Annotated in this window: 52 protein-coding genes and 1 riboswitch; of the genes, 27 read left to right on the plus strand and 25 right to left on the minus strand. The window is 52.8% G+C overall.

The genetic code is table 11. From position 1 onward, the window contains the following. Nucleotides 1-377: 377 nt before the first annotated feature. Both murI and btuB read right to left on the minus strand, forming a co-directional pair. Nucleotides 378-1,259, minus strand: coding sequence for a glutamate racemase (murI, locus tag J1784_RS08915; RefSeq protein WP_217148906.1), 882 nt, complete (start codon nt 1,257-1,259; stop codon nt 378-380). Continuing rightward, a complete protein-coding gene (gene btuB, locus J1784_RS08920; protein ID WP_217148907.1) occupies nt 1,204-3,066 on the minus strand; it encodes a TonB-dependent vitamin B12 receptor BtuB in 1,863 nt (620 codons plus the stop codon). Before btuB ends, murI begins: the two co-directional genes overlap by 56 nt. 71 nt (nt 3,067-3,137) lie before the next feature. Then, a riboswitch (cobalamin riboswitch) is annotated at nt 3,138-3,403 on the minus strand. 141 nt (nt 3,404-3,544) lie between these two features. On the opposite strand from btuB, the gene trmA reads away from it, so the two are divergent. Next, nucleotides 3,545-4,645: a tRNA (uridine(54)-C5)-methyltransferase TrmA gene (gene trmA, locus J1784_RS08925; RefSeq protein ID WP_217148908.1), complete on the plus strand. Its 1,101-nt coding sequence runs from the start codon at nt 3,545-3,547 to the stop codon at nt 4,643-4,645. Between the two features lie 64 nt (nt 4,646-4,709). Here trmA and bglB read toward each other — a convergent pair whose 3' ends face one another. From bglB to fabR, 4 genes are all read right to left on the minus strand, one after another. Then, nucleotides 4,710-5,849, minus strand: coding sequence for a beta-galactosidase BglB (gene bglB, locus J1784_RS08930; RefSeq protein WP_217148909.1), 1,140 nt, complete (start codon nt 5,847-5,849; stop codon nt 4,710-4,712). Between the two features lie 24 nt (nt 5,850-5,873). After that, nucleotides 5,874-7,460, minus strand: coding sequence for an MFS transporter (locus J1784_RS08935; RefSeq protein WP_217148910.1), 1,587 nt, complete (start codon nt 7,458-7,460; stop codon nt 5,874-5,876). A 275-nt stretch (nt 7,461-7,735) separates the two neighbouring features. Next, nucleotides 7,736-8,095, minus strand: coding sequence for a YijD family membrane protein (locus J1784_RS08940; RefSeq protein ID WP_217148911.1), 360 nt, complete (start codon nt 8,093-8,095; stop codon nt 7,736-7,738). Beyond that, a complete protein-coding gene (gene fabR, locus J1784_RS08945) occupies nt 8,070-8,750 on the minus strand; it encodes an HTH-type transcriptional repressor FabR (protein WP_112289361.1) in 681 nt (226 codons plus the stop codon). The genes J1784_RS08940 and fabR overlap by 26 nt, the downstream gene beginning before the upstream one ends. A gap of 212 nt (nt 8,751-8,962) precedes the next feature. Between fabR and sthA the strand changes: the two genes are divergently transcribed. Further along, entirely contained in the window at nt 8,963-10,363 is a 1,401-nt protein-coding gene (gene sthA, locus J1784_RS08950) for a Si-specific NAD(P)(+) transhydrogenase (protein ID WP_217148912.1), read from the plus strand. Here sthA and oxyR read toward each other — a convergent pair. Further along, nucleotides 10,346-11,269 (minus strand): DNA-binding transcriptional regulator OxyR, encoded by a 924-nt coding sequence (gene oxyR / locus J1784_RS08955; protein WP_217148913.1) that lies wholly within the window; start codon nt 11,267-11,269, stop codon nt 10,346-10,348. The genes sthA and oxyR overlap by 18 nt on opposite strands. Nucleotides 11,270-11,429: 160 nt before the next feature. On the opposite strand from oxyR, the gene J1784_RS08960 reads away from it, so the two are divergent. The 6 genes from J1784_RS08960 to J1784_RS08985 all read left to right on the plus strand — a co-directional run bounded on the left by J1784_RS08960 (nt 11,430) and on the right by J1784_RS08985 (nt 17,634). Continuing rightward, nucleotides 11,430-12,191 carry a glutathione peroxidase gene (locus tag J1784_RS08960; protein ID WP_217148914.1) on the plus strand — a complete coding sequence of 254 codons (762 nt, stop codon included), beginning with the start codon at nt 11,430-11,432 and terminating at the stop codon, nt 12,189-12,191. Between the two features lie 186 nt (nt 12,192-12,377). Then, complete coding sequence (locus J1784_RS08965; RefSeq protein WP_217148915.1) at nt 12,378-13,415, plus strand: LacI family DNA-binding transcriptional regulator; 1,038 nt, start codon at nt 12,378-12,380, stop codon at nt 13,413-13,415. Between the two features lie 146 nt (nt 13,416-13,561). Further along, the gene (locus tag J1784_RS08970) at nt 13,562-14,947 is read left to right on the plus strand and encodes a Sapep family Mn(2+)-dependent dipeptidase (RefSeq protein WP_217148916.1); all 1,386 of its coding nucleotides are present in this window, start codon (nt 13,562-13,564) and stop codon (nt 14,945-14,947) included. A 6-nt stretch (nt 14,948-14,953) separates the two neighbouring features. Continuing rightward, entirely contained in the window at nt 14,954-15,274 is a 321-nt protein-coding gene (locus tag J1784_RS08975; protein ID WP_217148917.1) for a PTS fructose transporter subunit IIB, read from the plus strand. A gap of 36 nt (nt 15,275-15,310) precedes the next feature. Next, nucleotides 15,311-16,552 carry a PTS fructose transporter subunit IIC gene (locus tag J1784_RS08980; RefSeq protein ID WP_217148918.1) on the plus strand — a complete coding sequence of 414 codons (1,242 nt, stop codon included), beginning with the start codon at nt 15,311-15,313 and terminating at the stop codon, nt 16,550-16,552. Nucleotides 16,553-16,566: 14 nt separating this feature from the next. Further along, nucleotides 16,567-17,634, plus strand: a complete 1,068-nt coding sequence (locus J1784_RS08985; protein ID WP_217148919.1) for an aminopeptidase P family protein — start codon at nt 16,567-16,569, stop codon at nt 17,632-17,634. A 65-nt stretch (nt 17,635-17,699) separates the two neighbouring features. Here the strand turns inward: J1784_RS08985 and argH are convergent, their stop codons facing one another. The 3 genes from argH to argC form a co-directional block, all read right to left on the minus strand. Next, nucleotides 17,700-19,076, minus strand: a complete 1,377-nt coding sequence (gene argH, locus J1784_RS08990) for an argininosuccinate lyase (protein ID WP_217148920.1) — start codon at nt 19,074-19,076, stop codon at nt 17,700-17,702. An 83-nt stretch (nt 19,077-19,159) separates the two neighbouring features. Then, a complete protein-coding gene (argB, locus tag J1784_RS08995) occupies nt 19,160-19,933 on the minus strand; it encodes an acetylglutamate kinase (protein ID WP_120133152.1) in 774 nt (257 codons plus the stop codon). 131 nt (nt 19,934-20,064) lie between these two features. Continuing rightward, on the minus strand, nt 20,065-21,069 hold the full coding sequence (gene argC, locus J1784_RS09000) for an N-acetyl-gamma-glutamyl-phosphate reductase (RefSeq protein WP_217148921.1): 1,005 nt from the start codon (nt 21,067-21,069) through the stop codon (nt 20,065-20,067). Between the two features lie 138 nt (nt 21,070-21,207). On the opposite strand from argC, the gene argE reads away from it, so the two are divergent. Both argE and ppc read left to right on the plus strand, forming a co-directional pair. After that, nucleotides 21,208-22,359 (plus strand): acetylornithine deacetylase, encoded by a 1,152-nt coding sequence (gene argE / locus J1784_RS09005; RefSeq protein WP_120509334.1) that lies wholly within the window; start codon nt 21,208-21,210, stop codon nt 22,357-22,359. Nucleotides 22,360-22,649: 290 nt separating this feature from the next. Beyond that, complete coding sequence (gene ppc, locus J1784_RS09010) at nt 22,650-25,295, plus strand: phosphoenolpyruvate carboxylase (protein ID WP_217148922.1); 2,646 nt, start codon at nt 22,650-22,652, stop codon at nt 25,293-25,295. Nucleotides 25,296-25,370: 75 nt separating this feature from the next. On the opposite strand, the gene metF is transcribed toward ppc, so the two are convergent. From metF to metB, 3 genes are all read right to left on the minus strand, one after another. Beyond that, nucleotides 25,371-26,279, minus strand: a complete 909-nt coding sequence (gene metF / locus J1784_RS09015; RefSeq protein WP_217148923.1) for a methylenetetrahydrofolate reductase — start codon at nt 26,277-26,279, stop codon at nt 25,371-25,373. 246 nt (nt 26,280-26,525) lie between these two features. Then, on the minus strand, nt 26,526-28,961 hold the full coding sequence (locus J1784_RS09020; protein WP_217148924.1) for a bifunctional aspartate kinase/homoserine dehydrogenase II: 2,436 nt from the start codon (nt 28,959-28,961) through the stop codon (nt 26,526-26,528). A gap of 2 nt (nt 28,962-28,963) precedes the next feature. After that, nucleotides 28,964-30,124, minus strand: a complete 1,161-nt coding sequence (gene metB / locus J1784_RS09025) for a cystathionine gamma-synthase (RefSeq protein ID WP_217148925.1) — start codon at nt 30,122-30,124, stop codon at nt 28,964-28,966. Nucleotides 30,125-30,455: 331 nt separating this feature from the next. On the opposite strand from metB, the gene metJ reads away from it, so the two are divergent. Further along, nucleotides 30,456-30,773 (plus strand): met regulon transcriptional regulator MetJ, encoded by a 318-nt coding sequence (metJ, locus tag J1784_RS09030; RefSeq protein ID WP_004392248.1) that lies wholly within the window; start codon nt 30,456-30,458, stop codon nt 30,771-30,773. Nucleotides 30,774-30,925: 152 nt separating this feature from the next. On the opposite strand, the gene rpmE is transcribed toward metJ, so the two are convergent. Beyond that, entirely contained in the window at nt 30,926-31,138 is a 213-nt protein-coding gene (gene rpmE / locus J1784_RS09035; RefSeq protein WP_112289349.1) for a 50S ribosomal protein L31, read from the minus strand. A 201-nt stretch (nt 31,139-31,339) separates the two neighbouring features. On the opposite strand from rpmE, the gene priA reads away from it, so the two are divergent. The 7 genes from priA to rraA all read left to right on the plus strand — a co-directional run bounded on the left by priA (nt 31,340) and on the right by rraA (nt 39,448). Then, on the plus strand, nt 31,340-33,535 hold the full coding sequence (priA, locus tag J1784_RS09040) for a primosomal protein N' (protein ID WP_217148926.1): 2,196 nt from the start codon (nt 31,340-31,342) through the stop codon (nt 33,533-33,535). 203 nt (nt 33,536-33,738) lie between these two features. Then, nucleotides 33,739-34,767 (plus strand): DNA-binding transcriptional regulator CytR, encoded by a 1,029-nt coding sequence (cytR, locus tag J1784_RS09045; RefSeq protein ID WP_217148927.1) that lies wholly within the window; start codon nt 33,739-33,741, stop codon nt 34,765-34,767. Nucleotides 34,768-34,887: 120 nt separating this feature from the next. After that, nucleotides 34,888-35,826, plus strand: a complete 939-nt coding sequence (ftsN, locus tag J1784_RS09050) for a cell division protein FtsN (protein WP_217148928.1) — start codon at nt 34,888-34,890, stop codon at nt 35,824-35,826. Between the two features lie 115 nt (nt 35,827-35,941). Continuing rightward, nucleotides 35,942-36,472, plus strand: a complete 531-nt coding sequence (hslV, locus tag J1784_RS09055; protein WP_120509343.1) for an ATP-dependent protease subunit HslV — start codon at nt 35,942-35,944, stop codon at nt 36,470-36,472. 12 nt (nt 36,473-36,484) lie between these two features. Then, nucleotides 36,485-37,819, plus strand: a complete 1,335-nt coding sequence (gene hslU / locus J1784_RS09060) for an HslU--HslV peptidase ATPase subunit (RefSeq protein WP_217148929.1) — start codon at nt 36,485-36,487, stop codon at nt 37,817-37,819. A gap of 96 nt (nt 37,820-37,915) precedes the next feature. Continuing rightward, a complete protein-coding gene (locus J1784_RS09065; RefSeq protein ID WP_217148930.1) occupies nt 37,916-38,842 on the plus strand; it encodes a 1,4-dihydroxy-2-naphthoate polyprenyltransferase in 927 nt (308 codons plus the stop codon). Between the two features lie 120 nt (nt 38,843-38,962). After that, complete coding sequence (rraA, locus tag J1784_RS09070) at nt 38,963-39,448, plus strand: ribonuclease E activity regulator RraA (RefSeq protein ID WP_104923992.1); 486 nt, start codon at nt 38,963-38,965, stop codon at nt 39,446-39,448. 64 nt (nt 39,449-39,512) lie between these two features. Here the strand turns inward: rraA and zapB are convergent, their stop codons facing one another. Further along, a complete protein-coding gene (gene zapB / locus J1784_RS09075) occupies nt 39,513-39,752 on the minus strand; it encodes a septal ring assembly protein ZapB (RefSeq protein WP_013577585.1) in 240 nt (79 codons plus the stop codon). 577 nt (nt 39,753-40,329) lie between these two features. Here zapB and J1784_RS09080 point away from each other — a divergent pair. The 3 genes from J1784_RS09080 (at nt 40,330) to glpX (ending at nt 43,900) form a co-directional block, all read left to right on the plus strand. Further along, entirely contained in the window at nt 40,330-41,178 is an 849-nt protein-coding gene (locus J1784_RS09080; protein ID WP_217148931.1) for an MIP/aquaporin family protein, read from the plus strand. Nucleotides 41,179-41,223: 45 nt separating this feature from the next. Further along, on the plus strand, nt 41,224-42,747 hold the full coding sequence (gene glpK / locus J1784_RS09085) for a glycerol kinase GlpK (protein WP_217148932.1): 1,524 nt from the start codon (nt 41,224-41,226) through the stop codon (nt 42,745-42,747). A gap of 142 nt (nt 42,748-42,889) precedes the next feature. Next, nucleotides 42,890-43,900: a class II fructose-bisphosphatase gene (glpX, locus tag J1784_RS09090; RefSeq protein ID WP_217148933.1), complete on the plus strand. Its 1,011-nt coding sequence runs from the start codon at nt 42,890-42,892 to the stop codon at nt 43,898-43,900. A 64-nt stretch (nt 43,901-43,964) separates the two neighbouring features. On the opposite strand, the gene emrD is transcribed toward glpX, so the two are convergent. Next, nucleotides 43,965-45,158 carry a multidrug efflux MFS transporter EmrD gene (emrD, locus tag J1784_RS09095; protein WP_217148934.1) on the minus strand — a complete coding sequence of 398 codons (1,194 nt, stop codon included), beginning with the start codon at nt 45,156-45,158 and terminating at the stop codon, nt 43,965-43,967. 307 nt (nt 45,159-45,465) lie between these two features. Here emrD and fpr point away from each other — a divergent pair, with 307 nt between their 5' ends. Then, nucleotides 45,466-46,212 carry a ferredoxin--NADP(+) reductase gene (gene fpr / locus J1784_RS09100; RefSeq protein ID WP_217148935.1) on the plus strand — a complete coding sequence of 249 codons (747 nt, stop codon included), beginning with the start codon at nt 45,466-45,468 and terminating at the stop codon, nt 46,210-46,212. 16 nt (nt 46,213-46,228) lie between these two features. Here the strand turns inward: fpr and J1784_RS09105 are convergent, their stop codons facing one another. Beyond that, nucleotides 46,229-46,651, minus strand: a complete 423-nt coding sequence (locus tag J1784_RS09105) for a DUF805 domain-containing protein (protein ID WP_113877620.1) — start codon at nt 46,649-46,651, stop codon at nt 46,229-46,231. 181 nt (nt 46,652-46,832) lie between these two features. On the opposite strand from J1784_RS09105, the gene J1784_RS09110 reads away from it, so the two are divergent. Further along, on the plus strand, nt 46,833-47,441 hold the full coding sequence (locus J1784_RS09110) for a DUF1454 family protein (protein WP_217148936.1): 609 nt from the start codon (nt 46,833-46,835) through the stop codon (nt 47,439-47,441). A gap of 127 nt (nt 47,442-47,568) precedes the next feature. Beyond that, nucleotides 47,569-48,336 carry a triose-phosphate isomerase gene (tpiA, locus tag J1784_RS09115; protein ID WP_217148937.1) on the plus strand — a complete coding sequence of 256 codons (768 nt, stop codon included), beginning with the start codon at nt 47,569-47,571 and terminating at the stop codon, nt 48,334-48,336. An 80-nt stretch (nt 48,337-48,416) separates the two neighbouring features. Here the strand turns inward: tpiA and J1784_RS09120 are convergent, their stop codons facing one another. From J1784_RS09120 to cpxP, 3 genes are all read right to left on the minus strand, one after another. Continuing rightward, the gene (locus J1784_RS09120; protein ID WP_217148938.1) at nt 48,417-49,406 is read right to left on the minus strand and encodes a sulfate ABC transporter substrate-binding protein; all 990 of its coding nucleotides are present in this window, start codon (nt 49,404-49,406) and stop codon (nt 48,417-48,419) included. 184 nt (nt 49,407-49,590) lie between these two features. Next, on the minus strand, nt 49,591-50,577 hold the full coding sequence (pfkA, locus tag J1784_RS09125; protein WP_112289334.1) for a 6-phosphofructokinase: 987 nt from the start codon (nt 50,575-50,577) through the stop codon (nt 49,591-49,593). A gap of 347 nt (nt 50,578-50,924) precedes the next feature. Continuing rightward, nucleotides 50,925-51,434 carry a cell-envelope stress modulator CpxP gene (gene cpxP, locus J1784_RS09130; protein ID WP_217148939.1) on the minus strand — a complete coding sequence of 170 codons (510 nt, stop codon included), beginning with the start codon at nt 51,432-51,434 and terminating at the stop codon, nt 50,925-50,927. A 152-nt stretch (nt 51,435-51,586) separates the two neighbouring features. Between cpxP and cpxR the strand changes: the two genes are divergently transcribed. The 3 genes from cpxR to trmL are packed head-to-tail and all read left to right on the plus strand — an operon-like array spanning nt 51,587 to nt 54,166. Next, nucleotides 51,587-52,288, plus strand: a complete 702-nt coding sequence (gene cpxR / locus J1784_RS09135; RefSeq protein ID WP_120133127.1) for an envelope stress response regulator transcription factor CpxR — start codon at nt 51,587-51,589, stop codon at nt 52,286-52,288. Beyond that, nucleotides 52,285-53,655, plus strand: a complete 1,371-nt coding sequence (cpxA, locus tag J1784_RS09140; RefSeq protein ID WP_120509356.1) for an envelope stress sensor histidine kinase CpxA — start codon at nt 52,285-52,287, stop codon at nt 53,653-53,655. The genes cpxR and cpxA overlap by 4 nt, the downstream gene beginning before the upstream one ends. 37 nt (nt 53,656-53,692) lie before the next feature. Next, on the plus strand, nt 53,693-54,166 hold the full coding sequence (gene trmL, locus J1784_RS09145; protein ID WP_217148940.1) for a tRNA (uridine(34)/cytosine(34)/5-carboxymethylaminomethyluridine(34)-2'-O)-methyltransferase TrmL: 474 nt from the start codon (nt 53,693-53,695) through the stop codon (nt 54,164-54,166). Nucleotides 54,167-54,219: 53 nt separating this feature from the next. On the opposite strand, the gene cysE is transcribed toward trmL, so the two are convergent. The 5 genes from cysE to J1784_RS09170 form a co-directional block, all read right to left on the minus strand. Next, a complete protein-coding gene (cysE, locus tag J1784_RS09150; RefSeq protein WP_013577600.1) occupies nt 54,220-55,041 on the minus strand; it encodes a serine O-acetyltransferase in 822 nt (273 codons plus the stop codon). An 87-nt stretch (nt 55,042-55,128) separates the two neighbouring features. Then, nucleotides 55,129-56,148 (minus strand): NAD(P)H-dependent glycerol-3-phosphate dehydrogenase, encoded by a 1,020-nt coding sequence (gpsA, locus tag J1784_RS09155; RefSeq protein WP_217148941.1) that lies wholly within the window; start codon nt 56,146-56,148, stop codon nt 55,129-55,131. After that, a complete protein-coding gene (gene secB, locus J1784_RS09160; protein ID WP_013577602.1) occupies nt 56,148-56,618 on the minus strand; it encodes a protein-export chaperone SecB in 471 nt (156 codons plus the stop codon). Before secB ends, gpsA begins: the two co-directional genes overlap by 1 nt. 64 nt (nt 56,619-56,682) lie before the next feature. Beyond that, nucleotides 56,683-56,934 carry a glutaredoxin 3 gene (gene grxC / locus J1784_RS09165; RefSeq protein WP_217148942.1) on the minus strand — a complete coding sequence of 84 codons (252 nt, stop codon included), beginning with the start codon at nt 56,932-56,934 and terminating at the stop codon, nt 56,683-56,685. An 81-nt stretch (nt 56,935-57,015) separates the two neighbouring features. Continuing rightward, nucleotides 57,016-57,447 (minus strand): rhodanese-like domain-containing protein, encoded by a 432-nt coding sequence (locus tag J1784_RS09170; protein ID WP_015699203.1) that lies wholly within the window; start codon nt 57,445-57,447, stop codon nt 57,016-57,018. Nucleotides 57,448-57,671: the final 224 nt, after the last annotated feature.

The following is a 57,671-nucleotide window of genomic DNA, read 5'->3' on the forward strand; positions in this document are numbered from 1 at the left end:
TCGTAATAATTCAACTAAATGAATTACTGCTTGGTCACTCTTTAAGACTTGATATTTTTTGCCACCGAAGTGGCTGATATCGTCTTGTGAGTGCCCACACAGATTGTCTGATAAATTGTTAAAGAGCGTACGTTGCAAGACTTAACTCAGCAACGTGGGAGGCAGATAATACTCTTTCTCCCTGAAGAGTCAACCATTTTCTTTTACAAGATGCGGTGTTTTCACCGGGTTGATTCTTCCTGACTGGTCGACTTGGTTCTCGTTAGAGGAGTCGTTGTTCCCGGTCAGTGGAGGCGCATTATAGGGAGTTCTCAGAAGGCCGCAACCCCTAAAATACAAATAATTTACTGACCGCTGAATCTTTCATCAAATGGCGTTTAAAGCGACAATTCCTGGATACTTCTGAAGCCATATGACTGTAAAACAGGCAGCAAACTTTGCGCCTCCGCAGTCATCGCCATGCAGTAGGCGACACTCTCTATTTCAATACCGGCTTTTTTTACTGGAATAGCGACGTGAGAAGTCTCAATTAACCAGTGCGCACGTCTGGCAATCGCAGAACCGGAGTCGATCATGCGCGTGCCGTCGGGTAAAACCTGTGACAACTCTTGCGAAAGCAGCGGGAAATGCGTGCAACCTAATACCACGGTGTCTGGCGGTTCACGTAAACGCAGCCACGGATGCAGGATTTTCTTCAACGCCGCCAGTGAAACCTCTTCACCATGCAACTTCGCTTCGGCCAGTTCCACCAGCTCCGCCGAACCCAGCATCAGAATCTGGCAATCTGTCGCAAACCGCGCCACCAGATCGTGCGTATAAGGACGTTGTACCGTCGCGCGTGTCGCCAGCAATCCGACCACACCATTACGCGTTAATTTGGCCGCAGGTTTGATGGCAGGAACAACCCCGACAACTGGGCAACTGAATTTGGCGCGTAGTGCAGGAAGTGAAACGGTGCTCGCGGTATTACAGGCGATGACAATAATAGAGAGGGGATGGCGTTTCGCGACGGCGGTGACAATCTCAACCACGCGCTCAACGATAAACTCTTCGGATTTCTCTCCATAGGGGAAAGCCACATTATCGAAGGCATATATATAGTGCAGGTCCGGCAACATCTGCCGGACCTCATCATAAACCGACAACCCGCCGACGCCGGAATCGAAAACCAGCACCGTCGGACGGTCAGGAACTTGTGTTGTATCAGAAGGTATAGCTTCCAGAGAGGTAGTACTCACGTCCTGGTGTGGCATAGCCATAAGCCGTCTCGTAATCTTTATCAAACAAGTTGGCAATTCTACCACGAACTGTCAGGTGTGAGGTCACAGGATATGATGCCGCGAGATCCCATAAACTTACGCCGCCCAGTTTAACGGTCTGATTAGGATAGGTTCCGTAGTCGGTATCGTAACGCTGTCCCAGATACTGATAGTTGATTGACCAGTCGATGTCTGCAATGTTCCAGTCAATCTGATATTTCGCCTGCTGCTTCGCACGACGGACCAGAATCTCGTTGGTTGTCGCATTACGCGGATCAAGATATTCCAGTGTTATCTGGTGTTGCAGAGGACCGGTATCGAAAGAGCCCGTCCATTCCACACCTTTGATCGTTGCTTTACCGATGTTGTAGTAAGTACTGGTCGAGTCGTCGTAATTGATCATCTGATCGATGTCGTTACGATAGACATTCAGGCGCCAGCTGAGAGGCCCCGTCAGACCTTCCAGCCCGCCTTCCCATTGCTTACTTTCTTCAGGTTTAAGATCCGGATTACCGCCGTATCCGCTATAAAGCTGTCCCAGATTCGGCGATTTATAGGCGGTACCATAAGAGGCAATCAGACGATAACCGTCGATAAATTCCCATGCAGCACTGCTCTGCCAGGTAGTGTGCTGACCAAACTGGGAATTATCGTCGCTGCGCACCGCACCTTCGAGCGTGAAATCGCTGATTTTTTGCTGCGTGGTCAGATACACGCCTGTATTGTGCTGGTCGTAGCCATCGGCCAGATAGTTGGTTCCCGGCTCGGTAGTCAGTTTCTGCCAGTCCAGACCGGCACTGACTTCCCCTTTCCAGATCTGGAATGTATTCCCCCATTGCACGTTGTACTGGTCGGAGTCATCCAGAGACGCGGAAGAATCATACGGGCCGTATTTCGGATCGTAGTTGTAGTCTTTGACGTGGCTGTAGCTGCCGATAAGCTGCGTGGCGTAAATGCCATTCTGATAACGCAGGCCGGTGTCATAGGTCCGGCTGTAAAGCTGGCGGGTATCAATCAGCGGGCTGCCCGGAGAATCGTAGGCATCATAAGCCGTGCGGTTATCGAAACCATAGGCTCGCGCAAAGCCACTGATCTCCTCATTGAACTGATGCTGCAACGCCAGATACAGCGTTTTACTCATGAAGCCATCGCGATCGGGCTGCGGAATGCCGCCTGTTGCGCCGTCGGCAACCACATCAATACCGCGCGTATAGGTGTAATCCCCCGCAGCAGTCACTGTGGTGTTTTCACCAATCTTTTGCTGTGTAGAGCCGTTATAGTTTTGATAACCATGCGAGCCCACGCCTGCGCCGAGCGTCGTACCATCTTTATCGCGCGTCGTAATAATATTGACGACACCACCGATGGCATCGGAGCCATAGACCGCAGAACGCGGGCCGCGGATAAACTCAATGCGCTGAACCAGCGAAAGTGGGATCTGGCTGATATCGGCAGAACCGGAAATACCGGCCTGATTAAGGCGTACGCCATCGATTAAAACCAGCGTATGGCTGGAATTGGTGCCGCGAACGAATAAGGAAGATTGCTGACCCATTCCGCCGTTTTGCGCGATATCCACGCCCGGTAAACGACGCAACACATCGGCTACAGATTTAGACTGCCATCTGTCGATATCTTCACGCGTAACGACATCGGTCGGTGCGAGGACAGAAGAAACCGGCTGAGGGAAACGGTTAGCGGTAACCACCATATTATCGCTGCTGTTTGTAGAAGTGCTGTCTTGCGCCCACCCTGAAAAAGCCGTGACGGATAATGCCGTCAGCAGCACGTGCTTTTTAATTGTCATGAATCTAGCATCCAAACTTAATTGGCGGATGCCGCAGAGGATCACCGGCGGTATTTCGCGACGACGATGATTAATGCGACGTAACATCGGCAGGTCTTCGGACTTAGGATTTGCAGGCTCATTAATTACAGCGTAATTAAATGAGATACCCGCACCGGGCGATGACTTCCCATCCCTCTTTCTTCTTTCCTATATAAGGAGAGAGAAATAAGAAACAGTGTCTGCACAATAAAGAATGCTATCGCCGTGACTTCCCCATACCGCTGCGCGCCAGTTCCGGATTCACACCGGATTCCCTTTTAACTCAGTCAATGAGGCCGAAGCGCAATCGTACGATCAACCTATTTGGAAATCCAGACATCCGTAAGGGCAAGTAAGCTTTCACGATATAAATGTAACAATGGTGGACTTAACGGAGACATTCCCTACAATCCCCCGCTAAGTTTGTACATTCTTTCCCTGGTAGACGAGAAAACTGATGACGCCTGAAAACCTGCCCATTGAACAATACGACGACCAGCTGGCGGAAAAGACCGCACGTCTCACGGCGATGATGTCGCCTTTTAATGCGCCGCAGCCTGACGTTTTCCGTTCCCCTGTCAGCCATTATCGTATGCGCGCGGAATTCCGCGTCTGGCATGATGAGGGCGACCTTTACCACATCATGTTTGATCAGCAGACCAAAGCCCGCGTGCGCGTGGACCAGTTCCCGACCGCCAGCGAACTGATTAACCGCCTGATGCCGGTGCTTATCTCAGCTATCAAACAAGATCCGGCGTTGCGCCGTAAGATCTTCCAGATCGACTATCTGTCGACCCGCAGCGGCAAAATCATCGCCTCGCTGTTGTACCATCGTAAGCTTGATGACGAATGGCAGCAGGCCGCCACCGCCCTGCGCGACCAGCTGAGGGCTGACGGTTTTGATATCCAGCTGATTGGTCGCGCCGCGAAAACCAAAATCATGCTCGACCAGGATTATGTCGATGAAGTCCTGCCGGTCGCGGGCCGCGATATGATTTACCGTCAGGTAGAAAACAGCTTCACCCAGCCCAACGCTGAGATGAATATTCAGATGCTGGAATGGGCGCTGAAGGCTACAGAAAACTCGACCGGCGATTTGCTGGAGCTTTACTGCGGTAACGGTAACTTCTCGCTGGCTCTGGCGCGGAACTTCCGCCGCGTGCTGGCGACTGAAATCGCCAAACCTTCCGTCGCCGCCGCGCAATTCAACATTGCCGCGAACCATATTGAGAACGTGCAGATTATCCGCATGGCTGCCGAAGATTTCACTCAGGCGCTGAACGGCGTGCGTGAATTCCGCCGTTTACAGGATGTCGATTTAAGCGGATATGAATGCAACACGATTTTTGTTGATCCGCCGCGCAGCGGGCTGGATGACGAAACCGTGAAAATGGTGGCTGGGTACGACCGTATTCTTTATATCTCCTGTAATCCTGAAACGCTGTGTGCGAACCTGGAAACCCTGAGTACAACGCATAGCGTGACGCGTCTGGCGTTGTTTGATCAGTTCCCGTACACGCACCATATGGAATCAGGCGTTCTGCTGGAAAAAATCTGATTATCCGCAGATGAAAAAAACGGGCACCTCGGCGTGCCCGTTTCCCTTTACTGCACGACTCTTTTTACAGATAAACTCGCAAATATTCTGACAGGCAAAGGATCGCCATCGCCTGTCCGTAAGGCATCGACGTCAGCGCAATTTCACGGTAGAAGTCGAGATCATTGCCCATCGCCGTGCCGAATGACGTTTGCGTCAGCTCCCCGGCCGGATTGATGTGTTTGATCACGCCCTGAATGGCTTTCTCCGCCACCGGCGCGTAAGACGCATCGATATAACGTTTACGCACCGCTTTGAGAATGCCGTAAGCGAAACCTGCAGTCGCTGAGCTTTCCAGATAAGAGTGCGGATCGTCGAGCAGCGTATGCCATAACCCGCTGTCGTCCTGACATTTCGCCAGTGCACTGACCTGACTTTCCAGCACCTGCAATAAATAGCGGCGTGTCGCGTTGTTTTCCGGTAAATCCACCAGTTCAAGGAATTCAGGAATGGCAATCGTCAGCCAGCTGTTTCCGCGCGCCCAGCGGGCCTGAGCAAAGTTATGATGACCGTCGAACGTCCAGCCGTGGAACCACAGGCCTGTTTCGCGATCCATCAGATATTGCACATGCAGCAGAAACTGATACGTCGCCTCTTCGACAAACTCTGGGCGGTCGAGCAATTTGCCGATTTTCGCCAGCGGCAGCACGCTCATCATCAGCGTGTCATCCCACATCTGCTGATGGTTTTCGTTGTTATAAACGATGTGCTGCATCGCGCCTTTCTCGGTGCGCGGCATTTCGTACATCACCCATTCCGCCCAGCGTTCCAGATAAGGACGCCATGCTGCATTGCCGGTTTCTTCGTAACGATACGCCAGCGTCAGGAACGGACTCATGGTATTGACGTTTTTGGTCGGCGTGCCTTCCGCCAGACGCGCGGTAAACCAGTCGTCGATCACCGCCCGCATTTTTTCGTCGCCGGTCTGCTGATAATACTGATAGATACCGTACAACCCGATGCCGTGCGTCCACTCCCAGCCTGCCCAGCCTTTGGTATCAATCACGCGCCCGTCATCCAGTCTCAACAGGAATTCCCCGGTTTTATCTTCGATATTCACCAGATTATTAGTCACGTTATGGATCAGCGATTTCAGTTCGCCGCGTGAAATGAAATGTTCCGGCTGTCGCAGCAAAGCACTGTGTTTAACTTCAAAAACTTTCATGGCGTTCTCCTGTGAATTCAAAAATTACAAACGTCCCTGGACCGGCATTTCGGCGGTATTTTCGCGGGTCAGCTTTTCGGGTGGCGGGTTATTGCGATGCAGATAACCGATGTTGTTATTGCCCCACAGAGATTCGTATTTCATCCCTGTCAGCATTTCGACGGTTGCCCGGTCTTCCGGTGTGATTTGCTCCGGCACGATGCGGTTGGCATCACGCATTTTTTGCGTTTCACGGGTCAGCACACCGTGGGTTTTCTGGTTAAGATGGAAGAACAACGAGATGATGAAGCCCATACTGAGCATCAGCAACGACCCGATCACCAGCACACCAAGAATGGTATGGCCGACCGCCGGAACCTGCTGGTTTTGTCCGGATACAAATCCGGCAAGTTGTAAAATAATCCCTACCAGCATCACCGCGCCGGCCTGCGAAGCTTTACGGGTCAGCGTCATGACGCCCGCGAAAATCCCTTCGCGGCGCTGTCCGGTGATGGTTTCATCGACGTCAGCAATATAGGTATAGATATTCCAGGGCACATAGTTGATCCCGCCACGTCCGAGACCGGCCAGCGCGGAGATCAGCAACAGCAGGGACATCGAGTCGTTCATGCCGGTGTAATACAGTACGCCGTAAGAGATAGCGGCGAGCCCGAACAGGGAAACCGCCAGCCGGTAGGAAGGCGCCGGGCCGAAGCGGATACATAGCGGGATCATGCCGATCACCGCCACGAATTGCAGAATCGCCATCATGCCCATCAGATTGGAAGCAATCGCCGCGCTCTGCATCAACACGAACACTACGTAATACGTGAATACGGCGTTAAACACGTCCTGCGCGATATATCCGCCCAAATACAAACCCAGATGCTGACGGAAAATCTTGATGCGCAGCGTGGAGGACAGTTCAACTTTCAGGCGTTTCAGGCTTTGTGCCAGCGTCAGCTGCTGACGTTCGCGTTCAATTTTCTTCGTGGCTTCAGATTTGAGTTCTTCCGGACGTTCCCAGGTAAAGAAATAGACCAGCGTCAGGACGAAAGCACAAATCACCGCAAATACCAGGCTCGAATAGAAGAAGGAAATGGCGTTATCTTTGCCGAAATGCTGTAACAGAATCCCCGGCAGAAACGCAGCGAGGATGGCGGAAAGCTGCGCCAGGGCGATACGGGCGCCAGAGAATTTGGTTTTCTGTTTGAAATCATCCGTCATTTCCGGCACCAGTGTTTCATACGGTACCAGAATCATGGTGTAGACAATGTCGAACAGCAGATAAGTCAGCAGGTAATAGACGTATCCCATGTCGCCCACCCACATAAAGCTGTAGCTGAAGACACAGGGGATACCGAGCAGAATGAAGAACTTACGGCGTCCAAACCGTTTACCGAGCCAGGTATTGCCAAAATTGTCGGTGAGATAGCCCATCATTGGACTCAGTACCGCATCGGCGACGCGTGCGGTAGCAAAGATAAAGGTCGCCTCGATGGGTGAGAGTCCGCAGAACGTAGTATAGAAATAGAGCAGCCACGCCGCCGTCAGGGCTGTAGTTCCTGCCCCCAGAAAATCGCCAGAGCCGTAGGCGATGTAATTAAAGATCCCAATTTTACGTGTTTTCATTGCCGTCTTGCCCCTGTTAAATCACCTATAGGCGTAGGCTGAATGCGAACGAAGATTCATCGTCCGGCCATGATTCAAATTAACGAGGTGCAGGAATGAAAACCTTTTGGTTTTTGCCACTCAAACGAACTTTATGGCAAAGAAATAAAGAAGTGGGCGATCAATATCTAAATATTGAACATGGGTTTTATATTAATGAAATGACAGTTCATTAAATGAAAGAAAAATAAAAAAGGCAACCCGCAGATTGCCTTTTTTGAATATCAGAATAGGTTTTACTGAATTGAAGACTTGCGTTTTTTCAGCTTCAGGCCTATCCAGAACACCAGCGCCACACTGATCAGCGACGGCATGAAATTCGAACCCAGCTCAGGGTATTCCGCGCGGACAATCGTGCTGTAAAGCAGCAGTCCCAGCAGGAAACTGGCCGCTGCCAGCACCGGTAATCCTTTCGGCATTTCCCCTCTGTGGTATCGAACGTGCAGGCAATACACCGCTAATACCAGGGAAATGAGCGGGAAAATCGAAAATGTGACGATGGAGCTGAATAACGCATCGAAAGTGCCATTAATCGACAGCCCGGCAATCAGAGCCAAAACCAGAGTGCCATTATCCTGGTTCGGTTGTTCGGTCATCTTCTTTACCTCGGGTCTTATTATTGATGGGAGTCACAGCCGTCCGTTCCTGTTGACGGCGATACCAGTAATACGCGCCTTTGGAAATCATCCTCAACTGCAACACCAGCCGTTCTTCAAGCTGGCGACGCTGTGCAATATCCACATCCAGTGCTTCAGCACCGGCGTTGAAAACGATAATCACCATAGCTTCAGCCTGCGCTTCGGTAAAACTGCGCGGCATATGGTTTTCGAGTTGCAGATAGTCAGCAAGTTCCGCAATAAAATGCTGAATTTCGCGGGCGACAGCGGCACGGAAAGCCGAAGACGTGCCGGAACGTTCACGCAGCAGCAGACGGAATGCGTTGGGATTGTTACCTATGAACTCCATAAAGGTGGAGACCGACGTGCGGATCACACTGCCACCTTTGGCAATACGCTGACGCGCCTGACGCATCAGCTGACGCAGCATCAGACCGCTTTCATCCACCATTGTCAGACCCAGTTCATCCACATCGCGAAAATGCCGGTAAAAGGAGGTGGGTGCAATTCCTGCTTCGCGGGAAACCTCACGCAAACTCAGACTGGCAAAGCTGCGCTCGGCACTGAGCTGGCTAAAAGCCGCCTCAATCAGCGTGCGACGCGTGCGCTCTTTTTGTTGTGCTCTTACACCCATAACCTTCATCCGGATAGTATTCTTCTTTTTGATTATTCGCCCGTTACCGATTCACTATACCAAAATTTTTAACGGGCGGAGCCAAAGATACAACAGCATAAAGTGGGTCAGAATGTTGCTGCTTTACCATTAAATGACAACTGCATGTGGGGTAAACAGGTGTAATATGTTACTTTCTCGTTGTGATTTTGTATAAAAATAGGTTTCGAACTATGCCACAGCACTCACATTTTGATGCCATTATCATTGGCTCAGGCCCTGGCGGAGAAGGCGCCGCGATGGGACTGGTTAAACAAGGCGCCCGGGTTGCTGTCATCGAACGCTATAACAACGTCGGTGGCGGATGTACTCACTGGGGCACCATTCCTTCCAAAGCACTGCGCCATGCCGTCAGCAGAATCATCGAATTTAACCAGAACCCGCTCTACAGCGATAACTCGCGCACCATGAGTTCAAGCTTCCCGGATATTCTGCGCCATGCCGATTCGGTTATTAATCAGCAGACCCGTATGCGTCAGGGTTTCTATGAAAGAAACCAGTGCCAGCTTTTTTCCGGCGACGCCAGCTTCGTGGATGCCAATACAGTCAGCATCCGCTATGCCGACAACACGCATGAACAAATCACCGCTGATAACATCATCATCGCCTGCGGCTCGCGTCCTTACCGCCCTGCCAACGTCGATTTTGGTCATCCCCGCATTTATGACAGCGACCTGATCCTTGAACTGAGCCACGAACCGCGCCACGTCATTATTTACGGTGCGGGTGTGATCGGCTGCGAATATGCGTCGATTTTCCGTGGGCTGAACGTCAAAGTGGACTTAATCAACACCCGAGACCGCCTGCTCTCTTTCCTCGATCAGGAAATGTCAGACGCCCTTTCCTATCATTTCTGGAACAACGGTGTGGTTATCCGCCACAACGAAGAATTCGAGATGATCGAAGGCGTAGAAGATGGCGTGATCATGCATCTCAAATCCGGTAAAAAAGTGAAAGCCGACGCGCTGTTGTACGCCAACGGACGCACCGGTAACACCGACAAGCTGGGTCTGGAGAATATTGGTCTGGAAGCCGACAGCCGCGGTTTGCTGAAAGTGAACAGTATGTACCAGACAGCGTTGTCGCATATTTATGCGGTCGGCGATGTCATTGGTTATCCAAGTCTGGCATCAGCCGCTTACGATCAGGGCCGAATTGCCGCGCAGGCGATGATTCAGGGGGAAGCCAAAGTCCACCTGATCGAAAACATTCCGACCGGTATCTATACCATCCCTGAAATCAGCTCCGTCGGTAAAACCGAGCAGGAACTGACCGCGATGAAAGTGCCGTACGAAGTGGGTCGCGCGCAGTTCAAACATCTGGCACGCGCACAAATTGCCGGCATGAACGTGGGCAGCCTGAAACTGTTGTTCCACCGTGATACTAAAGAAATTCTGGGTATTCACTGCTTTGGGGAACGCGCCGCCGAGATTATTCACATCGGTCAGGCGATCATGGAACAGAAAGGTGAAGGCAATACTATCGAGTATTTCGTTAATACGACCTTCAACTATCCGACCATGGCGGAAGCCTATCGCGTTGCGGCACTCAACGGATTAAATCGCCTGTTTTAAGACGGCGGTTCGGTCCATATAAGGCTGCATATGCTCTTTGATGGCTTCAGCCAGTTGTTCGTAACGCCCGCGCAGTGGCGAACCGGGACGATATACCAGCGCGATAGTGCGTCGCGGTTCCGGTTTGTCACACGTCAGGTATGTGACTCCGTCACGGCTGCGCTCTTTTGGCACGGCCAGTGATGGCAGTAAGGTGATGCCGCTGCCCGCCGCGACCATGTTGCGCAGCGTTTCCAGACTGGTCGCACGGAAATGCGTATCCTCGTCTGCACCTGCCTGGAAGCAAAAACCTAAGGCCTGATCGCGCAGACAGTGTCCGTCTTCCAGCATCAGCAGTTTTTCACCCGCCAGATCTGCCATTGCCACACGATCGCGTGATGCCCACGGATGATCGTCATAGATCGCCAGTTTCATCGGCTCATCGAATAACGGCACTTCAATAAACGCTTCGCTCTCTTTCACCAGCGCCAGAATCGCACAATCGAGCTTTCCGCTGTCGAGCTGCGCCAGCAACTGATGGGTCTGCGCTTCATGCAGATACATTTCCAGTTTCGGGAACGTCTTGTGTAAGGAGGGGATTATTTGCGGCAAAAGATACGGTCCGACAGTCGGGATCAGCCCGATATGCATCGGCCCGGACATCGCTTCACCCTGCTGGCTCGCCATCTCTTTCAGCACTTTCACTTCTCGCAGCACCGTGCGTGCCTGATCGACCAGCAGCAAACCCGCTTGCGTAAACAGCACCTTACGGCTGGTTCTTTCCAGCAACATCACACCCAGCTCGTCTTCAAGTTTGCGGATCTGTCCGCTCAACGTTGGCTGGCTGACATGGCATGAGTCTGCGGCGCGACGGAAATGACGGAACTCAGCCAGTGCCACCAGATACTCTAAATCACGGATGTTCATTTTTCCTCCAGTCCCTATAAGGCAATGCGATAGTCGGTAACGATAGATAAGATAGCAATCAACGATTATATCTATCAACCTTTATCGTGAATAATGCATCCCAACGAGACGGCACGATCGTAAAGACATTCATTTTTATTTAGTAATTAGGAGGTTATTCATGTTTGCAAGCCAGGAAGGTAAACACGTACCGCAAGTTACTTTTCACACCCGTCAGGGCGACCAGTGGGTAGATCTCAGTACTGATGAGCTGTTTAAAAATAAAACAGTGATTGTCTTTTCACTGCCGGGCGCGTTCACCCCGACGTGTTCATCGAGCCATCTGCCACGTTACAATGAACTGGCACCGGTCTTCAAAAGCCACGGCGTTGACAGCATTCTGTGCGTTTCAGTGAATGACACTTTCGTGATGAACGCGTGGAAAGCCGAGCAAAACGCGTCCAACATCACTTTCATCCCGGACGGCAACGGTGAATTCACCAAAGGGATGGACATGCTGGTCGAGAAAGCCGATTTAGGTTTCGGCCCGCGCTCATGGCGTTACTCTATGCTGGTACGCAACGGCGTGGTGGAAAAAATGTTCGTCGAGCCAAACAAACCGGGTGACCCGTTTGAAGTGTCTGATGCCGACACCATGCTGAAATATCTGGCACCTGAATTCAAAGTGCAGGAATCCGTCTCTGTGTTTACCAAACCGGGATGTCCGTTCTGCACCAAAGCCAAACAAATGTTGCAGGAACGCGGCATTCAGTACGAAGAAATTGTATTAGGTAAAGACGCGACCACCGTCAGTCTGCGCGCCGTAACGGGCCGGGCGACAGTGCCGCAAGTCTTTATCGGTGGACGCCACATCGGGGGAAGTGACGACCTGGAGGTTTACCTCCATTCAGAAACAGAAGACCTGTGTGAAGTCGCACAATAATCTTCGATAAGAAACTGCTGTAAGAAGTAAGACAAGAAATCCCTGCATTACCAACAAAAAAGCAAAGTTAGACTACGTGAACTTTCGGCGGATCTCTGATCCGCCTTTTTTTTGTTTCACTATTCCCTTCTGAGATCACCGACCCTGTTTTCCAGCCACGCACCTGCGACACTTTGCGGTTCCTTTATGGCGAATGGCACAACGATGACGGCGCAAAAACCCCGCAATAAAATCACTCAGCAGGATGTCGCACGGCTTGCAGGCGTTTCGGTCGCTGCGGTTTCTCTGGTGCTCGGCGGTAAAGGCCGCATTTCGCCGGAAGGTGTGGAAAGAATTTATCAGGCGATTGACCAGCTGGGTTATCGCCGCGCCACGACGTCACCGCCCATCATACTTCCCCGTATCGGCCTTTTACTGCCGCATGGATGTGCCTTTTCGGCGACCCTGCTCCCGGAACTGGCGAACGTGCTGCAACAGGCCGGTTTCGCCGTCGCCCTGGCATATTCCACGCTGGCTCCTGCTGACGTTCTCGCTCAGACCGAAGCGCTGCTTTCTCAGGATGCCCGGGGGATGATGGTCTGCGGAAAATTACTGAACAGCCATCCGGAAACGTTACAGGCACTGAACGCCAGAACGGCGGCACGTCTCGTTGCACTGACGGGGATATGCGCACACCATCATCCGGGACCGGTTGCTGCCGTCCATCCCGATAATGCACTGGCGGCGCATATGGCTGCGGACGCGTTGCTGGAGCAACAACATCAGCATATTGCGTATCTTGGGGGCGAAAATCATTCGCTGGTCCGTGCCGAACGGCTCGGCGGGCTTTCCATTGCGCTGGGCAAGGCGGGCGTGGCTTTTTCACCGTCGCTCAGTTTTCCCTGCGCCGCCACGTTTGATGATGCATTACAGGCTGTCGCGCAGGTACTCAAACACAATCCCAAAGTCTCGGCAATCCTGTGCGATAACCCGACGGTTTTGCAGGCGGTTCATCACGCGCTCGCCAGCCGGTTACAGGCCAATAAATGGCGGCTTTTTTCGCGACGTATTGCGCTGACCGGTTTCGGGGAATGTGAGCAGTCGTTAAAGCTGCAACTGCCGCTGATTGCAGTCAGTCAAAACACCATCGCTACCCGCGCGCTGGTTTGCCTGCGGCATCAGCTGGAAGGTTCATCATTATTACCCGGTGATCCGCGGCTTACGGTCGCTCCGGCCTTCCTCTGACGCTCTTTCCCCCGGCATTCTGAGCAGGTTAAAAAAAACGGCGAAAAATTTTACCCGCTTTATTTATCATTCCTGACCCCTGCCTTTTGACGCTTTTTCCGCCAGCCGTGATGCTTACCTCCATGTTTTCCAAATGGTCAGGGTCAATGATCGACTTCTCCGCACATGCCCGGGACAGGGCAAATCATTTTCTTCATTTACTCGCACAATGGGTGGCAATTCCCTCGCCCTTCGACAGCGAAAGCCGCCACCTGCAAGCGCCTTTCGGCCAGGGCGTTGCCGATGCGCTGGCCTGGTGGCAAAAGCTCGGTGATGACGCAGGGCTTAACACACTCAATGTCGATGACCACGCGGTGCATATCGAATACGGCAGTGGCGACGAAATTGTGTATGTCTTTGGTCACGCCGATGTCGTTCCGGCGGGCGATGGCTGGCATTTTCCGCCGTATCAGCTGACGCGACTGGGCGACAAACTGATGGGCCGTGGCGTCGTTGATGATAAAGGCCCGATGATCGCCGCATGGCTGGCACTGGATATTCTGCGTGAACTGAAACTGCCGCTGGCACGCCGCATTCGTCTGGTCGCAGGCGGTAACGAAGAAACCGGCTTCCATTGTATCCGCCGTTATTTTGAATCCCAGCCGCAACCGGCTTTCGCTTTCACGCCTGACGGCAAATTCCCGGTGATCTACGGCGAAAAAGGCTCGTTGCTGGTTACGCTGACCGCTCCTGTGGAACAACCTGATTTGTCTGTGTCATGCGGCGAAGTGGTGAACTCCATTCCTGATGTCGCGCACCTGCGCGGCCTGTCTCTGTATTCCGGCGGCTGGACGCTGGAAGAAGGATTTACGCTGCTGGCAGAGCCGGAATGCGCCGATCACTGGCGTCTGTATGGCCGTGGAGGTCATTCATCAAAACCGGAAGCCTGCCTGAATCCAGTTGCCGCTACGGCGCAGTTACTTCATCAGCGCTTTAACGCCCGCTGGACGCAACAACTGATCGAAATCACAGAGCCGAAAACCGGACAGAACGGCGTGCGCTTTACGCTGGATACCGCCGGTGAATGCGGAAAAATCCTGCTGGTACCGACGGTGCTGAACATTGAAAAAGGGCTGATGACGCTGACGCTCAACGTACGTTATCCCGAAAATCTCAGTGCAGAAATGATTACTGAACGTCTTGCGCAATGGAATCACAACTGGCCCGGCAGCCGCCTTGAAATCCAGCCGGTTAAGCCGCCGAGTCTCTATCCGCCAGATAGCCCGCTGGTGCAGACGCTGCACGAAATTTATACCCGCCACACCGGCGATACACACCATCCTTCACGCACCACCGGCGCGGGCAGTTACTCCAGCGCGATGCAAAACGCCGTAATTTTTGGCTGCGAATTTCCCGACGGCTCTTCCGGTAATACCCACAGCGCAGATGAATACGGCAGCTTAAGCCACTTTATCAGCGCCATCGGTATTTACGCCGAAGCCCTTTACCGGCTGGCAAATCTGCCCGCCGCAACCAGTGAAAAAACGAGGTAACTGATTATGTCTGCGAAGAAACTGATTGCTCTGTGCGCATGCCCGATGGGGCTGGCTCATACCTTTATGGCGGCTGAAGCCATCGAAGTTGCCGCCCGCGCACGTGGCTATGACGTAAAAATTGAAACCCAGGGCGCCGACGGCATCCAGAACGAACTGACGGCGGAAGATATCGCCCAGGCCACGGTGATTATTCACGCGACCGGCATCACGCCGCAAAATATCGAGCGGTTCAACGGCGTGGAAGTGTACGAAGTCGAGCTGAAAGACGCGGTGAAAAATGCCGGCGGGCTGATCGACGAAATCGAAGAAGATCAGGGTCAGTAATTCCACTTTTGCTTTGTTAAGCGCAAGGAGTTTCCCGTGGCGATAAGAAAAAGAGTCATCAATACCGGTCACAGTCAGTCCTCCGATACCCCGGTACCCCCCTCAGAACCCGCAGGCAAAGGCCAGAGCCATGCCTGGAAAGAGTTCAGCAAACACATCATGACCGGTATTTCTTACATGATCCCGGTGCTGATTATGGGCGGCCTGATTGGCGCACTGTCGCAAATCATTCCGTATGTTTTTCTGAGGATGTCGCCGGATGAATCCATCATGGCGGCGCTCAACAGCGGGCGTTACACCGGCAGTTCCGTCTGGATGCTGCAAATCGCCAGCATCATGGAAAGCTTTGGGTTTACGTTGTTTGGCTTCGCTATCCCGATGTTCGCGGCGTTCACCGCCAACTCTATCGGCGGCAAAACAGCGCTGGCGGCAGGATTTATCGGCGGCTATGTGGCAATCAAACCGGTGGCCGTCCCTGCGCTGATCAGCGGGCAATGGGCGGCGGTCGCACCGGTCGCTTCAGGATTCCTCGGCGCTATCGTGATTGCGTTTGTGGTCGGTTACTTCGTCCGCTGGATGAATAACAACATCAAGTTGCCGCACAACTGGCTGGCGTTCAAAACCACCTTTTTCATTCCGCTGATTTCCGCAATTGTCGCAATGGTGCTGATGGTGTTCCTGATCACACCAATCGGCGGCTGGCTGAATACGCTTATCAAAGAAGCGTTGCAGGCCGCAGGCTCGGCGGGGACTTATTTCTACGCCACTTTGCTGGCAGCCGCGACAGCCTTTGACCTCGGCGGGCCGGTGAACAAAGCTGCCGGATTTGTGGCGCTAGGTTTCACCACCGAAAAAGTGCTGCCGATCACCGCACGCTGTCTTGCCATCGTCATTCCTTCATTCGGGCTGGGGCTTTCAACCGTTATCGATAAATGGCTGGTAGGACGCCGGGTTTACGATCGCCAGTTCAATCAGATTGGCCGCACAGCTATTTTCCTCGGCTTTATGGGGATTTCAGAAGGGTCGATCCCGTTCGCGCTGGAACGTCCCGGATTTGTCATTCCGGTGTACGTGATCGGTGCCGTTATCGGCGCGCTGCTGGGGGTTTCGCTGGGTGCCGTGCAATGGTTCCCGGAATCTGCCATCTGGGCATGGCCGCTCATCAGCAACATTCCGGCTTACCTGATTGGTCTGCTCGGTGGTTCGTTGTTTATCGCGGTGACCTGCGTGTTCTACCGTAACCGTTTAATCAAAAAAGGCCTGCTCGAAGTCGCCTGATACCGGAGATAAAAATGAGTCGTCAGCAACGTCTGGGCGTTCTGCGCCAGCATATGCAGGATCAGCATATTTCCGCTGTGCTTCTGACCGACAGGTTCAGCAAGTACGCGGTGACTGAACTGTACAGCGCGTCGGGTTATGTGCTTGTCACTCCAGCGCATCTGTGGATCCTGGTTGATGGCCGCTACAGCGCTGAATGCCAACAGAATAACCCGGACGTTGACGTGCTGACGCTCACCGCTGAGCATCCGCTCAGCCATTTCCTCAGGCTGTTTATCGGCGGAGAAAGGCTGTTCGCCGATGCCAGTCAGTTATCGCATCTCGCCTGGCAGGCGCTGGAAAGTCAGTGCGGCCTGGCACTTCAGCACTGGGATGCTTCAGCTCTGCGCGTGAATAAATATCCCGATGAAGTCGCCAAAATCCGTGAGGCTGCGACGATTGCTGACCACGCACTGGAAACGGTCATGCCGCTTATCCGGCCGGGGATCAGCGAAAAAGCGCTGGCGGATCATATCGAGATGGCGGTGAGACAAGCAGGCGGCAGTAAAACGTCGTTCGATACCGTGGTGGTGTCCGGCACGCGGGGCGCGTTACCGCACGGGCGTCCGACAGATAAAAAGCTGACGACCGGTGAACTGGTGACGATAGATTTCGGCGCGGTTTACCAGCATTACTGTTCGGATATGACGCGCACTTTCGCGCTGGGCAACGTCAGTGAAGAACTGAAAGCGATTTATGACACGGTGTTTACCGCACAGCAGACAGCACGCGACGCCGTACGACCGGGGATCCGCTGTCAGGAACTGGATGCCATCGCCCGCGATATTATTGCAGCAGCAGGTTTTGGCGAGTATTTCAGCCACAATCTGGGGCACGGTTTAGGGCTGGATGTCCACGAATCACCGGCGCTCAGCCCGCAAAATGCGCAGCCGCTGGAACCAGGAATGATCATCACCATCGAGCCGGGGATTTATATTCCGGGTCTGGGCGGTGTGAGAATTGAAGACGACGTACTGGTGACGGAAAGTGGTGGCGAGGTGCTGACCCACAGCCCGCGGGTGTGGGAAGAGATCTGTTTGTAGAACTGCGGTCGTTTGTAAAAAACCGCTCTCAATCTCCCCCTTCGCAGGGGGAGAAGCTAAAAGATTTACATCCCTAAACGCGCTTTCGCATCGGCAATTGCCTGCGCAACCTGCTGCGGAGAAACGCCGCCTTTGGCCGCACGTTTATCAAGACAGGATTGCAGTTCGAGAATGGCGTAAACGTCATCGCCAATCACGCTGCTGAATTTCTGCAAATCTGGCAGCGGCAATTCTTCCAGCGCTTTACCCTGATTTATCGCTTCCACGACCGCTTCACCGACAATATGGTGCGCTTCACGGAACGGAACACCTTTGGCAACCAGATAATCCGCCAGCTCGGTGGAGTTGGCGTAACCCTGCTGTGCGGCTTCTTTCGCACGCGGACGTTTCACCTGAATACCGTCCAGCACCAGCGATGCCATGTTCAGACAATCCATCCAGGTGTCGAGAGCGTCGAACAGCCCTTCTTTGTCTTCCTGCATGTCTTTGTTGTACGCCAGCGGCAGGCCTTTCATGGTCATCATCATGCCGGTCAGCGCGCCCTGCACGCGTCCACACTTACCACGGATCAGTTCCAGCGCATCCGGGTTTTTCTTCTGTGGCATCAGAGAAGAGCCAGATGTCACGCGATCGGACAAATCGATAAACGCCGCTTCACCGGTATTGAAGAAGATCAGGTCTTCGGCGAAACGGGAAAGGTGAACCATGCTGATGGCTGCGTTGGACAGCAGTTCAAGCACGTGGTCACGGTCGGACACGCTGTCGAGACTGTTACGGGTCGCAGACGCAAATCCTAACCAGCCTGCCAGCTGTTCGCGGTCCATCGGATACGCAGTACCGGCCAGTGCGCCACAACCCAGCGGGCTGACGTCCAGACGGGTCAGGGTATCTTTCAGACGGCTTTCGTCACGCGCCAGCATTTCAACATACGCCATACACCAGTGCGCAAAGGTCACTGGCTGAGCGCGTTGCAGGTGAGTGTAACCCGGCATCACGGCATCCTGATTGGCTTCGGCAGTCGCGACCAGAGCCTGCTGCAAATGATGCAGCGCGTCACCCAGCTCTACCACCTGCGCTTTACACCACAGTTTGATGTCGGTTGCGACCTGATCGTTACGGCTGCGACCGGTGTGCAGTTTTTTGCCGAGATTACCGACTTTGTCGATAAGCTTACCTTCAACCCAGCTGTGAATATCTTCCGCGTCGCTGGCTAAAATAGCGCGGGGATTGGCCCGGACCTCTTCCAGCAGTACGGTCAGGGCTTCTTCCAGCTGAATCTGTTCATCCGCGGTTAATACATTCACGGTTACCAGCGCTTTGGACCAGGCCACTGAGCCCACGATGTCCTGCTCTGCCAGACGGTAATCGAAACGCAGTGAGTCATTGAGTTCTTTAAACCGCTGATCCGCTGCCTGAGTAAAACGTCCGCCCCAAAGTGCCATTTTCCTGCTCCTGAATTTTTTATGCAAAAGGGCGCACTATGCTGCGCCCTTGAAAAGGGTATACCGAATGCGCCGCCGGTGCGTTACGCCAGAATACGTGTGCCGATGGCGACGCCGTTAAACAGTGCCGGCAATTGCTCAGCGTGGCGCCAGCTGGCGATATCCACCGGGCGTCCGAGAGAACGTGCGGCGTCCAGCGCGGCGTGAACTTTGACGATCATACCGTCGGTAATAATGCCCTGATCGATAAGCTGTTCGGCTTTCTCGGCGCTCATCTCAGGGATGCGCTGCCCTTTGCCATCGAGAATACCGCTGACGTCAGACAGCAGGATCAGATCCGCGCCCAGCGTGGCTGCCAGCGCCGTTGCCGCCTGATCCGCGTTAACATTCATCAGTTCACCGGCGGCGGTGATACCAATGGAACTGACAATCGGCAGATAGCCTGCGCCGGTCAGCGTGTTGATCAGTGCCGGATTGCCCGCTTCAGCTTTACCGACGAAGCCCAGAGATTCATCCAGCTGGGTCACGCTGACTGTACCGCCGTCGGCCAGAGACAGGCCCACCGCGTTGATGTGGTTTTTAACCGCCCACGCCAGCAGGGTTTTGTTGGCGCTGCCCGCGAGCGCGCCGGTGATGATATCAATCTGGTCAGCGGGAGTGACACGCAAACCCGCCTTTTTCACCACAGGCAGATTCAGCTTTTTCATCAGCTCATCAACCAGACAGCCGCCACCGTGAACAATGACCAGCGGGCGGTGATATTCCTGACGATAAGCCACTACCGCCATGAACAGGCGCTCAAGGGCTTCTTCATTGTCCAGCAACACACCACCTAATTTGATGACTAACGGATTCATAGCTGTTCGCGCCCCGACCGGTTGAGAATGTTAATTAATAACAATGGGTTTCATTTAATCTAACACCCTTGCGCATCTGAATAAACGCTCAGGGGTGGTTGTTTTGTGTCTGCTGACAATCTGACGGATTGTTAAAGCAGAGACTGCGTTTCAGGGAAGCCGAAACGGATATTCATGCACTGAACCGCCTGTGCTGACGCGCCTTTGAGCACGTTATCTTCCGTCGCCACTACAATCAGATGTTCGCCTTTCACCGCAAATCCGATATCGCAGAACGGCAAGCCGACCACGTCTTTCAGCGCCGGAACCCCTTTGGTGTACAAACGCACCAGCGGTTTATCGTGATACGCATTATGGAAGGCTTCCGCCACGTCCTGCTCAGTCACACCTGCGTTCAGACGGCAGGTGATGGTCGCCAGAATACCACGCGGGAAGTTGCCCAGATGCGGTGTGAAAATCACCGGCACGCCAAGGTGTTCGGCAATTTCCGGCTGATGACGGTGGCTGAAAAGCTTGTACGGCTGCAGGCTGACTTCGCAGAAGCTGTTACCGAGGGTGGCTTTACGGCCTGCGCCGCTGACGCCGCTGGTGGCGTTGATGACCGGCCACTGGCTGTCATTGAGCAAACCGTTTTCGATAAGGGGTTTAAGCGCCAGCTGTGAAGCCGTCGGGTAGCAACCCGGCACGGCGATCAGCTGCGCGTCTTTTAATTTGTCAGCCTGCCATTCGGCCAGGCCGTACACGGCTTTGTCGAGCAAACCGAGATGCTGATGCTCGAATCCGTAGAATTCGGTGTAAAACTCAGGTTTGCTGACGCGGAAGGCGCCCGAGAGATCAAACACCACGCAGCCCGCCGCCAGAAACTGCGGGGCTAAATCGTGGCTGACTTCATGCGCGGTCGCCAGAAACACCACATCGACACCTTTCGCTGCTTCAGCCACATCAGTAAGTGGCAGAACAGGCAAATCGACGATGCCTTTTAATTGAGGATGCAAATCAGAAAGCAATTTTCCTGCATCTGCACTTTGCGCTGAAACCGTTAAACCGGTTATGTTCATATGTGGGTGGCGATTCAGGTATGCAGCGAGTTCAGCACCGGCATAACCTGTGGCACCAACAATCAGCGTATTCAACATAGGGCTTGTTCACCTTCTCAATTTTTGGGTAGGGGCCGGATGAATTTTTTTCCGGTTTCCTTACGCGCTGGCTTATTGTATTTTTATTCACAATTATTGCATGAATATGAATACTACCCTAACTAAAGGCTGTCAACAGTGAAGATGAAATTACCTCCTTTTATTGAGCTCTATCGGGCGTTAATCGCAACCCCTTCCATCAGCGCGACAGACGCGGCTTTGGACCAGAGCAATGAGACGTTAATCAATTTACTGGCAGGCTGGTTCGGTGATTTAGGCTTCAAGGTCGAAGTGCAACCCGTTCCAGGAACGCGCCATAAATTCAATATGTTAGCCAGTACCGGTGAAGGCGCAGGCGGCTTACTGCTGGCCGGTCACACCGACACGGTTCCGTTCGACGACGGTCGCTGGACACGCGACCCTTTCACCCTTACCGAGCATGAAAATAAGCTCTATGGTTTGGGTACCGCCGACATGAAAGGTTTCTTCGCGTTTATCCTCGATTCCCTGCGCGATGTTGACCTGACCAAACTGACTAAACCGCTGTATATTTTGGCGACCGCCGATGAAGAAACGACGATGGCCGGTGCCAGCTATTTCTCCAAAAACGCCAAAATTCGCCCTGACTGCGCGATCATCGGCGAACCGACTTCCCTCAAGCCCGTTCGTGCGCATAAAGGTCACCTGTCGAACGCTATCCGCATCACCGGCCAGTCCGGTCATTCCAGCGATCCTTCGCGCGGCGTGAACGCCATTGAGCTGATGCATGAATCGATTACCCATTTAATGACGCTGCGCAATACGCTCAAAAGCCGTTACAACCACAGTGGTTTCGTCATTCCATATCCGACCATGAACTTTGGTTATATCAACGGTGGCGACGCACCAAACCGTATTTGCGCCTGCTGCGAAATGCACATGGATATCCGCCCGTTGCCGGGTCTGACGCTGTCTGAAATCAACGGATTACTCAATGAAGCGCTGGCGCCGGTGAGTGAACGCTGGCCGGGCCGTCTGGCAATTGAGGAACTGCATCCGCCGATCCCAGGCTATGAATGTCCGCCGGATCACCCGCTGGTGCAGGTGGTCGAAAAGCTGCTGGGTGTGGAAACGGAAATCGTTAACTACTGCACCGAAGCGCCGTTCATCCAGGAACTGTGCCCGACGCTGGTGCTCGGACCGGGTTCTATCGATCAGGCGCATCAGCCAGACGAATATATTGATACCGCGTTCATTAAACCGACTCGCGAGCTGATTTCTCAGGTCGTTCATCACTTCTGTTATCACTGATACTGAATGTCGGAATGATGAAGAAACAATCAGGGCGCTTGCGGGCGCCCTTTGATACTGTACAAACGTGCGATTAGCCAAACTGATATCGTCGCTGTTGTAATTAAATTTCAGCGACATCGCCAAAAAGACCATTTTTCATGTGAGTGATCGGGGCTTTTTGGGTTAAAACAGGGGTGGCTTTTAAAAAGTATGGCCAGGTTGGCAGGGTGAACGGGGCAAGAATGCCTGACGGGTGAAAGTTATTTACAGAAAATAAAAATTAAACGAGAGAACAGGTCAGAGGTAATATGAACGAACAATATTCCGCAATGCGAAGTAATGTCAGTACCTTAGGTAAATTGCTAGGCGACACGATCAAAGATACGTTGGGAGAGCATATCCTGGATCGTGTTGAGAAAATCCGTAAGCTGTCGAAATCCTCCCGTGCCGGAAACGACGCGGATCGACAGGAATTGCTGTCAACGCTGCAAAATCTCTCAAATGATGAGCTGCTGCCGGTTGCCCGAGCTTTTAGCCAGTTCCTGAATTTAGCCAACGTGGCGGAACAATATCACAGCATTTCGCCGCACGGCGAAGCGGCCAGCAATCCTGAAGCGCTGGCGCAATTGTTCGATCGTCTGAAATCCAAAAATCTCTCTGAACAGCAATTACGGGATGCCGTTGACCAGCTTTCTATCGAACTGGTTCTGACCGCGCACCCGACAGAAATTGCCCGCCGTACGCTGATCCACAAACTGGTCGAAGTGAATAACTGCCTCAAGCAGCTCGACCATAACGATCTGGCCGATTACGAGCGTAAACAAATCATGCGCCGCCTGCGTCAGTTGATCGCACAGTCATGGCACACCGATGAAATACGCAAAAACCGCCCTTCTCCGGTGGATGAAGCAAAATGGGGCTTTGCGGTAGTAGAAAACAGCCTGTGGGAAGGTGTGCCTGCTTTCCTGCGCGAACTGAACGAACAACTGGAAACCTCACTGGATTACAAAATGCCAGTGGAAGCCGTGCCGGTGCGCTTTACCTCCTGGATGGGTGGCGACCGCGACGGTAACCCGAACGTGACTGCGGATATCACCCGTCACGTACTGTTACTGAGCCGCTGGAAAGCGACTGACCTGTTCCTGCGCGATGTCGCAGTGCTGGTGTCAGAGCTGTCGATGACCGAATGTACGCCGGAGCTGCGCGAGCTGGCCGGTGGTGCGGACATCCTCGAACCTTACCGCGAAATCATGAAACAGCTGCGTTCACAGCTGACCAATACTCAGGTGTATCTGGAAGCCCGTCTGAAAGGCGAACGCGTTGCGCGTCCTCACGATTTGCTGGTGAAAAATGACCAGTTGTGGGCACCGCTTTACGCCTGCTACCAGTCGCTCCAGGCCTGCAACATGGGCATTATCGCCAACGGGCAGTTGCTGGATACCCTGCGCCGCGTGCGCTGCTTCGGCGTGCCGCTGGTACGTATCGACGTGCGTCAGGAAAGCACCCGACACACCGACGCGATTGCTGAAATCACCCGTTATCTGGGTCTGGGCGATTACGAAAGCTGGTCAGAATCTGACAAACAGGCTTTCCTGATCCGCGAACTGAATTCAAAACGTCCGCTGGTACCGCGTCACTGGGAACCGAGCGCTGACACCAAAGAAGTGCTCGACACCTGTCAGGTGATTGCCGAAGCGCCGGAAGGCTCGATTGCGGCGTACGTCATTTCGATGGCGCGCACGCCGTCTGACGTTCTGGCCGTGCATCTGCTGCTTAAAGAAGCCGGTTGTCCGTTCCCGATGCCTGTCGCGCCGCTGTTCGAAACGCTCGACGACCTGAATAACGCCGACGATGTAATGAAGCAGTTGCTCAGCATCGACTGGTATCGCGGTTTCATTCAGGGCAAACAGATGGTGATGATTGGCTATTCCGATTCCGCGAAAGACGCGGGCGTAATGGCAGCCTCATGGGCGCAATACTGCGCGCAGGATGCCCTGATCAAAACTTGCGAGAAAGCCGGGATTGCTCTGACACTGTTCCACGGACGCGGCGGTTCTATCGGCCGTGGCGGCGCACCAGCGCAGGCAGCGTTGTTGTCTCAGCCTCCGGGCAGCCTGAAAGGCGGCCTGCGCGTCACAGAACAGGGCGAGATGATCCGCTTTAAATTCGGTCTGCCGGAAGTCACCATCAGCAGCCTGGCGCTGTACACTTCTGCGATTCTGGAAGCCAACCTGTTACCGCCGCCTGAGCCGAAACAAGCCTGGGTGGACATCATGGAACAGCTGTCAGACGTGTCCTGCAAGATGTACCGCGGTTACGTTCGAGAAAATAAAGACTTCGTGCCTTACTTCCGCGCCGCAACGCCGGAACAGGAACTGGCGAAATTGCCACTGAGTTCACGCCCGGCGAAACGTAAAGCCAGCGGCGGCGTTGAAAGCCTGCGTGCAATTCCGTGGATTTTCGCCTGGACGCAAAACCGTCTGATGCTGCCAGCCTGGCTGGGTGCAGGTGCCGGTTTGCAGGCTGTGGTAGATGGCGGTAAACGCGACGAGCTGGAAACCATGTGCCGCGACTGGCCATTCTTCTCCACCCGTATCGGCATGCTGGAAATGGTGTTTGCGAAAGCGGACCTGTGGCTGGCGGAATACTACGATCATCGTCTGGTCGGTGAAGAGCTATGGCCGCTTGGTCAGCAGCTACGTGATCAGCTGGCGAGCGACATCAAGGTGATCCTGGCAATTTCAAACGATGATCACCTGATGGAAGACTTGCCGTGGATTGCAGAATCCATCGCACTGCGTAACGTCTATACCGACCCGCTGAACGTATTGCAGGCTGAATTGCTGCACCGTTCCCGCGAGCTGGAAAAAGACGGCAAGCAGGATGCGAATGTCGAACAGGCATTGATGGTGACGATTGCCGGCGTGGCAGCAGGTATGCGAAATACCGGCTAGTTATCGCTGAAAACGTCCAAATAAAAACCCGCGAATTCGCGGGTTTTCTTGTATTCAGGATTAGAGCAGGAAAGATTAAGCGCGAACCGGCACGGCGATTTCAGGACGCACGCCCAGCGTATGGCAAATCGCGTAACTCATTTCTGCACGGTTCAGGGTGTAGAAATGGAAGTCCTTCACGCCTTCGCGGCTGAGGATTTTTACCATATCCATCGCGATATTGGCACCGACCATTTTGCGGGTTTCCGCATCGTCGTCCAGCCCTTCAAACTGGCTGTTCATCCATTTCGGCACACGCACGTTAGTCATGGTGGCAAAGCGCGTCAGCTGCTTAAAGTTAGAGACCGGCAGAATGCCCGGTACGATTTCCACATCAATCCCCTGACCGGCGCAGCGGTCGCGAAAACGCAGGTAGCTTTCCACATCAAAGAAGAATTGCGTGATGGCGCGGTTAGCACCAGCATCAATTTTACGCTTCAGGTTAATCAAGTCTGCCTGTGCGCTTTTGGCTTCAGGATGCACTTCCGGATAAGCCGCTACGGAAATATCAAAGTCACCGACTTCTTTCAGCAGATGCACCAGATCGGTGGCATACATTTCCGGTTTACCGCCGCCTGCCGGTAAATCACCGCGCAGGGCAACAATATGGCGAATACCACTGTTCCAGTAATCTTGTGCAATCTGGCGCAACTCATCACGACTGGCATCAATACAGGTCAGGTGCGGTGCCGCTTCCAGACCGGTACGTTCTTTAATGCCTTTAATGATGCTGTGTGTGCGGTCTCGCTCGCCGGAGTTTGCACCATAAGTCACAGAGACGAACTTAGGTTTGAGGCTGCTGAGGCGGTCGATAGAGCTCCACAACGTGTCTTCCATCTCGCTGGTACGCGGCGGGAAAAATTCGAAAGAAACGTTAATCTGACCCTGTAACTCGGCCAGATTCTGGTTCAGCGCTTCGCGCTGGTTTGCGTGGAAAAAGCTCATAAACACTACCTCATGGATCACTGCGTTTTATTATGGTTCGTTATGATGGACGTTTGGACGTCTAAACGTATAGATAGAAAATGACGGAAAGCGGGCAAAGTGTCAACGTTAAAATGAGGGGAAAGGATGATTAATCTTCACGCAAACTGAAAGAATTTCACTTTGGCGAAGTTTTGCTGCGGGGAACATGAGGAAAAATGGAGATTTTTTACTCCTGCCCCTCATCAGAGGGACAGGAGTAAGGAATTACAGAAGTTGAGTCAGACGATTAAGGTCAGACTGCAATGCACCGGCGGTGACATCACGTCCTGCTCCCGGCCCGCGGATCACCAGCGGGTTATCGCGATACCAGCGGCTTTCGATAGCAAACACGTTATCGCATGGCAACAGGGAAGCCAGAGGATGATCCTCACGCACCGCTTCAACGCCAACGCGCGCTTTGCCATTCGCATCGAAACGCGCCACGTAGCGCAGCACCAGACCCATTTCGCGGGCAGCTTCCAGACGTTGCAGCATTTGCTGGTTCAGCGCCTCGCCGTCTTCAAAGAACTGATCGACAGAACCGGTCGCACAGCTTTCCGGCACCAGCGATTCCACACGCACCTGCGTCGGCTCGATGTCATAACCTGCTTCACGCGCCAGAATCACCAGTTTACGCATGACATCCTGACCGGATAAATCATCACGCGGATCTGGCTCCGTCAGCCCCTGCTGCCACGCTAAATCCACCAGTTCGGTGAACGGCAGCGTGCCGTCAAATTGCAGGAACAGCCAGGATAATGTGCCGGAGAAAATCCCGCTGATGGCCAGAATGCTGTCGCCGCTGTCACGCAGGTCTCGCACCGTATGGTTGACCGGCAAACCGGCGCCGACAGTGGCGTTATACAACCAGTGGCTGTCGGTTTTGGAAAACGCATCACGGATCTGGCGGTATTTGTTGGTATCAGACGCGCCCGCCAGTTTGTTGGCGCTGATCACGTGGAAACCGTAGCTGGCAAAATCCAGATACTGATCCGCCAGTTCGGCGCTGGCGGTAACGTCCAGCACCACTAAATCGTCATAAGGATGCGCGCGCATCCACAGGAACAACGATTCTTCATCGTGCGCCTGCGCTTCATCATCAAAGAAAGCCAGAGCACGGCTGGCATCCAACCCTTCGTAATTGAGCAGACTGCGCTTGCTGTCGACCACACCGGCCAGCACAAACTCAAAACCGCTGCGGGCAGAAATGTTCTTTTGCTCACGCGCAAACAGCTCCAGCCAGCGCGAACCGATATTGCCTTTACCAAACAGCATCAGACCAATTTGCTTTTCAGCGCGGAACAGCGTTTTGTGCAGCCCCTGAATCAGGTGCGCGGTCGGACCGATACGCAGAACGGCCACCAGACTGATGCCGTCTTCCGCCTGCCAGATAAACTCTACCGGCTGATCTTTCATTTCCTGATAGAAACGGTGGCTGTGCAGCGGATTCTTGCAAACGCCCGCACCGACCAGCGCTACCAGCGCCAGCCCTTCACGCAGCATCAGACGCGCCGGAAGTGCCGCTTCTTCGAGAACCTGCAACGCGCTGCCCGCCACTTCGGAGGTGTAGCAAAGTTGCAGCAAATTACGGTCCGGATGAATGCCGGTACACAGCGGTTTGATCTGCGCACGTTTAAGCAGCAGCTCAACATCTTTTTGCGCCAGACCAAAATCGTGGCCGGACGGAATGACCATTTCGATCAGACAGATATCATCGTGGCTGGTGACAATTTTTGCACCTGTACCGGAAGCCAGCACGCGCTCAATACGCGTTGAGCCTTGCTCCGGCTGGTAGCTGCAACGCAGCTGTAAATCGATATCGCTGCCGGAAACCGGCTGAAGCGTACGGGTGTGCAATACCGGGGCCGCCAGACGCGCCAGTTCACTGGCTTCATCGAGACGCAGCAACGGCAGCAGACACGCATCTTTTACTTTACGCGGGTCGGCGCTGTAAACACCGGCCACGTCACTCCATATAGTCACGCGGCTGGCATCGGCCAGTGCGCCAATCTGGGTGGCGGAATAGTCACTGCCGTTACGGCCAAGCAGCACGGTTTCACCCGCTTCGCTGCGGGCGATAAAGCCGGTTACCACCAGATATTGCTGAGGATGTTGTGCGAGAAGTTGTTGCAGCAGCGGATACGAACGGCCTTCATCCACCTGAGGTTGAGCAGCACGTTCGGCGCGCAGGAATTCACGGGCATCCAGCCAGGCGGCTGGTAATTCCAGTTTGCATAGCACCGCCGACATCAGGCGCGCAGACCAGACCTCGCCGTGCCCGACGACTTCGGCGTAAATCGCGTCAGTCATTTTGCCATCGAGCAAAACGGCCAAACGTTCGAGATCATGAATAAAGGATGCAATAAGCGGTTCGGCCATTTCCGGCGGTAACAGGCCGGTTATCAAATCACTCTGATAACGGCGCAAAGCCTGCTGAACCTGATGCGCGGCAATTCTGTCTGTCTGGCTGAGCTTCAACCAGCTGATCAGCTGGTTGGTTGTACTGCCCGCCGCCGACACCACCATCATGTCGCCCGGCTTCGCATACTCGGCCATGATCCCGGCAACGCGCAGATAACATTTCACGTCGGCCAGACTGCTACCACCAAATTTGTGCAACTGACGGCTTCCCGCCGGCGCTGCAACCGCTATTGCATTCATACTTACCTCGTTGCCACTGACTGGAATGCGTGTTCCAGATCAGCAATCAAATCTTCGCTGTCTTCAAGACCTACAGAAATACGGAGCAAGCTGTCAGAAATCCCGGCGGCTTTACGCGCTTCTGGCGCCATGCCAGCATGCGTCATGGTCGCGGTATGAGAAATCAGGCTTTCGACGCCCCCCAGTGATTCTGCGAGGGTAAATAACTTCAATTCTTTCAGGAAATGGCGCAGCTGAACTTCATCGCCGTTAAATTCAAAGCTGATCATGGCACCGAAGCCACGTTGCTGACGGCGGGCAATTTCATGGCCCTGATTTTCCGGCAGCGACGGATGATACAGCTTTTTCACCTGCGATTGTTTCTGTAAATAAGCAACAATTGCCAGTGCATTTTCCTGCTGCTGTTTCACGCGAACCGTCAGCGTGCGCAAACCACGCAATAACAGATAGCTGTCAAAAGCCGCGGCGGTCACACCGATGTTGTTCGCCCACCACGCCAGTTCTGTCGCGTGTTCAGCGGTCTTAGATATTACCGTACCGGCGACCACATCAGAATGCCCGTTAAGATATTTCGTACACGAATGGACGACTAAATCCGCGCCAAGCTGCAACGGATTCTGCAACGCCGGGCTGAGGAAGGTGTTATCCACCACAGTCAGCGCACCGGCGGCTCGGGATGCGTCACAAATCGCCTGAATATCCACCACGCGCAGCAGCGGGTTGCTTGGAGTTTCAATCAGAACCAGCTTCGGTTGTTCTTTCAGCGCTTCGGCCAGCGCCTGCGGGTCGCCCTGATCGACAAAGAGCACGCGATACGCGCCACGCTTGCTTAAACTGTCGAACAGACGGTAGCTGCCGCCGTAGCAATCGTGCGGCGCAACCAGTAAATCGCCAGGTTTCAGAAAGACCGTACACACCAGATGAATGGCAGACATACCGCTGCTGGTCAGTACCGCACCAGCACCGCCTTCCAGATCCGCCAGCGCCTTCTGAACCACATCACGTGACGGATTACCGCGACGCGAATAGTCATGGGCTCTTGGCTGGTTGAAATCTTCAAAGTTGTAAGTACTGGAAAGGTAGATTGGCGGAACTACACAACCATATTGCTGATCATTGTTCAGGCCACTACCCACGGCAATGGTGGCTTGCTTGTGCGTCATAATCATTTCTTCCTGACGAAATGCGGAGGATGAGGGTGTCAAGAGTAACGCCCGGGGATATAGACGTCAATACATCTGGACATCTAAACTTCTTTGCGTATAGATTGAGCAACAGAGCAATACCCGCTAAAATTATGGCGTTAATGAAGATGTCAGGCAGAACTGTCGCGCGGAGGTAGTTAAGCGCAAGGTGACAAAACGAACAATGCCGCAGAGGAAATCGTGAGATATCCCTGTCAAATTCCGACATTTATTTAGTGAGAACAGTGAAAATCGGGCATAATCACGCGGTTTTCAGAATTTTATTTTTTTGATAAATTTAAGGTGTCCCATGGCTGAGTGGAACGGCGAATATGTCAGCCCTTACGCTGAACACGGTAAGAAAAGCGAACAAGTTAAGAAAATTACGGTATCCATTCCGCTGAAAGTCCTCAAAATTCTGACTGATGAGCGCACCCGTCGCCAGGTGAACAACCTGCGTCATGCGACCAACAGTGAATTATTGTGCGAAGCTTTCCTGCATGCCTTCACCGGTCAGCCTTTGCCGAATGACGAAGACCTGCGTAAAGAACGCAGTGATGAAATCCCGGAAGCGGCGAAGATCCTGATGCGTGAACTGGGTGTGGATCCTGATACCTGGGAATACTGACAGCAGCAACGCAGAGATATGCTGAAAGACCGTGCGACACGTCGCGCGTTTTTTCAGTGTCTTTGTGAGAAGAGAAGATTTGTCTGGCGGGAAGTGAAACGACAGCAACAAAAAAGGCGCCAAAGGCGCCTTTTTTTGCTCTCAAGCGTAGCTTATTTGCTGCTTGGAACGCTGAAACGCTTGTTGAAGCGGTCAACGCGGCCACCGGTAGCCACTTCACGTTGCTTACCAGTGTAGAACGGGTGACATTCGCCACAAACGTCCAGGTTCAGATCATGACCCACAGTTGAGTGAGTTTTGATAACGTTACCGCATGAGCAGTTTGCAGTAACTTCTACGTATTTAGGGTGAATACCTTTTTTCATGGAAAACCTCTTCTTAAGGCCGCGTCGCTATCCAACCTTGTTCTGTCAGACACCACGCGTAGTGGATGATAGGCTTTGAGTACGAAATGCACCAAAGGCGGCGAATCATACAGAATCTCTGAGAACCGCGCAATGATGTTCATGCATTTCGAAGGACACAGTGTACACTATCTCGTCATTTTTTTATAGTCTGGACCCACAATGCCTGTTGCCCACGTTGCTTTACCTGTCCCCCTTGCCCGTACTTTCGACTATCTGTTGCCGCCTAACATGTCGGTTTCAAAGGGTTGCAGGGTCAGTGTGCCGTTCGGTAAACGCGACGCTATCGGCATTGTTGTTAACGTCAGTGAGTCGAGTGATTTTGGCCTGGATAAGCTAAAACCTGTTCGCGAAGTGCTCGACAGTTCCAGTCTTTTTACCCCTGATTTGTGGCGCATCCTGTTCTGGGCTGCAGACTATTATCATTATCCGATTGGTGAAGTGCTTTTCCATGCACTACCGGTTTTACTGCGTCAGGGGAAACCCGCCGAACTGACACCGCTGTGGCAATGGTTCGCCACCGAACAGGGACGCGCTACGCCGCTCGACAGCCTTAAACGCGCGCCTAAACAACAGCAGGCGATGGCCGCGCTGATGCAAAAACCGCTGTATCGCCATCAGGTCGCCGATCTTGATCTCACAGATACGGCGTTACAGGCATTACGCGCCAAAGGGCTGACGGATTTACGCAGCATCGCGCCCGCAACGCTCGACTGGCGCAAAGATTTCTCGGTGGTCGGCGAGCGTTTACGCCTCAATACCGAACAGGCCACCGCCGTTGGCGCGATCCGCAGTGAAGATCAGCAATTTTCCGCGTGGCTGCTGGCCGGTGTGACTGGTTCAGGTAAAACCGAAGTCTATCTGAGCGTGCTGGAAAACATTCTGGCACAGGGCCGTCAGGCGTTAGTGATGGTGCCGGAAATCGGCCTGACTCCGCAAACCATCGCGCGCTTTCGCGAGCGTTTCAGCGCACCGGTGGATGTGCTGCATTCCGGCCTCAACGACAGCGAACGTCTCGCCGTCTGGCTGCGGGCACGAAATGGCGAAGCGGGCATTGTCATCGGCACGCGTTCTTCACTCTTTACGCCGTTCGCGCGTCTGGGCGTCATTATTATCGATGAAGAACACGACAGTTCTTATAAGCAGCAGGAGGGCTGGCGCTATCACGCTCGCGACCTGGCGGTATACCGCGCGCATGCAGAAAACATCCCGATTATTATGGGCTCTGCGACGCCTGCGCTCGAAACCCTGCATAACGTGGAACTGGGGAAATATCGCCAGCTTAAACTGACCAAGCGCGCCGGGAATGCCAAACTCGCCCGCCAGAATTTACTGGATTTAAAAGGGTTGCAGCTGAAAGTCGGGCTGTCTCAGCCGTTAATTCAGAAGATGCATGAACATCTGAAAGCCGATAATCAGGTGATGTTGTTCCTCAACCGCCGCGGTTATGCACCTGCCCTGCTTTGCCACGAATGCGGCTGGATTGCTGAATGTCAGCGCTGCGATCACTATTACACTCTGCACCAGAATCAGCGTCAGCTGCGCTGCCACCATTGCGACAGCCAGCGCGCCGTACCGCATCAGTGTCCGCATTGCGGATCGACGCAGCTGGTTTCCGTCGGCGTAGGTACTGAACAGCTGGAAAAGGAACTCGCGCCGCTGTTCCCGGATACGCCTATCACGCGTATTGACCGCGATACCACCAGCCGCAAAGGCTCGCTGGAACAGCATCTGAATGAAGTCCATCGCGGCGGCGCGCGTATTCTTATCGGTACGCAGATGCTGGCGAAAGGGCATCACTTCCCCGACGTCACGCTGGTGTCATTACTGGATGTCGACGGTGCGCTGTTCTCGGCGGATTTCCGTTCTGCCGAGCGCTTTGCCCAGCTTTATACGCAGGTTTCCGGCCGTGCCGGACGTGCCGGTAAACAGGGTGAAGTGGTCCTGCAAACACATCATCCGGAACATCCGTTATTGCAGGTTCTTTTACAACAAGGCTATGACGAGTTCGCCAGACAAACGCTGGCGGAACGCAAGAGCGTGTTTCTCCCTCCTTTTACCAGCCATATTCTGATCCGCTCTGAAGATCACGATAATCAACAGTCCGCGCTGTTTCTCCAGCAGTTGCGTAATCTGCTCGAATCGAGCCCGCTGAAAGATGATTCGCTGTGGATTTTAGGGCCGGTTCCCGCCTTGCAGGCCAAACGCAGCGGACGCTTCCGCTGGCAGTTACTGTTACAGCATCCTTCACGGCGCGTTTTACAGCATCTGATCAAAAGTTCTCAGCCATTGATTGCCAGTCTGCCGCAGGCTAAAAAAGTGAAATGGACGCTGGATGTGGACCCGATTGACAGCTGATCCTGTAGGGAAATCCGCATAATTAGTCAGGATTTCTGCGTGATGGATCGAAAAAAGCATCTGCATCACACTTTTAATGCAAATTAGGTAACAAATCCTACTCACATTCTGTTTAGAATGTGATGTGCTACACATCATCGGTAGCCAGGTGAGGAATGTTGATGTTGTTGTGTCAGTTTGATGCTGTTGCAAGGAGAGAGACGTTGGAGCACAAGAAAGAATTACCCGCCGCGACAATGAAAGATGTGGCTGAACAGGCAGGCGTTTCAACAGCAACGGTATCCCGCGCGTTAATGAATCCGGAGAAAGTCTCCGCCTCTACCCGTCAGAAGGTTGATCAGGCCGTCATGGCTGTGGGTTATTCTCCTCACGCCTTGTCCCGCAACCTGAAACGGAACGAATCGCGTACGATTCTGGTGATCGTCCCGGACATCTGCGATCCGTTTTTTGCCGACCTGATCCAGGGGATCGAACGCACAGCGGCCGAAAGCGGTTATCTGGTGCTCATCGGCGATTGCGCCCAGCAAAATCAGCAAGAAAAAACCTTTATCAATCTGATCATTACCAAGCAAATTGACGGTATGCTGCTGCTCGGTTCCGATTTACCTTTTGATGCCAGCAAAGAAGAACAACGTAATTTGCCACCGATGGTGATGGCCAACGAATTTGCACCGGAACTGGAACTGCCTACGGTACATATCGATAACCTGACCGCCGCGTTTGAAGCTGTTCATTATCTTCTCAAACTGGGGCATCAGCGCATTGCCTGCATCGCGGGGCCGAAACATATGCCGCTTTGCCAGTACCGTTCACAAGGTTACGTGCAGGCGCTGCGCCGCAATGGGCTGAGCGTCGAAAGTCAGCTGACCATACATGGTGATTTTAGTTATGAATCCGGAGCACAGGCCGTTACCGAACTGATGTCACTGCCCGTGCCGCCTACGGCGATTTTCTGTCATAACGATATTATGGCGATTGGCGCGATGTTCCAGGCAAAAAAAATGGGTTTGCGCATCCCGGAAGATCTGTCGGTAATCGGCTTCGATGACATCAAGGCCAGCCAGTTTACCGACCCTCCGTTGACCACTGTCGCACAGCCAAGATTCCAGCTTGGTCGTCAGGCCATGTTATTATTACTTGAGCAGTTGCAGGGAAATCAGGTACAAAGCGGTTCACTGCTGCTCGATAGCGAACTGGTCGTGCGTGAAAGCACCGCCGCCCCAAAAGCGTGAGTCAGTTTTGAATGCTGTTCAGTGATTTTAATTTCAGCAATTGAGTTTTAATTTCAGTAAATGTTCAGGGTTGAGTAACATGACGCACTTCTTTATTCATCACGACACAGCGAAACGATAGTGGCACAAAGAGACTATGTAAGCCGTGGGCGCTCAGGAGCGCGGCGGAAAAGTACCAGCCGGAGTAAAAAACGCAGTTCCCCAACGATCTCCAAAACCATGGTGGTGTTAGCCGTTGCGGTGCTGGTGGTGTTTGTCGGTGGCCTCTATTTTATTGCGCACAATAAACATGAAGAAGCGGCGGTATTACCGACGCATGCTGTCCGTCCGGGTAATGGATTGCCACCTAAGCCTGAAGAACGCTGGCGCTACATCAAAGAGCTGGAAAACCGCCAGATGGGTGTGACTACGCCAACCGAACCGACGGCGGGCGGCCAGGTCGAATCCAAAACACAACTGACGCCGGAACAACGTCAGCTGCTCGAACAAATGCAGGCCGATATGCGCCAGACTCCGACACAACTGTCGGAAGTGCCGTATAACGATCCAAATCAGGCGACACAAACGCGCACAGCCCCAGCACAGCGTCAGGTTCAGCAACAGCAACCGGTACAAACTCAGCCGCGTCAGGTCCAGCCACAACCGACTTACACGCCGCAGACTCAGCCGGTACGTGCGCCGCAGGCTCAGGTGCAAACACAACCCGTTCAGCCAAAACCGAAACCACAGTTTAAAGAGCCCGTGAAAGAACCGGTGAAAGAGGCGGCGAAACCGCAACAACCGGCAGCGATCACGCAGGTCGCGCCAGAGAAACCGAAAGCGCAGGAAAAAACCCAGCACTTTCTGGTTCAGTGCGGTTCGTTCAAAGGGTCTGAACAGGCAGAATCCCAGCGCGCCAAGCTGGCATTCGAAGGTTTTGAAGGCCGGATCACTACCGGCGGTGGCTGGAGTCGCGTGGTCATCGGCCCGTACAACAGCCGTTCTGGCGCTGACAGCACATTATCGCGCCTCAAAGGTGCTGGCATCTCCGGTTGCATTCCCGTCGCAACCGGGGGTTGAAAACCCGTAATCCTCCCCCAATCTATACTTTCAATATGCCCCGTAAGTTTGTGAGACACGCTCAGTGTCCCGCAAACCTGCGGGGATCTTTTCCGTCTGCAACGAGGAACCGCTCGTGACAACAATTGTAAGTGTACGCCGCAACGGCAAGGTCGTTATTGGTGGTGATGGCCAGGCCACATTGGGAAATACCGTCATGAAGGGCAACGTCAAAAAAGTACGTCGCCTTTATAACGATAAAGTGATTGCCGGTTTTGCTGGCGGTACGGCTGATGCCTTCACGCTGTTTGAGCTGTTCGAACGCAAACTGGAAATGCACCAGGGTCATCTGGTGAAAGCTGCCGTTGAACTGGCAAAAGATTGGCGTACCGACCGCATGTTGCGTCGTCTGGAAGCTCTTCTGGCCGTGGCGGATGAAAACGCCTCGCTTATCATCAGCGGCAACGGCGACGTTATTCAGCCTGAAAACGATCTGATCGCGATTGGTTCCGGTGGCCCGTACGCACAAGCGTCAGCCCGCGCTTTACTGGAAAACTCAGAGCTTGGCGCACGCGATATCGTCGAAAAATCGCTGAGCATTGCGGGTGATATCTGTATCTACACCAACCATTTCCAAACTATCGAAGAATTGTCTTCTAAAGCGTAAGGATCGAAAATTATGTCTGAGATGACCCCGCGCGAGATTGTCAGCGAGTTAGACAGCTACATCATTGGCCAGGATAAAGCGAAACGCGCTGTGGCCATTGCTTTGCGTAACCGCTGGCGCCGCATGCAGCTTGATGAAGCGCTGCGCCATGAAGTCACACCGAAAAATATTCTGATGATCGGCCCGACTGGTGTCGGTAAAACCGAAATCGCCCGTCGCCTGGCTAAACTGGCTAATGCGCCGTTCATCAAAGTCGAAGCAACCAAATTCACCGAAGTGGGTTATGTCGGTAAAGAAGTGGACTCGATTATCCGCGATCTGACCGATTCCGCCGTGAAAATGGTGCGCCTGCAATCAATTGAGAAAAACCGTTACCGCGCCGAAGAAATGGCCGAAGAACGCATTCTCGACGTGCTGATCCCGCCTGCTAAAAACAATTGGGGACAGTCCGACGAAGCGCAGGAACCTTCTGCCGCACGCCAGAACTTCCGCAAGAAACTGCGCGAAGGTCAGCTCGACGATAAAGAAATCGAAATCAATCTGGCTGCTGCGCCAATGGGCGTTGAAATCATGTCCCCTCCGGGCATGGAAGAAATGACCAACCAGCTGCAATCCATGTTCCAGAACATGGCTGGTCAGAAACAGAAACCGCGTAAACTGAAAATCAAAGAAGCGTATAAGCTGCTGGTTGAAGAAGAAGCGGCGAAACTGGTGAACCCGGAAGAGCTGAAAGAGCTGGCTATCGAATCCGTTGAACAGCACGGTATCGTGTTCATCGATGAGATCGATAAAATCTGTAAACGCGGCGGCCAGAGTTCCGGTCCTGACGTTTCCCGTGAAGGCGTTCAGCGCGACCTGCTGCCGCTGGTGGAAGGATGTACAGTTTCGACCAAACACGGCATGGTGAAAACGGATCACATTCTGTTTATCGCTTCCGGCGCGTTCCAGACGGCCAGTCCGTCAGACTTGATCCCTGAATTGCAGGGTCGCCTGCCAATCCGTGTGGAACTGCAGGCGCTGTCGACAGAAGACTTCGAACGCATCCTGACTGAGCCAAGTGCTTCGCTGACACATCAGTACAAAGCGCTGATGGCAACCGAAGGCGTGACGATTGATTTCACGGCTGATGGTATCCGTCGTATTGCCGAGGCGGCATGGCAGGTAAACGAAACCACCGAGAATATTGGTGCGCGTCGTCTGCATACCGTTCTGGAGCGTCTGATGGAAGATATCTCCTATGACGCGAGTGAAAGTAACGGAATCTCCATAAACATTGATGCAGATTATGTTAGAAGCCACCTTGACCAGCTGGTAGCTGATGAAGATCTGAGCCGTTTTATCTTATAATTTGCTCATACGTTCCGAAAGTGATCTTCAGGGAGGCGTTTGCCTCCCTGATTTTTTTAGATTTCGGACTGATTCTTCACCTGAGCGAAATCACCTATGAGCACAATGACTCCCTGCACCCCGACAACGCCTGCCCGCGCGTGGCTCGAAAGCCTGCGTCCGAAAACGTTGCCCCTGGCTTTTGCCTCTATTGTCATGGGTTCTGCCATTGCCAGCCTGCAAGGCGTTTTCCATCCGTTAACCGCCCTTTTGGCGCTGCTGACCGCTGGTTGTCTGCAAATCCTGTCGAATCTGGCCAATGACTATGGCGACGCCGAAAAAGGCAGCGATACGCCCGATCGCGTCGGGCCTTTGCGCGGTATGCAAAAAGGTCTGATTACGGCCGCGCAGATGAAACGCGCCATCATGCTGACTATCGCGCTGACCATTGTTTGCGGGATTGCGCTGATTGCCGTCGCCTGCCACAAACCAAGCGACGTGGTGGGGTTCCTGATCCTCGGCCTGCTTTCGATAGGCGCCGCTATCACCTACACCGTCGGCACGCGCCCTTACGGTTACATGGGGCTGGGCGATATTTCCGTGCTGATTTTCTTCGGCTGGATAAGCGTCGCAGGGACATTCTATTTACAGGCGGGATATTTCGACTGGATTGTCATGCTGCCCGCTACGGCGACTGGCTTGCTCTCCACGGCCGTACTCAATATCAATAATTTGCGCGATATCGAAACTGACAGCGCGAATGGCAAGAACACGCTGGCAGTACGCCTCGGCCCGGTGAATGCCCGTCGCTATCATGCAACTATTCTGACGGCAGCTGTCGTGTGTCTGGCCATATTCTCCACCGTGCATTTGCATCACTGGACCGGCTGGCTGTTTATTCTGGCCATTCCGATGCTGGCGAACCACGTCATGCGGGTGATGAAGGCTAAAACGTCCACTGAGGTACGTCCCCTGCTGGAACATATGGTTAAAGCGGCGTTGCTGACTAACGTCTTGTTTGCAATAGGTCTGTTGCTGAACTGAGACAAGTTGGCCTGACGTGCGTTTATGGGGCCGCTTTTCACATTTAACAATTGATGATTTTGCCAACATCTGCCGGAAAGGGATATACTGAACACTCATGCAGCAACCAGATGAAATCCTATGAAATACGATACTTCCGAACTTTGCGACATCTACCATGAAGAAGTGAATGTCGTCGAACCCCTGTTCTCCAACTTTGGCGGCCGTACTTCATTTGGCGGGCAAATCACAACAGTGAAATGCTTTGAAGATAATGGCTTGCTTTATGATCTGCTGGAAGAAAATGGCCGTGGCCGCGTTTTAGTGGTCGATGGTGGCGGCTCTGTTCGTCGCGCATTGCTGGATGCCGGACTGGCACGCCAGGCATTGCAAAACGAATGGGAAGGCATTGTGATTTACGGTGCTGTCCGTCAGGTAGACGATCTGGAAGAGCTCGACATCGGCATTCAGGCGATGGCAGCTATTCCTGCGGGTGCAGGCAGTGAAGGGATCGGCGAAAGCGACATTCGTGTCAATTTTGGCGGCGTCACCTTCTTCTCTGGTGACCATTTGTATGCCGACAATACCGGCATCGTGTTATCAGAAGATCCGCTCGACATCGAATAACCCACTGTTTTCAGACACAAAAAAGGACGCCTTGGCGTCCTTTTTCATTTAATGGCGGAAGTACTCAGACTTCTTCCATTTTTCCCAACAGTGCGCGCAGACGATCCTGCCATACGTGTTGTTCTTCTTTCAGCTGCGCATTTTCACGCACCAGAGACTCATGGTTGCCGCTGGCCTGCTGAACTTCCTGAGACAGGGTGTTGTTCTGCTCTTTCAGTTCTTCGATTTCCATCTGCAACAGAGTGATGGTATCAATCGCTTGCTGAACTTTAGCTTCTAATTTCTCAAATACTTCAAATGACATTTTTCGGTCCCCTTATGTTCGCAAGGCGCACATCTTATGTTCTGCCGCATCGTCCGGACACGGCTCAAAAATTCCTGCACTCCGCCGATTTTCATAACAAATTCAAATCAGAATTTCGTATAAACGTCGGGTGTCTTAACGGGTGATTGTATGTAGCCAGCTTTGCCCTGTCTACCCAGAACCCCTTTATCCACGCAGTCTGTTGCAATTTAACAGGGCCGGGTATCAGGAAATGCTTAAAAAGCGGTGTCACTCACCAGAAATCGTCCTTAATACCGAATAACCTTACACTCCGCAATGCCATGTACCGGGATGTTCGTTTGGTTCAAATGCTGCCGTGAAATGTTAAATCATGGACTTTTTGCGCTGCATCAAGTTCCGACAATACGCGAAATCGCTCATTTTTATGACACAACACACAAAATTTGATTTCGCTATTTCTCGTTTATGCTCGTTAACGATAAATTCACATTACGTTCTCATTTAATGTTGAACGCCAAAATCCGATTACGTTCATGTACGACATAATAGAAAAACTATAACTAACCATTAACATCATCCTTTGCAGGATCAAACTATGAGCCAAACCATGAGTTCCACATTAAAAGGTCAGTGCATCGCTGAGTTTCTGGGTACCGGGCTAATCATTTTCTTTGGTGCGGGCTGTGTCGCAGCAATGAAACTAGCCGGCGCATCCTTTGGACAGTGGGAAATCAGTATCGTCTGGGGGTTTGGTGTGGCAATGGCCATCTACCTGACTGCCGCAATTTCAGGCGCCCATCTGAACCCGGCTGTAACCGTCGCCCTATGTTTGTTCGCGAACTTTGAAGGACGCAAAGTTCTGCCTTACATCATCGCGCAGGTCGCAGGCGCCTTCTGCGCCGCCGCACTGGTCTACGGCCTTTACTACAATCTGTTCTTCGATTTCGAGCAAAGCCACAACATGGTGCGCGGCAGTGTCGAAAGTCTGGATCTGGCCGGTATTTTCTCGACCTATCCAAACCCGCACATCAGCGTATTGCAGGCATTCTTCGTTGAAACTGTGATTACCGCGGTTCTGATGGCACTGATCCTCGGCCTGACCGACGACGGTAACGGCCTGCCGCGTGGTCCGCTGGCACCGCTGCTAATCGGTATTCTGATTGCGATTATCGGTGCATCAATGGGTCCTTTGACCGGATTCGCACTGAACCCGGCTCGTGACTTCGGTCCTAAACTTTTCGCGTACTTCGCTGGCTGGGGCAAAGTCGCCTTCACTGGTGCCCGCGATATCCCTTATTTCCTGGTGCCAATTTTCGGTCCGCTGGTGGGTGCTGCACTGGGTGCCGCCGGTTATAAAGCGTTGATTAGTCGCCATCTGCCACATCAGATTAATGTGCCAGTGGAAGACAAAGCGTCGCAGCCAACCAAACAGCGTAAGGCCTGATCGGCTAAACTGTTCCACAGCTTACTTATTCGCAGGATGAACATTATGTCAGCAGATACGACTCACGAAAAAAAATACATTGTCGCACTCGACCAGGGTACGACCAGTTCACGCGCCGTGGTTCTGGATCACGATGCCAATATCGTCAGCGTTTCACAGCGCGAATTCACCCAGATCTACCCTAAATCTGGCTGGGTTGAGCATGACCCGATGGAAATCTGGTCTTCACAAAGCTCGGTGCTGGTTGAAGTGCTGGCGAAAGCCGACATCAACTCTGATCAGATTGCCGGTATCGGTATCACCAACCAGCGTGAAACCACCATTGTGTGGGAAAAAGAAACCGGCAAACCAATCTATAACGCGATTGTGTGGCAATGCCGCCGTACTGCTGACATCTGTGAAAAGCTGAAAAAAGACGGCATGGAAGAGTACATCCGTCACAACACCGGCCTGGTAGTTGACCCGTATTTCTCCGGCACCAAACTGAAATGGATCCTCGATAACGTTGAAGGCTCCCGCGAGCGTGCTAAAGCTGGCGAACTGCTGTTCGGCACCGTCGACACCTGGTTAGTCTGGAAAATGACTCAGGGACGCGTTCACGTGACGGATTACACCAACGCCTCACGTACCATGTTATTCAACATCCACGATCTGAAGTGGGATGACCGTATGCTGGAAGCGCTGGATATTCCGCGTGAAATGCTGCCGGAAGTTCGCCCCTCTTCTGAAATCTACGGTCAGACCAATATCGGTGGTAAAGGCGGTACACGTATTCCTATCGCCGGTATCGCGGGTGACCAGCAGGCGGCGCTGTATGGCCAGCTTTGCGTACAACCGGGTATGGCGAAAAATACCTACGGCACCGGCTGCTTCCTGCTGATGAACACCGGTACTGAAGCGGTTGCGTCTAAAAACGGTCTTCTGACCACCATCGCCTGCGGTCCGCGCGGCGAAGTAAACTACGCACTGGAAGGCGCGGTGTTCGTTGGCGGGGCATCTATTCAGTGGCTGCGCGACGAACTGAAACTGATCAGCGACGCAACCGACTCCGAATACTTCGCGTCTAAAGTGAAAGACACCAACGGTGTTTATGTCGTTCCTGCTTTCACAGGTCTGGGTGCGCCTTACTGGGACCCGTATGCCCGTGGCGCAATCTTTGGTCTGAGCCGTGGCGCGAACAGCAACCACATTATCCGCGCAACGCTGGAATCTATCGCTTACCAGACCCGCGACGTTCTGGATGCTATGCAGGCTGACTCAGGCGCACGTCTGCAATCCCTGCGCGTGGACGGCGGCGCGGTTGCCAACAACTTCCTGATGCAATTCCAGTCAGATATTTTGGGCACCCGCGTTGAGCGCCCAGAAGTGCTGGAAGTTACCGCTCTGGGTTCTGCTTTCCTCGCAGGTCTGGCTGTTGGTTTCTGGAACGATCTGGAAGAAGTCCGCAGCAAAGCCACTATCGAACGTGAATTCCGCCCAAGCATCGAAACGACGGAACGTAATGTCCGCTATAAAGGCTGGCAAAAAGCGGTGGCACGCGTTCGTTCGTGGGAAGATCACGACGAATAATCGTCAGAGATTACTGCCAACACCACTTTCTGAAACTCCCCGCATGGGGAGTTTTTTTATGCCCATTCCCCGTTGTGCTAAAATCGCTCCACAGATGAGCCCTGCCTCACCGACCTCTTTTTTTCTTTCTACAGGCTTTCCAATGAAACGTGAATTAGCAATCGAGTTCTCCCGAGTAACCGAAGCTGCCGCGCTCGCCGGTTATAAATGGCTGGGCCGGGGTGACAAAAACCTTGCCGACAACGCTGCTGTACAGTCCATGCGCATCATGCTCAACAAAGTCGATATCGACGGCACTATTGTCATTGGCGAAGGAGAAATCGACGAAGCGCCGATGCTGTATATCGGCGAAAAGGTCGGTACCGGGAATGGCGATGCGGTGGATATCGCGGTCGATCCGATTGAAGGCACGCGCATGACCGCAATGGGCCAATCCAACGCGCTGGCCGTGCTGGCAGTCGGCGACAAAGGGTCTTTCCTCAATGCGCCAGACATGTACATGGAAAAAATCGCCGTCGGGCCGGGGGCCAAAGGTGCTATTGCTCTGAACCTGACGCTGGCTGAGAACCTGGTCAATATCGCCAGAGCGCTGGATAAACCACTTACCGAACTGACTGTCGCTGTGCTGGCGAAACCGCGCCATGACGACGCTATCCGTGAAATGCTGGCATCAGGCGTACGTGTGTTTGCCTTCCCCGACGGTGACGTGGCCGCAACCATTCTGACCTGTATGCCGGAAAGCGAAGTGGATGTTTTATACGGTATCGGCGGCGCACCGGAAGGTGTGATTTCTGCTGCGGTGATCCGCGCGCTGGATGGCGATATGCAGGGTCGTCTGCTGGCGCGCCATCACGTGAAAGGTGATACGCCGGAAAACCGCCGCATGGGCGAAGATGAGCTGGCGCGTTGCCAGGCAATGGGGATTGAAGCAGGTAAAGTGCTGCTGCTCGATGATATGGCGCGCAACGATAACGTGATTTTCTCCGCAACCGGCATTACCAAAGGCGACCTGCTGGAAGGCATCAGCCGTAAGGGTAATATGGCGACCACCGAAACGCTGCTGATCCGCGGTAAATCTCGTACTATCCGCCGCATCCGCTCGACGCATTATCTCGACCGTAAAGACGCCGCGCTGCACGAGTTTATTATCTGACAGGATACGATAAAGACAAAAAGCAGAGCTCAGGCTCTGCTTTTTTATGGGACCGGATGTGGTATCAGACCGTGTGGCCTTGCTCCTGATGACGGTTCGACATTGGCCACCAGCACAGCAAAATCAGTACCGCCATGGCAAACATCAGTAAACCCAGACTGAACTGACCTGTTTGCGGCAGCATGGCAGACATCCACGCCACCAGACCTGATCCCATATTCTGTAAACCACCGACAAGCGCACCTGCCGCCCCCGCCAGATACGGGAAAGGTTCCATCGCGCCCGTTGTCGCCAGCGGGAATAGCATGCCCGCGCCGAAGAAGAACAGCGAAGCGGGAACGATCAGCGTCCAGATATTCATAATGCCCAGCCAGCCCGGGATCCACATCGCCAGACCGGCCAGCAGACAACTGATGACCGAATGCCACATCAGTTGCTGGAAGCTTTTCTCAGTGCGTCCGGCATACCAGGCACCGAAGAATGCCGCAGGGATCGGCAGGATAAACAGGATACTGACCATCACGCCGCTCAGTCCAAGCACGCCGCCCATCAGCACGCCGCAGCTGGCTTCGAATACCGCCACACCGGCCAGCGCACCGACCAGCATGACCAGATAGCGGCTGAAATTGGCGTCGGCCAGCAATAAGCGCAGGCTGCCGAGCATTTTGCGCGGCGGATTGTCAGCCGTGAATTCCGGACGGGTTTCCGGTAACCAGCGGTACATGGAAAACGCCACGCCCGCACACAGGATCAACAAAAATCCAAAACTGGCACGCCAGCCCAGCCACGCCGACAGCGCGCCACCGATGACCGGTGCCAGCAACGGGCTGACCAGAATGCCCATGTTCAGCAGGCTGTTGGCATGACGCAGTGCGCCACCGTTATATAAATCACGCGGCATGGTTCGCGCCATCACACCTGCCACGCCGGTACCCAGCCCCTGAACCGCACTGGCCAGGATCAGCATATTCAGACTGGTCGACATCATGGCGCCCCCCGCGCCAATCAGGAAAATCATCAGACCGGTCAGGATCACCGGTTTACGCCCGACATTATCGGAGAGCGGTCCGTAAATCAGCTGCGAGCCGCCGTATGTCAACAGATAGGCTGCCATCACGCGCTGCACAGCGCCGGGTTTTACAGCCAGACTGGTTGCCATATCCGCGATATTTGGCACATAAATGGTTTGCGCCATCTGGCCAACGGCAACCAGCAAAATCAGCATTATAAGCAGGTGAATGTTTTCCAGTTTTTTCATTTTTCAGTTCATTATCAGACAGTGTTGGAAAAGTGCAGAACAAATAACCAGTAAAACTGCCGGATGTGCGGCGGCGCATAAGTTAACAAATTAGGATGAATAAGCGAGGGTCGCGGCGAACTCTCCTGTCCTCTGACTGGCAGCAGGACAAGCCAGCGGTGTAACGCTGGGTGTACGGAAATCGAGACTGGCTAACCGAAGCTGAACAGGCTGATAACATTTAACCGATAAGGGATCCCAAAAATTTGAAATAAAATCAGTCCTCAATTTCGGTATTCACGAATGAATCAGGAACAACGGGAGTTTTATGGCTGATTGGGTGACGGGAAAAGTCAAAAAAGTTGAGCACTGGACAGACAATTTGTTCAGCATCACGGTCAATGCACCGGTCGATCCTTTTACCGCAGGTCAGTTCGCCAAACTCTCTCTGGATATTGATGGCGAGCGGGTTCAGCGCGCCTATTCGTATGTCAATCCGCCGTCCAACAACGAACTGGAGTTCTATCTGGTCAATGTGCCGGAAGGAAAACTCAGCCCGCGCCTGCATGTTATGCAACCGGGAGACGAAATTAATATCACCAAAGAAGCCGCCGGGTTTTTCGTGATTGAAGAAGTGCCGGAATGTGAAACGTTGTGGATGCTGGCAACCGGTACGGCTATCGGGCCCTATCTGTCGATTTTACAGGAAGGGATCGGGCTGGAGCGGTTCAAAAATATTGTTCTGGTTCATGCGGCGCGCTTCGCAGCCGATCTCAGTTATCTGCCGCTGATGCAGCAGCTTCAGCGTCGCTATGAAGGCAAATTACATATTCAGACCGTGGTCAGCCGCGAGGAAATTTCCGGCTCGCTGACTGGTCGCGTACCGGCGCTGATTGAAAACGGCACGCTGGAAACGGCGGTCGGCCTGAAGATGCTGGCCGAAGACAGCCACGTGATGCTTTGCGGGAACCCGCAGATGGTGCGCGATACCCAGCAAATCCTGAAAGACACACGAGGTATGCGCAAACATCTCAAACGTAAGCCGGGCCATATGACCAGCGAGCATTACTGGTAAATCTGTGACCGCAAAACTAGCGGAATTTAACGTCGTCCGGTTCCGGGCCAAAACGATTTGTGCCCGGCGTACCGACAAACGCGCCGCAGTCGATAATCAGCATGATAAAAATCACCGACGGTGCCAGACGGCCTAATACCCAGCTCCAGGTTTGTGGCATCGCCGCTGCCCAGTTACCGGCAACCAGCATCCACGCCAGCACAAACAGCAATGCCCACCAGGCGGATTTATTGCGGTCATGCAATCTTTTCACCAGTACCGCTGCGGTCGGCCACAGTAAAACTACCAGCGCAAAACCGGCAGTCTGATAGGTGATCCATTCCTGAGCGGCAAAAAAGAAATCTGCCACCATCAGAATCAGCCAGCTGACCATCCAGAGCCAGAAATCGCGACGACCCAGGCGGCCGTTAAAAGAAAACAGTGCATGCTGTAACGTCATTGACAGTCCGTTCCGTAAAATACAATGGGAGTAAAATGTTAAATCACGCGGAGTGTAACCCACAGGCAACGGCGGCGAGAATCTTTACGCTCTCCTTTTGACATTACCCCCTGTTCCCCGCTTTAATCGGTCTGTTGAAACAAAATAAGAAACGCCCTATGACTTTTATAAGAAACGCCCTATGACGGTTGCTCAATCCTTATTACGTCTTGTGCTGCCCGCGCTGCTGATGCTGGCGTGCCAGAACACGGCGCTTGCCGATCCGCCGACCGATCACTCCGGCGCGGAAGAAATGCCCAAAGCACCTTACCTGTTGGCTGGTGCTCCAACTTTTGAAACAACGCTGATCAATTTCCGCGCAAAATACAACGAAGCCAATCCGACTCAGCAGATTGGTGAATTCCGTTCTATCAGCGATAAATCTCCGAACAGCTCCCTGACCCGTGCCGCCAGTAAGATTAACGAAAATCTTTACGCCTCGACGGCGCTGGAAAAGGGCACCGGCAAAATCAAAACGCTACAAATAACCTATCTTCCGATCCAGGGCGCAGAAGAAAAAGCTGCCCGCACGCTGGCGATAAGCTACATGGCGAACCTGATGCGTCAGTTTGATGCCACACTTTCGGTGCCGCAAAGCGTGGCGAAAGTGACGTCGATGATTGAGAAAGGCAAAGGTCAGCAGTTTTATAAACAGGAAGTGGGCGCGGTGCGTTTTGTGATTTCAGACAATGGCGAAAAAGGTCTGACATTCGCCGTGGAGCCGGTCAAGCTGGCATTGGCTGAGCCGTGAGATGACGGCTTTTAATGACAAAAAGCAAAGCCTTTACGTCCAATGATCTCTATACTGTTGCACAGGTAATCTGCTTATTTGGCAGAAATTTTAATCGACACTCGCGTCCCCTTTTGGAGGAAAAAACATGCGACATCCATTAGTGATGGGTAACTGGAAGCTTAACGGCAGCACCCACATGGTTAACGAACTGATTGCTGCTCTGCGTACTGAACTGAGCACAGTTGTAGGTTGTGGCGTTGCGATTGCTCCACCAGAAGTTTACCTGTCACAGGCTAAACACGCTCTGGCTGGCAGCCGTATCGCGCTGGGTGCTCAGAACGTTGATGCTAACCTGTCTGGCGCATTCACCGGTGAAATCTCTGCCGACATGCTGAAAGACATCGGCGCGCAATACATCATCATCGGTCACTCAGAACGCCGCACTTACCACAAAGAAAGCGACGAATTCATCGCGAAGAAATTCGGCGTGCTGAAAGAAGCGGGTCTGACTCCTGTTCTGTGCATCGGTGAAACTGAAGCAGAAAACGAAGCGGGCAAAACTGAAGCCGTTTGCGCTAAGCAACTGGACGCGGTTCTGAACACTCTGGGCGCAAAAGCATTCGAAGGCGCAGTCATCGCTTACGAACCCGTTTGGGCGATCGGTACCGGTAAATCTGCAACTCCTGCGCAAGCTCAGGCCGTTCACAAATTCATTCGTGACCACATTGCGAAACAAGATGCTGCGGTTGCTGAACAAGTGATCATCCAGTACGGCGGTTCCGTGAATGCGGCTAACGCTGCTGAGCTGTTCACCCAGCCCGATATCGATGGCGCGCTGGTTGGCGGCGCATCACTGAAAGCTGATGCTTTCGCAGTGATCGTGAAAGCTGCTGCAGAAGCTAAACAAGCGTAAGCCTGTTTCTTCTGCGCATAAAAAAACCCCGGCATGCCGGGGTTTTTTATTGTCTTCGGAAGACTTGCCTGGAAAGGCGATTAACGTTTGGTGATTTGGTCGAAAATACCGTCTGTAGCAAAATGGTCTTTCTGCGCCTGTGCCCATGTACCTGCTACCTGATCAATGGTGAACAGTTTCAGTTTCGGGAATTCAGAAGCGAATTTTTTCTCGACTTGCGGATCACGCGGACGGTAATAGTTTTCGGCCGCGATAGTCTGGCCTTCCGGTGAATACAGGTACTTCAGATAGGCATCCGCCACGCTACGGGTATCGCGTTTATCCACCACTTTATCAACCACAGAAACCGTTGGCTCTGCCAGAATCGATTCGCTTGGCGTCACGATTTCAAACTTGTCTTTGCCAACTTCTTTGGTCGCCAGCAGCGCTTCGTTTTCCCACGCAATCAGCACATCGCCGATACCGCGCTCAACGAATGTATTGGTTGCGCCACGTGCGCCGGAATCCAGCACTTCCACGTTTTTATACAAAGCTTTCACGAAATCCTGAGCCTTCGCTTTGTCATTGTTGTTGTGATGCAGGGCATAACCCCATGCTGCCAGATAATTCCAGCGGGCACCGCCAGACGTTTTAGGGTTCGGCGTAATAATCGACACGCCCGGTTTGATCAAATCATTCCAGTCATGAATTTGTTTCGGGTTGCCTTTGCGCACCAGGAAAACAATGGTGGACGTGTAAGGCGCGGAGTTGTCAGGCAAACGTGTGATCCAGTTTTTATCGATACGGCCGCGTTCGGCAATCGCATCAACGTCATACGCCAGCGCCAGCGTCACCACATCCGCTTCGATACCATTGATTACAGAGGTTGCCTGTTTGCCGGAACCGCCATGCGACTGGCGCACGGTGACGGTATCGCCGGTTTTAGCCTGCCAGTATTTGCTGAACGCTTTGTTGTATTGTTCATAGAACTCACGCGTAGGATCGTATGACACGTTCAGAATCTGAATATCTTTGGCAATTGCTCCGGTTGCCACCAACAGTAATCCCAAACCTACCGCCCATTTACGCATCGTACTCTCCCGAGATAGTTTCTATGGATTTCATTTATTTGTTCGTTAAGGAGAGCGTGCCAGATAAAAATGAAACGTATAAAGAATAAAAGGTTTTTTTCTATTACTTTATGGAATAACCAAGCGACAGGCGAAAAAAAACCTCCCGTAGGAGGAGGTTCTTTCTAAAGCGTAATTAACTGTATCAGAACAGTTTTTTCGCAGTGTCGTACCAGTCTTCTTTGAATTTGCTTTTCTTGTTCTCTGGCGCGATACAAACGGAGATGAGTTCGTGAACCATTTTCTCGTTTTCAACACCGACGCAGAAACCGCCCTGAGAATAGTCGCGGCCTTCTTCCAGCAGCAGGTCAACAGCATAAGCGCCCATGCGGGAAGCTAAGATGCGGTCGTAAGCGACTGGCGCACCACCACGCTGAATGTGACCTAATACCGTGCCACGCGTTTCGCGGCAGGTTTCTTTCTCAATGTATTTGGCCAGCTCTTCGATGTTATCTAACTTCTCAGTGATGGCGACGATCGCGTGTTTCTTACCTTTCGCGATACCTGCTTTGATTTCAGCAACCAGATCATCACGTTTGAATTCAACTTCAGGGATAGCGATAAATTCGCAACCACCGGCAATCGCAGCCGCCAGAGTCAGGTCGCCGCAATAACGGCCCATCACTTCTACGATAGAGATACGCTGGTGAGAAGAAGAGGTATCGCGCAGACGGTCAATCGCTTCTACCACAGTGCCCAGCGCCGTGAAGAAACCGATGGTGTAGTCAGTACCGGCAACATCGTTATCGATAGTGCCTGGCAGGCCGATACAACGGATGCCGCCTTCTTTGGTCAGCAAGTCTGCACCTGCATAAGAACCGTCACCACCGATAACCACCAGGCCATCAATACCGCGGTCTTTCATATTCTGCAGCGCCACTTTACGCATTTCCGGGTCACGGAATTCCGGGAAACGAGCTGAACCCAGGAAAGTACCGCCGCGGTTAATCATGTCTGAAACGCTGTAGCGATCCAGTTTGCGCATGCGGTTTTCGTACATGCCGAGGTAGCCATCTTCAATACCGTAGACTTCCAAATCTGCAGATAAAGCGGAGCGGACAACGCCACGGATCGCAGCATTCATGCCTGGGGCATCGCCACCACTTGTCAGTACACCAATTTTTTTGATCATGACTACCTCTGAACTTGTAGATGCAATTTCTTAAGAATCTTGAGCCAGCCTGTTGGGCGAATTTTTCTTGTGCAGCCAAAAGGGCTTACTAGCGTTTGAGCCTATAGTATAACAAAACACCGGTGCTGAATTGATTCAAGTCAGCAAGAATACGCATACACTGCTCTGTACTTCGCAATTTACTGATTCATACGGCTTTTACAAGATATTTCCAGTACGTTACGCGCAGATTTCCATCTTGTTAATTTCCGCTTCTGGGAACCCATCCCGAATTGAAGGCAAAAAAAACCCCACCTTTCGGCGGGGGAAGACAGGGATGGTGTCTATGGCAAGGAAAAACAGGGATCTTACTCGGTCGTGCTGGTACTACTCGTCTTCTGGGCAGAAGAAGGTTGTAAGCCAGATAGCTGCATTCGCATCTGTTGCATGCGCTGCTGGTGTTTCTGGTTTAGTACATCTTTTTGGTCAGGCGTCAGCAGATTAAACATCTGGTTGCGGATGCGGGCCATTTCGACCTGGCGATCCACCTGTTCCTGAGCCATTAATTCGGCTTGTGCCCGAACTGCGGCCTGATCAAACTTTTCGGCGGTAACCAACCTGTGCATCGTTTCTATCTGTTCTACATTTACATGAGGCAGATCTTTACGAGCCTGGTGCATCAGGTCACGCATTTGCTGGCGCTGCTGCTCAGTGAGATTTACACCATCAAACATGGTGTTGCGTTCCTGAGGCTTATCCAACATCGTGCTATCATGTTCTGCTGGCATCGCCGACACTGGTTTTGCGCCATCTGCTAAAACGACACCTGAACTCAGCGTCAGAAGCGTGGCCAAACCGAATGAAGCTGCCTTAAACATCACATACTCCTAAAGTCTTTATCGCTTAATCGCGAATCATTGAAAAGCAGTCTAAACCTGCTGCTGCAAACAAGCGTCAGTGCTTGTAAAAGTACGTAAAGTCATGGAATAGCGGCAATTGATGACGTATTTTGCGTCTAGAGGTAAATACAATGAATAAAATTTTGTTGGTTGATGACGACCGTGAACTGACTTCACTTTTGAAAGAATTGCTCGAAATGGAAGGCTTTAATGTTGTGGTGGCTTACGACGGTGAGCAGGCATTAGAGAAAGTCGATAATACCATCGATCTTCTGTTACTTGACGTGATGATGCCGAAGAAAAACGGCATTGAAACCCTTAAAGAATTACGCCAGCGCCACCAGACGCCAGTGATTATGTTAACCGCTCGCGGCAGTGAATTAGACCGTGTCCTTGGCCTCGAATTGGGTGCCGATGATTATCTGCCAAAACCGTTTAATGACCGCGAACTGGTTGCCCGTATCCGGGCGATGTTGCGCCGTTCCAACTGGAGCGAACAGCAGCAAACCAATGAGAACAACGGTTCACCGACGCTGGAAGTCGATGGCTTACAGCTCAATCCGGGCCGTCAGGAAGCCAGCTTTAACGGCGAAGCGCTGGATTTAACCGGTACGGAATTTACCCTGCTGTATTTACTGGCAAAACATCTCGGACAAGTCGTTTCCCGCGAACATCTGAGCCAGGAAGTATTGGGTAAACGCCTGACGCCGTTTGATCGTGCGATTGATATGCACATTTCTAATTTACGCCGTAAATTGCCCGATCGTCAGGACGGACATCCGTGGTTTAAAACCTTGCGCGGACGCGGTTATCTGATGGTTTCTGCTTCATGATAAACAGCCTTACGGCACGTATTTTTGCCATTTTCTGGTTCACATTAGCCTTGGTGCTAATGCTGGTATTGATGGTGCCGAAACTCGATTCACGCCAGATTACGCCGTTGCTCGATAACGAACAACGGCAGGGCCTGATGATTGAACAGCACGTAGAAGCTGAGCTGGCGACCGATCCTGCCAATGATTTGATGTGGTGGCGCAGGTTGTTCCGCGCTATCGACAAATGGGCACCGCCGGGTCAGCGTTTGTTGCTGGTCACCAGCGAAGGGCGCGTGATTGGCGCTCAGCGCAATGAAATGCAGATCGTGCGTAACTTTATCGGCCAGTCCGATAATTCCGATCGTCCGAAAAAGAAAAAATATGGCCGGGTGGAAATGGTCGGGCCCTTCTCCGTTCGTGACGGGGAAGACAACTATCAGCTTTACCTGATGCGCCCAGCCAGCAGTTCTCAGTCTGATTTTATCAATCTGATGTTCGACCGCCCGCTACTGTTGCTCATCGTCACCATGCTCATCAGCGCCCCGCTGTTGCTGTGGCTGGCGTGGAGCCTGGCGAAACCTGCACGTAAGTTGAAAAACGCAGCAGATGACGTTGCACGCGGTAATCTCAAGCAGCATCCTGAACTCGAAGCCGGGCCGCAGGAGTTCCTCGCAACCGGTGCCAGTTTCAACCAGATGGTCAGCGCACTTGAGCGGATGGTGACAGCACAGCAACGCCTGATTTCTGATATTTCCCACGAATTGCGTACTCCGCTGACCCGTCTTCAGCTGGCCACCGCGCTGATGCGCCGTCGTCATGGTGAAGGCAAAGAACTGCAACGCATTGAAAATGAAGCGCAACGTCTTGATGGTATGATCAATGACTTACTGGTGTTATCACGCAGTCAGCATAAAAATGAGCTGTCGCGCGAAACCCTGAAAGCCAATGAACTGTGGGAGGGTGTGATTGACGATGCGCAGTTTGAAGCCGAACAGATGGGCAAAACTCTGGAGGTTACGTCACCGCCTGGTCCGTGGAAGCTTATCGGCAATGCTGCGGCGCTCGACAGTGCACTGGAAAATATTGTGCGTAACGCCCTGCGTTATTCCCATCATCACATTGCGCTGAACTTCGCCCACGACAGTGAAGGGATCACCATCACCGTTGATGACGATGGCCCGGGCGTGAGTGAGGAAGATCGTGAACAAATTTTCCGGCCGTTCTATCGCACAGATGAAGCGCGCGACCGTGAATCCGGTGGTACCGGCCTTGGGCTGGCTATCGTGGATACCGCGGTTCAGCAGCACAGAGGCAAAGTCAAAGCTGAGGACAGCCCGCTTGGCGGCCTTCGTTTGATTATCTGGCTGCCGCTGCACCAGCGTTAAGTTTCTGCTATTCTGCGTCCCTCTATCAGGGGGACGCATGCTTAACATCGTTTTATTTGAACCAGAAATCCCGCCAAATACCGGCAACATAATCCGCCTGTGTGCCAACACCGGATGTCAGCTCCACCTCATCGAACCTTTAGGTTTCGGCTGGGACGATAAACGTCTGCGCCGCGCAGGGCTCGATTACCATGAATTCGCCCATATTAAGCATCACGCCAATTATGACGTCTTCCTGAGCAGCGAAAATCCGCAACGTCTTTTCGCACTGACCACCAAAGGCACACCCGCACATAGCGCCGTCAGCTATCAGGATAATGATTTTCTGTTGTTCGGCCCGGAAACCCGCGGACTGCCGGCATCCATTCTGGATAATTTGCCTGCACAGCACAAAATCCGCATTCCAATGCTCGCAGAAAGCCGCAGCATGAACTTGTCTAATGCTGTTTCGGTAGTTGTGTATGAAGCCTGGCGCCAGCTGGGATATCCGGGCGCACTGCTGAAAGAATAGCGTTGTGGAAGTGAAGACGATGGCATGCAGAATCATGCCATCGGAAATACCTGTCAGATACCGTCGCCGAATTCAAAACCCTGCGCAATACCGTTGAAATGCTGATCCATATCCATGGAAGGACGCTCGCTTTCCGGACGCCCGACAATACGCGCCGGAACCCCCGCAGCGGTAGTGTGCGGAGGAACTGACTGCAACACAACTGAACCCGCCCCGATTTTTGCGCCAGCACCCACTTCGATATTACCGAGTATTTTCGCACCGGCACCAATCATGACGCCTTCACGGATTTTTGGATGACGGTCGCCGCAGGTTTTGCCTGTACCGCCGAGGGTAACGGACTGCAAAATCGACACATCATTCTCAACGACAGCCGTTTCGCCAATGACAATTCCGGTCGCATGGTCAAACATGATGCCGCAGCCGATACGCGCCGCAGGGTGAATATCTACACCAAATGACACTGAAATCTGATTCTGGAAATAAATCGCCAGCGCTTTGCGATCCTGCTTCCACAGCCAGTTACCGATACGGTAAGCCTGTAGCGCGTGGAAACCTTTCAGATAGAGCAACGGTGTCGAATATTTATCGACCGCCGCATCGCGCTGATGCACTGCCAGAATGTCGCGGGCAGCGGACAAAATCATTTGTTCGTCGTTGCGGTAAGCTTCTTCAACCACTTCACGGATAGCCATCGCGGGCATGATCGGATTACCCAGCTTGTTGGCCAGAATGTAGCTCAACGCGCCGCCCAGCGTTTCATGTTTAAGTAACGTCGCATGGAAAAAACTCGCCAGCATCGGTTCACACTCAGCCAGTGCTCTCGCTTCTGATTTAATGTTATTCCAGACCAGCTCTAATTCTTCTAGCGACATCACTTTTCCTTACGACTTTGCAAGTTCGGGTAATAAAAAGCCGCCCTGTCGGGAATACCGACAAGGAGGCTATACTTTATACGCCTTTCAGTGGCTGTGTTTTTCGTCCTTGCTCGCACGGGCAAGCAAACTGATCGCTGCTTCACGCGCATCTTTACCGCAGTACAACACCTGGTAAATCTGTTCTGTAATTGGCATTTCAACGTTATTACGCTGCGCCAGAGCCCGTACTTCTTTGGTATTGCGATAGCCTTCGACAACCTGGCCAATGGTGTCCTGAGCGGTCTGAACATCCTTGCCTTGTCCCAGCATAATGCCAAAACGACGGTTGCGGGACTGGTTGTCTGTGCAGGTTAACACCAAATCACCCAGGCCTGCCATGCCCATAAATGTCGCGGGGTCAGCACCTAAAGCGGCACCCAGACGCGTCATTTCAGCCAGACCACGGGTAATCAGCGCGGTTCTCGCATTAGCACCAAAGCCAATACCATCTGACATTCCGGCACCGATGGCGATGACGTTTTTAATCGCACCGCCCAGCTGAACGCCGATAAAATCGGGGTTGCTGTAAACACGGAAGCTTTTGCCACAGTGCAGTAATTGCTGCAAATCTTCGGCAAAAGTGGCATCGGTTGCTGCCAGAGAGATTGCCGTCGGCATGCCAGCGGCCAGTTCTTTGGCAAATGTCGGGCCCGAAACTACGGCTAACGGTATGGCATCGCCGAGTTCTTCTCGCGCGACATCCTGCAACAGGCGACCGGTTTTTGCTTCCAGCCCTTTCGTTGCCCACACCACGCGCGCATCAGGCCGCAAATGGGGTTTCAGCTGACGCAGTACGTCACCAAATACATGGCTTGGCACCACAACCAGCACATTACGGCTGGCCGCTAACGCGACAGACAGATTGGTTTCGAGCAACAGATTATCGGGGAACGGAACATCAGGAAGGAATTCCTGATTACAACGGGCACGTTGTAAGGCATTGATGTGGTCGGGATTGTGTCCCCACAGCACAACGGGATGGCCATTTCTGGCGAGAGTAATCGCTAAAGCGGTGCCGTACGAGCCGGCACCGATCACTGTCATTGACGCATTGACGGTTTTCATCAGGCATCCTGATGCGGTTCAGCACCTTCGCCTTCAGCTTGCTGTTGCAGATAGTTCATGAACAGAGCGTCAAAGTTAACAGGTGCCAGGTTCAGTTGCGGGAAGGTACCGCGGGAAACCAGGCTGGTGATGCATTCGCGGGCATATGGGAACAGAATGTTCGGGCAATATGCACCCAGGCAATGCGCCATCTGGTTGCCATCGATACCGGAGATAGTGAAGATACCGCCTTGCTGAACTTCACACAGGAACGCAGTTTCGTCGCCCAGGGAGGAAGTTACGGTCACACGCAAGACAACTTCATATACGCCTTCAGCCAGCTGGCTGGAAGCGGTATCAAGATCCAGTTTAACTTCTGGCTGCCAGTCTTGCTGGAAAACCTGAGGCGCATTTGGCGCTTCAAAAGAAATGTCTTTGGTATAGATACGTTGGATCTGGAAAGCCATCTCGGTGTTATTTTGTTCTGACATGTGAGTAGTACCCTCGGGTTAATAGTCCTTTTAAACACTTAATGAAAAGCCGCAGTCGCCTTTATTAACCCAGTAACGGATCAAGGCCACCGCGGGCATCAAGCGCATGTAAATCATCACAACCGCCAACGTGCTGTCCATCGATAAAAATCTGAGGAACGGTTGAACGACCGCTGCGGGCGATCATTTTTTCACGTTTTTCTGCATCACCATCGATAGCGATTTCATCGAATGAAGCGCCTTTGCTGTTGAGCAAAGCTTTCGCACGATGGCAGTAAGGACAGGTTGCCTTGGTGTAGATTTCAATTTTTGCCATGGGTTCCACCTCAGAGTCGTAGAATTTAGTGCCGTAGCGGTTATCTGAACGTCATATTTACAGCGAATTCTTTACCGCAGGTCATTTACCGCGAACTAAAGGCAGGTTTTCACCACTCCAGCCGCTGATACCTTCTTTGAGTGTGAATACACGCTCAAAACCGGCAGCAATCAGGCCTTCAGCCGCAGTACGGGAAGTTTGTCCGGTGGCACACACCACGATAACTGGCTGTGCTTTATGTTTAGTCAGTTCACCCAGATTGTTGTTTTTGATGTCAGCAGACAACACATTCTGTGATTCAGCGATGTGGCCTTTGCGGAATTCTTCACGCGCGCGAACATCGACAACGATGGCATCTTCTTTATTAATCAGGCGTGTTGCTTCGCCACGGGTGATCTCTTTCACTTTAGAGAAACGTGTTTTAAAGGTGGTCACAATTACTGCAATCAGTAACGCAACCCACGCTAGGCTGAGAACCGGATGCGCACTGATGAACGGCATAATATCTTGCATGGGGTGTAGCAACTCCCGTCAGTTGGGGGAAAATTCAAGGCTTCAGAGTATACCTGCGCGCCGGAGCAATTACAGCCAGTAAGCGCGGGCGAATGCCACAATCTGCGGCACGTCTCGGAAAATTAACACGCCTTTATGCCGAAAGTTAACCCTCACCTCACCTCATCTTTGATCTCCTCCGGCTATTCACTTCCCGCACTGCGGTAAAATCTGCCGGCTTAAAT

Source organism: Rahnella ecdela (assembly GCF_019049625.1).
In the GTDB taxonomy this organism is placed as follows: Bacteria; Pseudomonadota; Gammaproteobacteria; order Enterobacterales; family Enterobacteriaceae; genus Rahnella; species Rahnella ecdela.

What these genes read in the sequence shown, in the direction of transcription:
- pfkA (WP_112289334.1), bottom strand. Translation starts at nt 50,577, where the DNA reads ATGATCAAAAAAATTGGTGTACTGACAAGTGGTGGCGATGCCCCAGGC.
- metF (WP_217148923.1), bottom strand. Translation starts at nt 26,279, where the DNA reads ATGAGCTTTTTCCACGCAAACCAGCGCGAAGCGCTGAACCAGAATCTG.
- trmA (WP_217148908.1), top strand. Translation starts at nt 3,545, where the DNA reads ATGACGCCTGAAAACCTGCCCATTGAACAATACGACGACCAGCTGGCG.
- cpxR (WP_120133127.1), top strand. Translation starts at nt 51,587, where the DNA reads ATGAATAAAATTTTGTTGGTTGATGACGACCGTGAACTGACTTCACTT.
- argB (WP_120133152.1), bottom strand. Translation starts at nt 19,933, where the DNA reads ATGAATCCGTTAGTCATCAAATTAGGTGGTGTGTTGCTGGACAATGAA.
- metJ (WP_004392248.1), top strand. Translation starts at nt 30,456, where the DNA reads ATGGCTGAGTGGAACGGCGAATATGTCAGCCCTTACGCTGAACACGGT.
- ppc (WP_217148922.1), top strand. Translation starts at nt 22,650, where the DNA reads ATGAACGAACAATATTCCGCAATGCGAAGTAATGTCAGTACCTTAGGT.
- oxyR (WP_217148913.1), bottom strand. Translation starts at nt 11,269, where the DNA reads ATGAACATCCGTGATTTAGAGTATCTGGTGGCACTGGCTGAGTTCCGT.
- cysE (WP_013577600.1), bottom strand. Translation starts at nt 55,041, where the DNA reads ATGTCGCTAGAAGAATTAGAGCTGGTCTGGAATAACATTAAATCAGAA.
- bglB (WP_217148909.1), bottom strand. Translation starts at nt 5,849, where the DNA reads ATGAAAGTTTTTGAAGTTAAACACAGTGCTTTGCTGCGACAGCCGGAA.
- J1784_RS08975 (WP_217148917.1), top strand. Translation starts at nt 14,954, where the DNA reads ATGTCTGCGAAGAAACTGATTGCTCTGTGCGCATGCCCGATGGGGCTG.
- cpxP (WP_217148939.1), bottom strand. Translation starts at nt 51,434, where the DNA reads ATGTTTAAGGCAGCTTCATTCGGTTTGGCCACGCTTCTGACGCTGAGT.
- J1784_RS08940 (WP_217148911.1), bottom strand. Translation starts at nt 8,095, where the DNA reads ATGACCGAACAACCGAACCAGGATAATGGCACTCTGGTTTTGGCTCTG.
- J1784_RS09110 (WP_217148936.1), top strand. Translation starts at nt 46,833, where the DNA reads ATGACGGTTGCTCAATCCTTATTACGTCTTGTGCTGCCCGCGCTGCTG.
- secB (WP_013577602.1), bottom strand. Translation starts at nt 56,618, where the DNA reads ATGTCAGAACAAAATAACACCGAGATGGCTTTCCAGATCCAACGTATC.
- rpmE (WP_112289349.1), bottom strand. Translation starts at nt 31,138, where the DNA reads ATGAAAAAAGGTATTCACCCTAAATACGTAGAAGTTACTGCAAACTGC.
- J1784_RS09065 (WP_217148930.1), top strand. Translation starts at nt 37,916, where the DNA reads ATGAGCACAATGACTCCCTGCACCCCGACAACGCCTGCCCGCGCGTGG.
- btuB (WP_217148907.1), bottom strand. Translation starts at nt 3,066, where the DNA reads ATGACAATTAAAAAGCACGTGCTGCTGACGGCATTATCCGTCACGGCT.
- cpxA (WP_120509356.1), top strand. Translation starts at nt 52,285, where the DNA reads ATGATAAACAGCCTTACGGCACGTATTTTTGCCATTTTCTGGTTCACA.
- glpX (WP_217148933.1), top strand. Translation starts at nt 42,890, where the DNA reads ATGAAACGTGAATTAGCAATCGAGTTCTCCCGAGTAACCGAAGCTGCC.
- glpK (WP_217148932.1), top strand. Translation starts at nt 41,224, where the DNA reads ATGTCAGCAGATACGACTCACGAAAAAAAATACATTGTCGCACTCGAC.
- trmL (WP_217148940.1), top strand. Translation starts at nt 53,693, where the DNA reads ATGCTTAACATCGTTTTATTTGAACCAGAAATCCCGCCAAATACCGGC.
- emrD (WP_217148934.1), bottom strand. Translation starts at nt 45,158, where the DNA reads ATGAAAAAACTGGAAAACATTCACCTGCTTATAATGCTGATTTTGCTG.
- grxC (WP_217148942.1), bottom strand. Translation starts at nt 56,934, where the DNA reads ATGGCAAAAATTGAAATCTACACCAAGGCAACCTGTCCTTACTGCCAT.
- J1784_RS08935 (WP_217148910.1), bottom strand. Translation starts at nt 7,460, where the DNA reads ATGAAAACACGTAAAATTGGGATCTTTAATTACATCGCCTACGGCTCT.
- J1784_RS09020 (WP_217148924.1), bottom strand. Translation starts at nt 28,961, where the DNA reads ATGAATGCAATAGCGGTTGCAGCGCCGGCGGGAAGCCGTCAGTTGCAC.
- J1784_RS08970 (WP_217148916.1), top strand. Translation starts at nt 13,562, where the DNA reads ATGATCGACTTCTCCGCACATGCCCGGGACAGGGCAAATCATTTTCTT.
- J1784_RS09120 (WP_217148938.1), bottom strand. Translation starts at nt 49,406, where the DNA reads ATGCGTAAATGGGCGGTAGGTTTGGGATTACTGTTGGTGGCAACCGGA.
- sthA (WP_217148912.1), top strand. Translation starts at nt 8,963, where the DNA reads ATGCCACAGCACTCACATTTTGATGCCATTATCATTGGCTCAGGCCCT.
- zapB (WP_013577585.1), bottom strand. Translation starts at nt 39,752, where the DNA reads ATGTCATTTGAAGTATTTGAGAAATTAGAAGCTAAAGTTCAGCAAGCG.
- argH (WP_217148920.1), bottom strand. Translation starts at nt 19,076, where the DNA reads ATGGCACTTTGGGGCGGACGTTTTACTCAGGCAGCGGATCAGCGGTTT.
- J1784_RS08985 (WP_217148919.1), top strand. Translation starts at nt 16,567, where the DNA reads ATGAGTCGTCAGCAACGTCTGGGCGTTCTGCGCCAGCATATGCAGGAT.
- gpsA (WP_217148941.1), bottom strand. Translation starts at nt 56,148, where the DNA reads ATGAAAACCGTCAATGCGTCAATGACAGTGATCGGTGCCGGCTCGTAC.
- metB (WP_217148925.1), bottom strand. Translation starts at nt 30,124, where the DNA reads ATGACGCACAAGCAAGCCACCATTGCCGTGGGTAGTGGCCTGAACAAT.
- fabR (WP_112289361.1), bottom strand. Translation starts at nt 8,750, where the DNA reads ATGGGTGTAAGAGCACAACAAAAAGAGCGCACGCGTCGCACGCTGATT.
- fpr (WP_217148935.1), top strand. Translation starts at nt 45,466, where the DNA reads ATGGCTGATTGGGTGACGGGAAAAGTCAAAAAAGTTGAGCACTGGACA.
- J1784_RS09170 (WP_015699203.1), bottom strand. Translation starts at nt 57,447, where the DNA reads ATGCAAGATATTATGCCGTTCATCAGTGCGCATCCGGTTCTCAGCCTA.
- rraA (WP_104923992.1), top strand. Translation starts at nt 38,963, where the DNA reads ATGAAATACGATACTTCCGAACTTTGCGACATCTACCATGAAGAAGTG.
- murI (WP_217148906.1), bottom strand. Translation starts at nt 1,259, where the DNA reads ATGGCTATGCCACACCAGGACGTGAGTACTACCTCTCTGGAAGCTATA.
- hslU (WP_217148929.1), top strand. Translation starts at nt 36,485, where the DNA reads ATGTCTGAGATGACCCCGCGCGAGATTGTCAGCGAGTTAGACAGCTAC.
- J1784_RS09105 (WP_113877620.1), bottom strand. Translation starts at nt 46,651, where the DNA reads ATGACGTTACAGCATGCACTGTTTTCTTTTAACGGCCGCCTGGGTCGT.
- priA (WP_217148926.1), top strand. Translation starts at nt 31,340, where the DNA reads ATGCCTGTTGCCCACGTTGCTTTACCTGTCCCCCTTGCCCGTACTTTC.
- J1784_RS08960 (WP_217148914.1), top strand. Translation starts at nt 11,430, where the DNA reads ATGTTTGCAAGCCAGGAAGGTAAACACGTACCGCAAGTTACTTTTCAC.
- tpiA (WP_217148937.1), top strand. Translation starts at nt 47,569, where the DNA reads ATGCGACATCCATTAGTGATGGGTAACTGGAAGCTTAACGGCAGCACC.
- J1784_RS09080 (WP_217148931.1), top strand. Translation starts at nt 40,330, where the DNA reads ATGAGCCAAACCATGAGTTCCACATTAAAAGGTCAGTGCATCGCTGAG.
- argC (WP_217148921.1), bottom strand. Translation starts at nt 21,069, where the DNA reads ATGTTGAATACGCTGATTGTTGGTGCCACAGGTTATGCCGGTGCTGAA.
- J1784_RS08965 (WP_217148915.1), top strand. Translation starts at nt 12,378, where the DNA reads ATGGCGAATGGCACAACGATGACGGCGCAAAAACCCCGCAATAAAATC.